This window comes from Gemella sp. 27098_8_149, from assembly GCF_041433745.1.
GTDB lineage: Bacteria > Bacillota > Bacilli > Staphylococcales > Gemellaceae > Gemella.
In genome coordinates, this window is record NZ_JAPWCB010000004.1 from 1 (window position 1) to 57,671 (window position 57,671).

56 protein-coding genes, 1 pseudogene, 1 riboswitch and 1 other annotated feature (1 of these 59 running past the window's edge) are annotated in these 57,671 nt (G+C 31.0%); of the genes and pseudogenes, 39 read left to right on the forward strand and 18 right to left on the reverse strand.

Translation table 11 applies throughout. The features are described 5' to 3' along the window. From O3801_RS02745 to O3801_RS02760, 4 genes are all read left to right on the forward strand, one after another. The coding region (locus O3801_RS02745; RefSeq protein ID WP_371454013.1) for a restriction endonuclease subunit S at positions 1–664 on the forward strand (664 nt) is incomplete at its 5' end. 54 nt (positions 665–718) lie between these two features. Continuing rightward, positions 719–3,748 (forward strand): type I restriction endonuclease subunit R, encoded by a 3,030-nt coding sequence (locus tag O3801_RS02750; RefSeq protein WP_371454014.1) that lies wholly within the window; start codon positions 719–721, stop codon positions 3,746–3,748. A 181-nt stretch (positions 3,749–3,929) separates the two neighbouring features. Continuing rightward, complete coding sequence (locus tag O3801_RS02755; RefSeq protein ID WP_371454015.1) at positions 3,930–4,820, forward strand: restriction endonuclease; 891 nt, start codon at positions 3,930–3,932, stop codon at positions 4,818–4,820. A gap of 188 nt (positions 4,821–5,008) precedes the next feature. Next, positions 5,009–6,349, forward strand: coding sequence for an ISL3 family transposase (locus tag O3801_RS02760; RefSeq protein WP_483299472.1), 1,341 nt, complete (start codon positions 5,009–5,011; stop codon positions 6,347–6,349). A 50-nt stretch (positions 6,350–6,399) separates the two neighbouring features. On the opposite strand, the gene O3801_RS02765 is transcribed toward O3801_RS02760, so the two are convergent. Beyond that, entirely contained in the window at positions 6,400–6,723 is a 324-nt protein-coding gene (locus O3801_RS02765) for a thioredoxin family protein (protein WP_371454017.1), read from the reverse strand. 213 nt (positions 6,724–6,936) lie between these two features. Then, positions 6,937–7,072: riboswitch (Lysine riboswitch) on the forward strand. Between the two features lie 96 nt (positions 7,073–7,168). Between O3801_RS02765 and lysA the strand changes: the two genes are divergently transcribed. The 6 genes from lysA (at position 7,169) to alr (ending at position 13,666) form a co-directional block, all read left to right on the forward strand. Then, entirely contained in the window at positions 7,169–8,461 is a 1,293-nt protein-coding gene (gene lysA / locus O3801_RS02770) for a diaminopimelate decarboxylase (protein ID WP_371454018.1), read from the forward strand. A 63-nt stretch (positions 8,462–8,524) separates the two neighbouring features. Next, positions 8,525–9,415: a 4-hydroxy-tetrahydrodipicolinate synthase gene (gene dapA, locus O3801_RS02775; protein ID WP_371451451.1), complete on the forward strand. Its 891-nt coding sequence runs from the start codon at positions 8,525–8,527 to the stop codon at positions 9,413–9,415. A gap of 2 nt (positions 9,416–9,417) precedes the next feature. Then, entirely contained in the window at positions 9,418–10,161 is a 744-nt protein-coding gene (gene dapB, locus O3801_RS02780; protein WP_294682213.1) for a 4-hydroxy-tetrahydrodipicolinate reductase, read from the forward strand. 468 nt (positions 10,162–10,629) lie between these two features. Continuing rightward, a complete protein-coding gene (dapD, locus tag O3801_RS02785; protein WP_294681521.1) occupies positions 10,630–11,331 on the forward strand; it encodes a 2,3,4,5-tetrahydropyridine-2,6-dicarboxylate N-acetyltransferase in 702 nt (233 codons plus the stop codon). Between the two features lie 17 nt (positions 11,332–11,348). Beyond that, positions 11,349–12,506: a M20 metallopeptidase family protein gene (locus O3801_RS02790; protein WP_294681523.1), complete on the forward strand. Its 1,158-nt coding sequence runs from the start codon at positions 11,349–11,351 to the stop codon at positions 12,504–12,506. 86 nt (positions 12,507–12,592) lie between these two features. Beyond that, complete coding sequence (gene alr, locus O3801_RS02795; protein WP_294681525.1) at positions 12,593–13,666, forward strand: alanine racemase; 1,074 nt, start codon at positions 12,593–12,595, stop codon at positions 13,664–13,666. 208 nt (positions 13,667–13,874) lie between these two features. On the opposite strand, the gene O3801_RS02800 is transcribed toward alr, so the two are convergent. The 4 genes and pseudogenes from O3801_RS02800 to O3801_RS02815 all read right to left on the reverse strand — a co-directional run bounded on the left by O3801_RS02800 (position 13,875) and on the right by O3801_RS02815 (position 15,857). Continuing rightward, positions 13,875–14,375, reverse strand: coding sequence for a universal stress protein (locus tag O3801_RS02800; protein WP_294681527.1), 501 nt, complete (start codon positions 14,373–14,375; stop codon positions 13,875–13,877). A gap of 178 nt (positions 14,376–14,553) precedes the next feature. Beyond that, the gene (locus tag O3801_RS02805) at positions 14,554–14,778 is read right to left on the reverse strand and encodes an immunoglobulin-like domain-containing protein (protein WP_371454065.1); all 225 of its coding nucleotides are present in this window, start codon (positions 14,776–14,778) and stop codon (positions 14,554–14,556) included. A 12-nt stretch (positions 14,779–14,790) separates the two neighbouring features. Beyond that, positions 14,791–15,105, reverse strand: a pseudogene (locus O3801_RS02810) (YuzB family protein); the annotation flags it as partial. 92 nt (positions 15,106–15,197) lie between these two features. Then, entirely contained in the window at positions 15,198–15,857 is a 660-nt protein-coding gene (locus O3801_RS02815; protein ID WP_294681531.1) for a TIGR01906 family membrane protein, read from the reverse strand. 193 nt (positions 15,858–16,050) lie between these two features. Between O3801_RS02815 and treR the strand changes: the two genes are divergently transcribed. From treR to O3801_RS02850, 7 genes are all read left to right on the forward strand, one after another. After that, positions 16,051–16,773, forward strand: coding sequence for a trehalose operon repressor (treR, locus tag O3801_RS02820; RefSeq protein WP_060913493.1), 723 nt, complete (start codon positions 16,051–16,053; stop codon positions 16,771–16,773). Between the two features lie 305 nt (positions 16,774–17,078). Next, a complete protein-coding gene (nrdI, locus tag O3801_RS02825) occupies positions 17,079–17,459 on the forward strand; it encodes a class Ib ribonucleoside-diphosphate reductase assembly flavoprotein NrdI (RefSeq protein WP_294681534.1) in 381 nt (126 codons plus the stop codon). Further along, entirely contained in the window at positions 17,446–19,536 is a 2,091-nt protein-coding gene (nrdE, locus tag O3801_RS02830; RefSeq protein WP_294681536.1) for a class 1b ribonucleoside-diphosphate reductase subunit alpha, read from the forward strand. Before nrdI ends, nrdE begins: the two co-directional genes overlap by 14 nt. Before the next feature lie 24 nt (positions 19,537–19,560). Continuing rightward, positions 19,561–20,529 (forward strand): class 1b ribonucleoside-diphosphate reductase subunit beta, encoded by a 969-nt coding sequence (nrdF, locus tag O3801_RS02835; RefSeq protein ID WP_294681538.1) that lies wholly within the window; start codon positions 19,561–19,563, stop codon positions 20,527–20,529. A 9-nt stretch (positions 20,530–20,538) separates the two neighbouring features. Next, a complete protein-coding gene (locus O3801_RS02840) occupies positions 20,539–21,105 on the forward strand; it encodes a histidine phosphatase family protein (protein ID WP_294681541.1) in 567 nt (188 codons plus the stop codon). Positions 21,106–21,194: 89 nt separating this feature from the next. Then, complete coding sequence (locus tag O3801_RS02845; RefSeq protein WP_294681543.1) at positions 21,195–21,758, forward strand: histidine phosphatase family protein; 564 nt, start codon at positions 21,195–21,197, stop codon at positions 21,756–21,758. 105 nt (positions 21,759–21,863) lie between these two features. Next, positions 21,864–22,092 (forward strand) — a binding site (T-box leader). Between the two features lie 65 nt (positions 22,093–22,157). Continuing rightward, positions 22,158–23,075, forward strand: coding sequence for a homoserine O-succinyltransferase (locus O3801_RS02850; RefSeq protein ID WP_294681544.1), 918 nt, complete (start codon positions 22,158–22,160; stop codon positions 23,073–23,075). 54 nt (positions 23,076–23,129) lie between these two features. Here O3801_RS02850 and O3801_RS02855 read toward each other — a convergent pair whose 3' ends face one another. The 5 genes from O3801_RS02855 to efeO are packed head-to-tail and all read right to left on the reverse strand — an operon-like array spanning position 23,130 to position 27,838. After that, complete coding sequence (locus O3801_RS02855) at positions 23,130–23,324, reverse strand: twin-arginine translocase TatA/TatE family subunit (protein WP_294681546.1); 195 nt, start codon at positions 23,322–23,324, stop codon at positions 23,130–23,132. After that, positions 23,324–24,037: a twin-arginine translocase subunit TatC gene (gene tatC, locus O3801_RS02860; protein ID WP_294681548.1), complete on the reverse strand. Its 714-nt coding sequence runs from the start codon at positions 24,035–24,037 to the stop codon at positions 23,324–23,326. The genes O3801_RS02855 and tatC overlap by 1 nt, the downstream gene beginning before the upstream one ends. Before the next feature lie 10 nt (positions 24,038–24,047). After that, positions 24,048–25,745, reverse strand: coding sequence for an FTR1 family iron permease (locus O3801_RS02865; protein WP_371454019.1), 1,698 nt, complete (start codon positions 25,743–25,745; stop codon positions 24,048–24,050). Beyond that, positions 25,723–26,958: an iron uptake transporter deferrochelatase/peroxidase subunit gene (gene efeB / locus O3801_RS02870; RefSeq protein ID WP_294681551.1), complete on the reverse strand. Its 1,236-nt coding sequence runs from the start codon at positions 26,956–26,958 to the stop codon at positions 25,723–25,725. Before efeB ends, O3801_RS02865 begins: the two co-directional genes overlap by 23 nt. A gap of 1 nt (position 26,959) precedes the next feature. Continuing rightward, a complete protein-coding gene (gene efeO / locus O3801_RS02875) occupies positions 26,960–27,838 on the reverse strand; it encodes an iron uptake system protein EfeO (RefSeq protein ID WP_294681553.1) in 879 nt (292 codons plus the stop codon). Positions 27,839–28,233: 395 nt separating this feature from the next. Between efeO and O3801_RS02880 the strand changes: the two genes are divergently transcribed. From O3801_RS02880 to O3801_RS02905, 6 genes are all read left to right on the forward strand, one after another. Further along, the gene (locus O3801_RS02880; RefSeq protein ID WP_314548173.1) at positions 28,234–28,935 is read left to right on the forward strand and encodes a nicotinamide mononucleotide transporter family protein; all 702 of its coding nucleotides are present in this window, start codon (positions 28,234–28,236) and stop codon (positions 28,933–28,935) included. Between the two features lie 323 nt (positions 28,936–29,258). Further along, complete coding sequence (locus O3801_RS02885) at positions 29,259–30,185, forward strand: helix-turn-helix transcriptional regulator (RefSeq protein WP_371454020.1); 927 nt, start codon at positions 29,259–29,261, stop codon at positions 30,183–30,185. Positions 30,186–30,345: 160 nt separating this feature from the next. Beyond that, positions 30,346–32,085, forward strand: coding sequence for a hypothetical protein (locus O3801_RS02890; protein WP_371454021.1), 1,740 nt, complete (start codon positions 30,346–30,348; stop codon positions 32,083–32,085). Positions 32,086–32,112: 27 nt separating this feature from the next. Then, positions 32,113–32,991: a DNA polymerase III subunit gamma/tau gene (locus O3801_RS02895; protein ID WP_371454022.1), complete on the forward strand. Its 879-nt coding sequence runs from the start codon at positions 32,113–32,115 to the stop codon at positions 32,989–32,991. A gap of 76 nt (positions 32,992–33,067) precedes the next feature. Beyond that, a complete protein-coding gene (locus O3801_RS02900) occupies positions 33,068–33,490 on the forward strand; it encodes a hypothetical protein (protein ID WP_371454023.1) in 423 nt (140 codons plus the stop codon). Positions 33,491–33,577: 87 nt separating this feature from the next. After that, the gene (locus O3801_RS02905) at positions 33,578–34,516 is read left to right on the forward strand and encodes a hypothetical protein (RefSeq protein ID WP_371454024.1); all 939 of its coding nucleotides are present in this window, start codon (positions 33,578–33,580) and stop codon (positions 34,514–34,516) included. A gap of 53 nt (positions 34,517–34,569) precedes the next feature. Here O3801_RS02905 and O3801_RS02910 read toward each other — a convergent pair whose 3' ends face one another. Together O3801_RS02910 and O3801_RS02915 are read right to left on the reverse strand one after the other, a co-directional pair. Further along, on the reverse strand, positions 34,570–35,304 hold the full coding sequence (locus O3801_RS02910; RefSeq protein WP_371454025.1) for an HAD family hydrolase: 735 nt from the start codon (positions 35,302–35,304) through the stop codon (positions 34,570–34,572). A 72-nt stretch (positions 35,305–35,376) separates the two neighbouring features. Next, positions 35,377–37,068, reverse strand: a complete 1,692-nt coding sequence (locus O3801_RS02915) for a M3 family oligoendopeptidase (protein ID WP_371454026.1) — start codon at positions 37,066–37,068, stop codon at positions 35,377–35,379. 256 nt (positions 37,069–37,324) lie between these two features. Between O3801_RS02915 and def the strand changes: the two genes are divergently transcribed. Then, positions 37,325–37,879: a peptide deformylase gene (def, locus tag O3801_RS02920; protein WP_060913508.1), complete on the forward strand. Its 555-nt coding sequence runs from the start codon at positions 37,325–37,327 to the stop codon at positions 37,877–37,879. A 97-nt stretch (positions 37,880–37,976) separates the two neighbouring features. Then, positions 37,977–38,411, forward strand: a complete 435-nt coding sequence (locus O3801_RS02925) for a YehR family lipoprotein (RefSeq protein ID WP_371454027.1) — start codon at positions 37,977–37,979, stop codon at positions 38,409–38,411. A 43-nt stretch (positions 38,412–38,454) separates the two neighbouring features. On the opposite strand, the gene prfB is transcribed toward O3801_RS02925, so the two are convergent. Both prfB and O3801_RS02935 read right to left on the reverse strand, forming a co-directional pair. Beyond that, positions 38,455–39,573: a peptide chain release factor 2 gene (prfB, locus tag O3801_RS02930; RefSeq protein ID WP_371454028.1), complete on the reverse strand. Its 1,119-nt coding sequence runs from the start codon at positions 39,571–39,573 to the stop codon at positions 38,455–38,457. A gap of 158 nt (positions 39,574–39,731) precedes the next feature. Next, complete coding sequence (locus tag O3801_RS02935) at positions 39,732–40,175, reverse strand: DUF1307 domain-containing protein (RefSeq protein WP_371454029.1); 444 nt, start codon at positions 40,173–40,175, stop codon at positions 39,732–39,734. Between the two features lie 281 nt (positions 40,176–40,456). Here O3801_RS02935 and hrcA point away from each other — a divergent pair, with 281 nt between their 5' ends. The 7 genes from hrcA to O3801_RS02970 all read left to right on the forward strand — a co-directional run bounded on the left by hrcA (position 40,457) and on the right by O3801_RS02970 (position 48,532). Next, entirely contained in the window at positions 40,457–41,470 is a 1,014-nt protein-coding gene (hrcA, locus tag O3801_RS02940) for a heat-inducible transcriptional repressor HrcA (RefSeq protein WP_371454030.1), read from the forward strand. Between the two features lie 13 nt (positions 41,471–41,483). Next, positions 41,484–42,056, forward strand: a complete 573-nt coding sequence (gene grpE, locus O3801_RS02945; RefSeq protein WP_003143977.1) for a nucleotide exchange factor GrpE — start codon at positions 41,484–41,486, stop codon at positions 42,054–42,056. Positions 42,057–42,226: 170 nt separating this feature from the next. Beyond that, positions 42,227–44,050, forward strand: coding sequence for a molecular chaperone DnaK (gene dnaK / locus O3801_RS02950; RefSeq protein WP_314090694.1), 1,824 nt, complete (start codon positions 42,227–42,229; stop codon positions 44,048–44,050). Between the two features lie 76 nt (positions 44,051–44,126). After that, complete coding sequence (gene dnaJ / locus O3801_RS02955) at positions 44,127–45,278, forward strand: molecular chaperone DnaJ (RefSeq protein WP_371454031.1); 1,152 nt, start codon at positions 44,127–44,129, stop codon at positions 45,276–45,278. Between the two features lie 276 nt (positions 45,279–45,554). Then, positions 45,555–46,502, forward strand: coding sequence for an HD domain-containing protein (locus tag O3801_RS02960; RefSeq protein WP_314090700.1), 948 nt, complete (start codon positions 45,555–45,557; stop codon positions 46,500–46,502). A 16-nt stretch (positions 46,503–46,518) separates the two neighbouring features. Next, positions 46,519–47,580, forward strand: coding sequence for a hypothetical protein (locus tag O3801_RS02965; RefSeq protein ID WP_371454032.1), 1,062 nt, complete (start codon positions 46,519–46,521; stop codon positions 47,578–47,580). A gap of 91 nt (positions 47,581–47,671) precedes the next feature. Further along, positions 47,672–48,532, forward strand: a complete 861-nt coding sequence (locus O3801_RS02970; protein ID WP_371454033.1) for a S66 family peptidase — start codon at positions 47,672–47,674, stop codon at positions 48,530–48,532. 18 nt (positions 48,533–48,550) lie between these two features. On the opposite strand, the gene O3801_RS02975 is transcribed toward O3801_RS02970, so the two are convergent. Next, the gene (locus tag O3801_RS02975; RefSeq protein ID WP_294681598.1) at positions 48,551–49,414 is read right to left on the reverse strand and encodes an NAD(P)-dependent oxidoreductase; all 864 of its coding nucleotides are present in this window, start codon (positions 49,412–49,414) and stop codon (positions 48,551–48,553) included. Between the two features lie 83 nt (positions 49,415–49,497). Here O3801_RS02975 and O3801_RS02980 point away from each other — a divergent pair, with 83 nt between their 5' ends. The 3 genes from O3801_RS02980 (at position 49,498) to O3801_RS02990 (ending at position 51,312) form a co-directional block, all read left to right on the forward strand. Next, a complete protein-coding gene (locus O3801_RS02980) occupies positions 49,498–49,716 on the forward strand; it encodes a hypothetical protein (protein WP_294681600.1) in 219 nt (72 codons plus the stop codon). A gap of 187 nt (positions 49,717–49,903) precedes the next feature. Next, positions 49,904–50,488: a helix-turn-helix domain-containing protein gene (locus tag O3801_RS02985; RefSeq protein WP_294681281.1), complete on the forward strand. Its 585-nt coding sequence runs from the start codon at positions 49,904–49,906 to the stop codon at positions 50,486–50,488. Next, the gene (locus O3801_RS02990) at positions 50,419–51,312 is read left to right on the forward strand and encodes an IS3 family transposase (RefSeq protein WP_294681282.1); all 894 of its coding nucleotides are present in this window, start codon (positions 50,419–50,421) and stop codon (positions 51,310–51,312) included. The genes O3801_RS02985 and O3801_RS02990 overlap by 70 nt, the downstream gene beginning before the upstream one ends. Before the next feature lie 193 nt (positions 51,313–51,505). On the opposite strand, the gene O3801_RS02995 is transcribed toward O3801_RS02990, so the two are convergent. Then, positions 51,506–52,369, reverse strand: a complete 864-nt coding sequence (locus O3801_RS02995) for an NAD(P)-dependent oxidoreductase (RefSeq protein WP_371454034.1) — start codon at positions 52,367–52,369, stop codon at positions 51,506–51,508. A gap of 161 nt (positions 52,370–52,530) precedes the next feature. Here O3801_RS02995 and O3801_RS03000 point away from each other — a divergent pair, with 161 nt between their 5' ends. The 4 genes from O3801_RS03000 to O3801_RS03015 all read left to right on the forward strand — a co-directional run bounded on the left by O3801_RS03000 (position 52,531) and on the right by O3801_RS03015 (position 55,563). Further along, positions 52,531–53,433 (forward strand): 1,4-dihydroxy-2-naphthoate polyprenyltransferase, encoded by a 903-nt coding sequence (locus tag O3801_RS03000; protein WP_371454035.1) that lies wholly within the window; start codon positions 52,531–52,533, stop codon positions 53,431–53,433. Positions 53,434–53,519: 86 nt separating this feature from the next. Continuing rightward, the gene (locus O3801_RS03005) at positions 53,520–54,026 is read left to right on the forward strand and encodes a YceD family protein (RefSeq protein ID WP_314083662.1); all 507 of its coding nucleotides are present in this window, start codon (positions 53,520–53,522) and stop codon (positions 54,024–54,026) included. Positions 54,027–54,058: 32 nt separating this feature from the next. Continuing rightward, positions 54,059–54,235: a 50S ribosomal protein L32 gene (gene rpmF, locus O3801_RS03010; RefSeq protein ID WP_003147267.1), complete on the forward strand. Its 177-nt coding sequence runs from the start codon at positions 54,059–54,061 to the stop codon at positions 54,233–54,235. A gap of 221 nt (positions 54,236–54,456) precedes the next feature. Continuing rightward, complete coding sequence (locus O3801_RS03015) at positions 54,457–55,563, forward strand: Gfo/Idh/MocA family protein (protein WP_371454036.1); 1,107 nt, start codon at positions 54,457–54,459, stop codon at positions 55,561–55,563. Between the two features lie 65 nt (positions 55,564–55,628). Here the strand turns inward: O3801_RS03015 and asd are convergent, their stop codons facing one another. Further along, complete coding sequence (gene asd / locus O3801_RS03020) at positions 55,629–56,705, reverse strand: aspartate-semialdehyde dehydrogenase (protein ID WP_371454037.1); 1,077 nt, start codon at positions 56,703–56,705, stop codon at positions 55,629–55,631. A gap of 88 nt (positions 56,706–56,793) precedes the next feature. Further along, positions 56,794–57,671 carry the 3' portion of a homoserine kinase gene (gene thrB / locus O3801_RS03025; protein ID WP_371454038.1) on the reverse strand. The gene runs 4 nt beyond the window's last position, so 878 of the gene's 882 nt are visible here — the last part of the coding sequence; its start codon lies off the right edge, out of view — the gene reads right to left on this strand; it ends in the stop codon at positions 56,794–56,796.

Below are 57,671 nucleotides of genomic sequence, written 5' to 3' on the forward strand. Positions count from 1 at the left end.
ATCTAATATTTACTATGATATTTTACAAGAAGCTGCTATTATAGTTGAAGTAAATATAAATGATCAAGTAATAATAAAAATGTTGGGAGAGTTAGGAGATTTTACTAATGGATCTGGTATGCCTAAAACTATTTTTGATGAAAAAGGTGATGTAGGTGCAATTCACTATGGTCATATATATACAAAATATAATTTATTTGTATATACTCCGATAATAAAAGTTAGAAAAGAAAATTCAATAAAGTTAAAAAAAGTGAACTATGGAGATATAGTAATTGCTAAAACTTCAGAGAATATTGATGATATAATGAAATCAGTAGCCTATTTAGGAAAAGAAGAGGTTGTAGTTGGTGGTCATGCTGCAGTATATAGACATAAACAAAATCCAAAATATTTATCGTATGTTTTTAATGGATATAATGATTTATTAAAACAGAAAAACAGATTAGCTAGGGGGGTTAAAGTAATTGAGATATCATCAATTGATATGGAGAAGATTAAAATCCCTATCCCCCCTCTTCACGTTCAACAACATGTTGTATCAATTCTTGATAAGTTTGATACTTTAGTGAATGATATTAAAGAGGGATTACCAAAAGAAATAGAACAACGTCAGAAGCAGTATGAATATTGGAGAGAGTGTTTGTTAAACTTTCCAAGATAACAGGTTATTATGAAAAAATTGATATATAAATAAAAAAGGAAAAGGAGTGAGAGTATGTCAGAAGAAAAATTCAAGTATAAAACTTCGCCAATCGCAGAGATGCAGGGCGGAATAGTTTTAGCGAGGTTTGAAAAGCCTGAACGTAGAGTAGAAGAATATCAAACTGAATCACAACTTGAAGAAAACATGATTAATAATCTAGTTTCACAAGGGTATGAACGTCTTGATGTTAGAAGTATGGATGATTTATATGTGAATCTTCGTGTACAAATTGAAAAACTAAACGATGTTAGGTTTAGTGATAGTGAATGGAAAAGATTTCTACTAGAGTATTTAGATGCGCCTAATGATGGGATAATCGAAAAGACTCGTAAGATTCAAGAAAATCATATCTATGATTTTATATTTGATGACGGTAGATTAAGAAATATTAAAATAATAGATAAGAAAAATATCCATAACAACCATCTACAAGTAGTTAATCAGGTGACTGTCGCTAAAAATAGATATGATGTGAGTATTTTAGTAAATGGTTTACCTCTTGTTCACATTGAATTGAAAAAACGTGGAGTTAATATTCGAGAAGCTTTTAATCAGATTCAAAGATATGAGGACGAAAGTTTTAATCTAGATAATTCGCTTTATAAGTTTGTGCAAATTTTTGTAATCTCAAATGGAACATACACTAGGTACTTTGCTAATACGACTGAACGTGATAAGAGTAATTATGAGTTTACTTGTGAATGGGCAGATGCTAAGAATAGGGTTATCGCAGATTTAGAAGACTTTACAGCGACGTTCTTTGAGAAGAGAACTATTCTTGAGATTTTAACTAAATATTGTATTTTTAATTCAAGAAATGTGTTGTTAATCATGCGTCCTTATCAAATTGCTGCGACTGAAAGACTATTATGGAGAATTAATTCTAGTTTTGAAAATAAAAAAGCCGGAAGTGTAGAAGCTGGTGGATTTATCTGGCATACTACTGGATCTGGTAAGACTTTAACATCATTCAAGTCAGCAAGATTAGCAACTGAGTTAGATTATATTGATAAAGTATTCTTCGTAGTTGATAGAAAAGACTTAGACTATCAAACTATGCGTGAATATCAAAAATTCCAAAAAGATAGTGTAAATGGAAGTAAGGATACTAAAGAATTAAAAATTAGTATTGAAAAACAAGATAATAAAATAGTTGTTACAACAATTCAAAAATTAAATGAATTTGTTAAGAGTAATAAAGGTCATGAAATTTATAATAAGCATTGTGTATTTATTTATGATGAATGTCATAGGTCTCAATTTGGTTTAGCTCAAAAGAACATTCAAAGTTCATTTAATCATTATTACCAATTTGGTTTTACAGGAACTCCGATATTTGTAGAAAATTCATTAGATGGGAAAACAACTTCTGATGTATTTGGTGCACAATTACATAGTTATGTAATCACAGATGCGATTAGAGATGGAAAAGTTCTTAAATTCAAGATTGACTACAACAGTATTAATCCGAAGTTCAAGAGTTCCGAAGAAGAAACAGATGATGAGAAACTAAAATCTCTTGAGAATAAGATGTTCCTACACCCAGAACGTATTACGGAAATTACTAAGTATATTCTTGATAAGTTTGATTCTAAAACTTATCGTAATACGCAATATACGGTGAAAGATAAGCGTATCAATGGATTTAATGCGATGTTTGCGGTGCAAAGTGTAGATGCGGCGAAGATGTATTATGAAGAGTTTAAAAAACAACAGGCAAACTTACCTGAAGATAAAAAATTAAAAGTCGCAACAATATTCAGTTACGCTCCAAATGAAGAAAGAGCTTCAGGGGAGATTGAAGAAGAGAGTATGTCATCATCAGCGATGTCAACGACAGCGAAACAATTCTTAACTAATGTAGTTGATGATTATAATTCATTTTTCCAAACTAACTTCACGATAGATGGTAATGGATTTGAGAATTATTATAAAGATTTATCAAGTAGAGTAAGAAATAAAGAAGTAGATTTACTAATTGTTGTCGGTATGTTCTTAACTGGATTCGATGCTCCAACTATGAATACATTATTCGTTGATAAAAACTTAAGATACCATGGGCTTATTCAAGCATTTTCTAGAACAAACAGGATTCTAAATAAGATGAAAGCCTTCGGTAATATCGTTTGCTTTAGGAACTTAGAAAAAGCCACTAAAGATGCGATTAAATTATTTGGTGATGAAAATAGTATCAATGTAATTATCGAGCGTAGTTATGATGAATACATAAATGGATTCACGGATGAAGATACAGGAGTCGTATTTAAAGGCTATAAGGAACTATGTGAAGAAATCATAGAAAAATTCCCAGATCCAACAGAAATCAAACTAGAAAAAGATAAGAAAGAGTTTGTTAAGGTATTCGGTGAAATCTTGAAGAGAGAAAATATTTTAAGAAACTATGATGAATTCAGTAGTTTTGAGAAGATAATTTCTGAGAGATTGAAACAAGACATGAAGAGTACGTATATTAAGATAAAGGAAGAGTCAATATCGCAAGATCCTACTGGTGGTGGAGACCGAGGAAAAGGTGGAAATGATGAGAAGATTGATCTTTCTGATGTTGAATTCCACATCGATCTTCTAAAAACTGAAGAGGTAAATCTTGATTATATCCTAGCTTTAATTCTTGAAAAAGCTAAAGAGCAAGGTACGAATAATGAAACATTAAAAGAAGAAATAAGAAGATTGATTCGTTCTTCACTTGGAACAAGGGCCAAAGAAGAATTGATTATTGAATTTATCAATCGTACAGACCTAACTAAGTTTGATAAAAATGAAGACATACTAGAAGCCTTCTATGAATATGCTAAGATTGAGAAAGAACAAAAAATAAATGAACTTATTTACGAAGAAAATCTAAAAGAAAAATCTAAGAAATTCATAGAAAAATCAATTAGTAGAGGATATGTTGCCCAGGGTGGGACTGAATTAGATGATGTATTACCACCGGTAGGTCGTCGTGGTGGAGCTAGAGAAGTTAAGAAGCAATCGGTTCTTTCTAAATTGAAAGATATCGTTAAAGTATTTGTGGGGATATAATTAGAGGATAGTTAAATATAGAATTTAATGGCTATTCAAGAAAATAAACCTCCAAAATTCATTTAAATTTTGGAGGTCATTACCTATATAAAAGATGGTTATTTTTTATTGTCTTTTTTTATGTACATGATTTATGCTATAATAAAGTTGATATTAATTGATTTCATATTAGGAGAAGGATATGTTTAAGAAATGTTGCAGTAGTAGAAGAGAAAAAAATTATAAAATACACCACAGTCCTAGACCAATTAAACTTTCAGAAGAAATGGATACTGTAATAAAAGAATTACTTTGGTATACTCCGAATATTGATTCATACCAATCAGATAAAAATGAATTAATTTCTGATAAGATATATGATGAATTTTCATTTACCTATGTTATGAATCAAATGGGAATGAATGAAAGTCGTGATGTGAAGTGGATAGGTTCAAAGGATGTTATAAGTAATGATGAATGGAGATTTTTTGAGGGGAATATTTGTTCTAATTGTCAAAAAATAATAGTTGCGAAATATACTACATTTTCAAAAATAAATGCTTTATTAACTGCCATTAGAAACTGTATAGCACATGGTCATTTTGCCATAGTGGAGGATTATATTATTGGATTTAATAGGAAATTATTAACAAAAGATCCTGAGGGATTAAAGAAATCTGTTATTAAGATTAAACCTAAACCATTACTTGCAGCTTTAGAGAAGTTGACTTCACCAATAGGTAAAGAATTATTACTAGCATATGCTTTTAAAAATGTTGGTTATAAAGTTACGGAACCAAAAAATAGAAGTGCAGACTTTGATTTATGTCTTGAGAAAAAAGGAAAGAAATATGTAGTAGAAATAAAATCATATAAAGGTCAGACATATTTACATCCTGAGCATGTTATGAGATTTCTTAAGAGAGCAGAAGAAAAAGTACCTGACTATGAAAAGATATTACTTATTGATACATCGAGGGTGACCAAGTCAGTAAGGCAATTAGAATCGAAAATTAAAGGTTTTAGAATTGTTGATATAAATGATGTAAAACTATTACTAGGTGAAGAACCTGTAGATATATTAGCAAAATAAATCTATAACTAATAACAAGAGCGATTCAAAAATAATAACTTTGAATCGCTCTTATTTTTTATGGTTGTATACTAAATCCGGGGCATGGAAAAATTCCAGCCCCGGATTTCTATTTTTATATGCAAAAAGACAAATATCCAATATAATTAAAGTGTAGAAAAATAATTAACTAAGAAAGGATATTTGTCATGTCTAATTTTATCACAAATTTACTATTAATAAAAGACCAAAATATAACTATGAAGGATAAACTTGATTTAATCAATATAGATGGTCAAGATACATTCTTATTTCATGGGACTTTATCATATGAACCAAAGTGTTGCACAAACTGCGGTTGTAAAAAAGAAGGAAATAATATAGTTAAAAATGGATTTGGAGATCCGTTAAAAGTAGCTTTATTAAAGATGTCAGAATGCCCTACATACCTTAGATTAAAGAAACAACGTTTCAAATGTAGAGAATGTAATTCTAAGTTTTGTGCTGAAACACCATTTGTAAAAAAACACTGCAGTATATCTAAAAACCTTCTACTTCACATTATGAAGAATCTTTCTAAGACGCTATCATTTAAAGATATAGCTGAATTAAGTAATGTATCAGTATCTACAGTAGTAAGGGTAATGAAATCATGTAGAGAAGCTGTAGAAGTTAAGACTCATTCAAACCTACCAAAGCACCTATGTTTTGACGAGATAAAGTCAACTAAAGATAGTAAAAATGGAATGAGCTTCGTATTCTTAGATGCTAAAACACATGATTTTATAGATATAGTAGATGGACGAACACAACATATATTAAAACAATACTTTATGAGATACCCAAGAAAAGTAAGGAAGAAAGTAAAAACGATCTGTATAGATATTTACCCACCTTATATGAATATGATTAGAGAAATGTTCCCTAATGCTGAGATAATTATAGATAGATTTCATATGGTTCAAAATATTAATAGAGAATTAAACAAAGCTAGAGTAAAACTAATGAATCAATATAAGAATAAAAAAGGCTCTACTTACACTATTTTAAAGAATTTCTGGAAAGTAATATTGGAAGATAGAGATAAAGTAAATTCAATAAAAACATTCTATTCTAGAAGCTTTAAACGCTATGTAACTAGAAAGGAAGTATTAGATTATATATTAGCTATAGATGCTGAATTTACAGCTAGTTATGAAAGAGTTCATGAGATAAGAGAAGCTATTAAGACTAAAGATTCTGTAGAATTAGAGAAGTATATAGATATGGATACTAGAGGATTATCTAAAGGTGTAACTAAAGCTATAAATACTATGAAAAAGCATAAAGAATATATGCTTAACGCTATTAAATATAAGTATTCTAATGGTCCATTAGAAGGATTTAATAATAAGATAAAATTACTAAAGAGAGTATCTTATGGATATTCTAGCTTTAGTAATTTCAGATTACGCATTTTAATTATGTCTAGATTATTTGTTTCTGAATATAAAAATAATGTTAAACTTAGTGAAAGTAAGAAAAAATCTAAGCAGCAAAATGCTGCCTAGATCTTATTTCCTATTTTTCTCCATGCCCCGAATTTGACAAAGAGCCTTTTTTATTTAATTTGTTCACTTACAGCACTTACTTTTTCTAGAATTTCATCTAGACTGAAGTAGCCGCTTTTTTGAATAGATAGTCTTCCTTCGATATATACTTCTACAGTTGGTGCTGAAAGAATACCACGCTGTGCAGCAATTTCCATATTTTCTTCTAATGAAATGTAGTATGCTGCGATATCTTTGTGATCTTCTTGCCACGTAGTAATTCTGTTTTTTATTGAATGACATGGCATACATGTTGTTGATCCGTATTGAATAATCGCTATATCATTATCACTGATAATTTTATTTAAGTCGTCATTTTTTGTGAAATTAATCATATTTTATAATCCTTTATTTTTTTATATAAGAAGAAGTATAGTATGCTGTCTTCTTTTAATATGTGTATATTATAGTTGTTTTAAAAGTTAATTACAACTATTATTAATTGTGTATATACATGGTTCAAAAATAGAATATTATAAAAATTTTCTGAAAACTGTTGACAATAATTTTAAAACATGATATTATTTATACAACGTAAATAGATAAGTATTATAAAAAGAGGCCGCGATGACTAATTTAAAAGGTAGCATCGCCGAAGTGATTAAATTCACTGGGGTTATGTCGAATAGGCATAACACTGTCATTAGAAAATGCCCATTTTCTTCATGGTGAGCTTTTTATAATAAGGGCAAGAGGAATAGGATAGAATTATAAGCTAGACTACAAGAACCTTTTGTTCTTGTAGTCTATTTTTTATAACATTTTATGAAGGAGAAGATAATGAGATTATTTGATGGTATGACAGTAGAAAATGGTGAACTGAATATTTCAGGAGTTGGAGTAAGTGAGTTAAAAGCTCAATATGGTACACCACTTTATGTTTATGACGAAAATATGTTAGTGAACCAATGTAGAACTTTTATTAATAATTTCAAAAGTTCAAGATTTAAAACAGAAGTTCTTTACGCATCGAAAGCTTTTAGTTGTTTAGAAGTATTAAGAATTGCGGGTAGAGAGGGCTTAGGTGTTGATGTGGTTTCACTTGGTGAGATTCATACAGCATACAAAGCTGGTTATGATATGAAACGAGCTTATTTCCATGGAAATAATAAAACTCGTGAAGAATTACAATATGCTCTAGAAGTTGGAGTAGGAACTATCGTTGTAGATAACGACTATGAATATGAAATGATTAATGAAATCGTAAGAGAGAGTGGAAATACTATAGATGTACTTCTAAGAATAAATACTGGTATCGACGCTCATACTCATGAATACATCAAAACAGCAAAAGATGATTCAAAATTTGGTTACTCAGTATACGATGAAACAATATATGATTTAATCGCAGATATTAATAATCAAAGCAATCTTAACTTCGTAGGATTCCACTCACACATCGGATCACAAATTTTTGAAAAAACTTCATTTTTCGAAGCTGTAAAAGTAGTAATGGAATTTACGAAAAAAGTTCAAGAAAGATTAGGTTTAACTATAAGTGTTCTTAACCTAGGTGGAGGTTTTGGAGTTTATTACACTGAAGAGGATAGACCTTTTGAACTTGTTGAATTTTTAAGAGAGTATATCGAAGTAGTTGAACGTGAAAGTGATAATTTCGGATTAGACTTAACTAAGGTAGTTATTGAACCTGGTAGAAGTTTAACGTGTAACGCTGGTAGCACATTATACAGTGTTGGTGGAGTTAAGAAGACTTTTGCAGGTCGTGAATATGTGTTTGTTGATGGAGGTATGGCAGATAATCCTCGTTATGCATTATATAAAGCAAAATATGAGGCTATGTTAGCTAACAAGATGAGCGAAGAAGCAGATACAACTTATACAGTTGCAGGTAAATGCTGTGAGTCTGGAGATATGTTAGTAATGGATGCGAATTTACCTAAAGCTGAGCAAGGTGACTTACTATTAGTATCATCGACTGGAGCATATAACTATAGTATGAGTAGCAACTACAATAGATTACCGAAATTACCGGTAGTATTTGTAAAAGATGGAAGTAGTCGCCTAGTAGTAAAAGGTGAAACTTTAGAAGATTTAATTAGACAAGATTTTTAATACATAAAAATATAAAACAATATTAAAAAAATATAAAAAGATAGATACAAGGAGAAAAATATTATGACAATTTATACAGGAAGCGGAGTAGCAATAGTAACACCATTTTTCGAGGATGGAAGTGTAGATTATGAAACATTTGGAGAGTTAATCGAATTCCAAATTAGTGAAGGAACAGATGCAATTATCGTAGCGGGAACTACTGGTGAGAGTTCAACTATGCCTGACGATGAACAAGTAGCGGTAATTAAATTTGCGATTGATAGAGTAGCAGGACGTGTACCAGTTATCGCAGGTAGTGGGGTTAACGATACAGCTCACTCAATTAGATTAAGCCAAGAGATTGAAAAATTAGGACCGGATGCATTATTAGTAGTAACTCCTTACTACATCAAAACTAGCCAACAAGGTTTAATCGAGCACTTCGAAGCTATCGCTAATAGTGTTGATTTACCAATCGTACTTTATAATGTACCAGGAAGAACTGGGCAAGTTATGGCGCCTGAGACTATTTTACACTTATCTCAACACAAAAACATCGTGGCATATAAAGATGCTGTAGGTGATATCGCTCATACTTTAGCAGTTAGAAACTTAGTAGGTGATAACATCGATATTTACTCAGGAAATGATGATATTAACGTACCGATTATTTTAGCGGGTGGTAAAGGGACAATCTCTGTTCTAGCTAACGTTTATCCAAAAGCAACTCACTTAATGTGTAAATATGCTTTAGAAAGACAAGTAGATAAAGCTTTCGGACTTCAACTTAAATATTTAGACTTCATCCACATGTTATTCGCTGAGCCAAATCCAATGCCAGTTAAAAAATGTGTAGAATTAATTGGAAAATCAGCTTGTCACTACCGTCTACCTATGACACACGTTGCTCCAACATTAGCAACAAGATTAGAGCAAGAGATCGCAAGACTTAATTCATTACAAGGAGAGTAAAAATGAGAGTTTTATTAAGTGGTTATAATGGAACTATGGGACAAGTTCTAAAAAACTATATTCAAGACAGTACTGATTTAGAAATTGTTGCAGGTGTAGGCCGTGAATTACTAGAAGAGAAATTTCCTACTTATACTTCATATGAAGGCTTAGAAAAAATTGCTGATGTGATTATTGATTTTTCGCATCACGCAGGTACAGAAGAACTAGTAGAGTATGCAAAACGTACTGGAACAAAAGTTGTAATTGCTACGACTGGTCACACTCAAGAAGAATTAGAATTAATCGATGAACTAGCTACACAAGTAGGGGTAGTTTATGCAGGGAATTATAGTTTAGGAGTAAATGTTTTAGTAGAATTAGTAAAAAAAGCTAGTGAATTGTTACTAGGATATGATATCGAAGTTATTGAAAAACACCACAATAAAAAAGTTGATGCGCCTAGTGGAACTGCAAAAATGTTAGTAGATGCGGTCAAAGATGTAGAAGAGTACACTAGAGTTTATGGTCGTCATGGAGATATGAAACGTCAAGAAAAAGAGATTGGAATTCATGCGGTTCGTGGTGGAACTATAGTAGGTGAACATGAAGTGATTTTTGCTGGAGAAGATGAAGTAATTGAGATTAAACATACAGCTCTAAGTAAAAAAATGTTTGCAAAAGGATCTGTTACAGCTGCACAATGGCTAAACACTGTAGAAGAACCTAGATTATATTCTATGAAAGATGTACTAGGTATAAAATAATAAAGTCAGGAGGGATTCAAGAGACTCTGTATAGGAGTTTAATTGAATCATCGCCACTCAGTTTATAAAAATATCAATATACACGGGGCTGCGCCAAAAGTAGTAGATTTTAAAAATAGTTTACATGAAAATTCATAGCCTCAGCAGTAGACACAATCCAATCAGTTTCGTCTTATGACTCACTTCTTGGTGTGTCCTTGCATACGTTATACGTAAGAATTTTAACGTGTCTTTGGCACTAAAAATTCTAACGTACAACGCAAGTGGTTTATTGATATCTAAAATCGCTTTATAAAAGCTTTTTAGATATCTAATAAACTGTGCGGGGGGTGACTCTACAAAACCGATTTCTACGAAATCGCGATTTTTGAGTCACTCCCTAAAAAAATACTATAATAAAGTTAGATTGACATATGTAAAAATTAGATATAAAATAGAAAAAAATTGTATAGATTATAGGAGAAAGAAATGAAATCAACAGAAGAAATTATTAAATTTATAGCAACATCAAAAAAGAAAACACCGGTAAAAGTTTACGTTAATTTTAACGCTGATGTAGAATTTACAGAAACTTTAGAAGTTTATGGTGAAGGAAATTCAAGAGTAATTTTTGCAGATTTCGCTGATTGGGTGGAATTTTACGAAGCTAACAAAGCTGTGGTAGTAAATCACCGTGTAGAAAATGATCGCCGTAATAGTGGTGTACCGATGATTGATTTAACTCAGTTTAATGCTCGTATTGAACCAGGATGTTCTATCCGTGAACACGTTAGTATTGGGGATAATGCGGTTATCATGATGGGTGCTGTTATTAATATCGGAGCTAAAATTGGTAAAAACACTATGATCGATATGAATGCTATTTTAGGTGGACGTGCAGAAGTTGGGGAAAACTCTCACGTTGGTGCTGGATCTGTCTTATCAGGTGTTATTGAACCAGCCAATGCTACACCAGTACGAGTAGGTAACAATGTTCTTATCGGTGCTAATGCTGTAGTATTAGAAGGTGTTCAAATTGGAGACAATGCCGTTGTTGCAGCAGGAAGTGTAGTAACAAAAGACGTAGCTAGTGGGGATGTAGTAGCGGGTGTTCCTGCACGAGTAATCAAAACACGTAGTGAAGTTGCAGAAGAAAAAGTGGATATTATCGCAGAATTAAGAAACTTATAATAAAGTAGGAAAAGAAGATGAAAGTAATTACTGAAGAGAATTTAACATCATGGCGTAGGCATCTGCACCAAAATCCAGAGTTATCTTTGGAAGAGTATAAAACAAAAGAATTTATCGCTAGTGTTTTAAAAGAATACGGTATAGAGTATCAAGAGGCACTTGAGACAGGACTAGTAGTGATTTTTAAAGCTAGTGTTGAAACTAAAGATACGATTTTATTTAGAGCGGACATTGATGCACTTCCTATTTCAGAGGAAAATGATGTTGATTTTAAATCAAATAATGATGGTGTAATGCACGCTTGTGGTCATGATGGACATACTACTATGCTTTTAGGTAGTGTTATAGAAGCTGCTGATTATTATAAAAATAACGATACAAAGGTAAATAGTATTTTTGTATTTCAACCTGCTGAAGAAACTTTTGGTGGTGGAAATTTATTAATCAATGATTTTGACTTCTCACCGTATAATATTTTAGCAAGTTATGCATTACATATGAATCCAGATTATCCAGAAGGACATATAGTTTCTAAACCGAAAGAAATTATGGCTAGTGCTAATGAATATAGAATTTATATCAAAGGACGTGCAGCTCACGTAGGTTTAAAAAATACTGGAATTGATGCCCTTAATGTAGCTACAATGTTTTTCCAAGAGATGTTAAAACTTAATGCGTTACACACTAAAGCACGTAACACTAACATTATTCATATTGGTAAAATGTACGGTGGAGATGCGATGAATGTCGTTGCTGAGAATGCATATATGGAGGGAACGATTAGAACATATAGTATGGAAGATTTAGCGGCGATTAAAGCTGCGATCGAAAATACGCGTGTAGGACTTGAGCATCTTACTGGTGCAAGTATTCGTGTTGATTTTGCTGAAGGATATCCGGCGGTAATTAATGATGAGGCTCCTTATCAAGTAATTAGAGAAGTTATTGAAAAAGAAAATATCGACTATATTGAGTTAGAGGAAGCTTATCTATATGGGGAAGATTTCTCATTCTTCAGTAGACTTTCTCCTATAAACTATAGTTTTTTAGGTTTAAGAAACGAAGAGAAAAGCTATGTTTCAGGACTTCATACACCAACTTTCAACTTTGATGAAAAAATATTAAAAGTGGGGGTTCAATATTACCTTGGTATATTGAAATATTATAACGAGTAATTTTTTGATTTTTTAGTGAGATAAACGGGAGTGATTTAAAAATCGCGATTTTTGAGTCACTCCCGTTTAATTAAGAAAGGATCTTTATGGCAACAATTGAGTTAAATTATAATAATATACGACAAAACGCTATTAATTTAAAAGAACAGGCACAGGATATAATAGCTGTAGTTAAAAATAATGCGTATAATTTAGATTTAAGAGAATGTGTAAAATTATACTCAGAAGTAGGAATTAATTATTTCGCTACGACAAAAGAAGAAGAATGCAAGGTAATAAGGGAAACACTTGGTGAGGATGCTAATATCTTTCTTTTAAATCCAACTTATGACTTTGATTTAGCTAGAGAGTACAATATTGAGATAAATATAGCGAGTCTTGAATATTTAAAAGAAAATCTTGAAAGACTTAAAGATTTAACATTGCAGTTGGAATTTGCTGGTAGTATGAGACGCGCTGGAGCAAGAAATCTGGAAGAAGTGTTAGAGATTATAAATTTCTGTAAAAAAAATAGTTTGAAATTAAAAGGATTTTGGTCTCATTTTTCGTTTGCGGATGAATTTGATGGCTACTATGAAAAAGAAAAAGAGTTAGTTTTAAATGTTCTTGATGAAGCGCAGAAAGTTCATGAGTTTGAAGTAGTCCATCTGCAAAATAGTGCCTCATTTTTACGTGATGGTTCATTTGAAAAAACAACTCACCAGAGATTAGGGATAATTCTTTATGGAGCTATGCCATATAATGTTAAGGAAAACCCAGTAGCACTTAGGGATTTAGTTATTAAAAATCCGATTACTGTTTATGGTGAGATAATTAATATACTAACATTAAATAAAGGTGAATGCATAGGATATTCTAATTCGTATATAGCTGATAGTGATAAGAAAGTAGGGGTCGTTAATATTGGTTATGGCGACGGAATATTAAGAGACAGGTTAAAAGGAAAAACTTGTATAATTAATAATAAAGAAAGAAATATTTACTCAACGATGATGAGTCACTTAGTTGTTGAAATAGGTGATGAAGAACGCATTGGAGATAGAGTTTATATTTATGATGATAAACAACAGCTTCATGATTATACTAAGTATTTCGGACCGAACTCTGTTCAACTTGCTGCATTAAATTATAATAGTTTGAAAGTGAAGAAGATATATTAAAAATAATGAGAGTGATTCGAAAAAATCGATTTTTTAGAAATAGTGATTTTTGAGTCACTCTCTTTTTTTATTTGTGAATTTTATAAAGAAATAAAAGAAAGAAATGACTCATGAAATGCATGTGTCATTTCTTTTAAAAAAGGAAAAATTTTAAATGAATTTAAATTAACAAATATTAATCTAAATATATTAGAGATACTTATTTATCTTATTTTTCTTGTTCTTCTTGGAATTTTTTAGCAATTTTTGCTTCAAAATCTTGAGGGATAGAACTTTGTTTAATTACGATTACGTCAGATTTAGCATATCTAACGATACCTTCAGAAACTGATCCCATAAGCATACGTTTGAATCCAGTTAATCCTGAAGAACCACAAACTACAAGGTCGATACCTTTTTCATCAACGATGTCTTCACTAAGAACAATTTTTGGAATACCTTGTTCAACAATACCGAATACTTTTGTTAAGCCAGCTTCTTTAGCAGATTCAGCATAACTATCAACTAATTCTTTAGTACGTTTGTAGAATGAGTTGAAAATATATGGATCTGATAAACCAGAAGTTGCGATTGTCGCATCAATTACAGACGCGATATATAACTCTGCATCCTCATTTCTTAATGCTATAGCTACAGCATTTGTAAATGCCCACTCAGCTTGTTTAGAACCGTCCACTGCGACTAAAATTTTAGAATATTTGTTTTCCATGATCAGAACCTCCGACTTCTATTTCTTTACTTATATTATATCACATTTACAAAAAAAGTAAACGCTATTTTCATAAAAACAGTATTAATTTTTAAAAATAAAGCTAAGAAAACCTATAGGACTATACAACTTTGCATTTTCCTATAGGTTTAATCTTTTTAAAATTTATGAATATTGATTATACGTTTTCATCAACTACAGTGATAAGTCGTTTTCTTTTGTGCTCTTTATCATCTATTGTTACTTTATATACTAATTCGTAAGTTCCTGGTTTAGTATTATCTACTTCACCTTCGATAATAAGATCATCAAGATAAGATTTTCCGGCTTTACGAGCAATGATTCCTTCTTTTCCTAAATCAACCTCTTCGCCTACTTTAACAGTGACATTTTCAGGAATAATAAAGTAAAAAGTACGCTCAAGACGACGTTCAAGACGTTTTCTGTATTTTTCTTCATCTTCTGCACTCATACGATCTCTAAGTTTTTCATCAACTAAAGGCATTAGTTCAACTTCAGTATCAGCAATACAGATTCTACTATTTACAAGTGTGAATGTTTGTGTTCTTCCCGGTCCACAATAAGATTGACATCCTATGATGAATTCAGCATTAGGTGCTTTCTTTTTCAATTTTGGGATTAAAGTTTTAAGATTAACACCAAGACAATCATCGCATAATCTAAATGTTACTTTATCTTCAGTAACAACATTTTTATCATTTTGAGCCATAATTTATCCTTTCGTATTTTATTTATTTTAAACTAAGACTTATTATATCACATATTTCTTATAAATAACATTTTAAATATTGTATGAAGAAATTAAAAATTTCTAAATCTTTTTTTTAATATGTTGTTTAAAACAAGAAGTGCTACAAAAAGCAATAATATGTGCAGAATAATCGTTGTAATAAGACTGATGAAAAATTCTTCAGGAACCATTTTTATTAGATTGGATTCATCAGGACTTAATAACCATAGATCATTAGAGAATAATAACTGATGGAATTTTATCCAGAATGAATTAAAATTGTATGAAATTATACCAGCTAAAACTATTATTAATATTATGAATGCTAATAATGTTTTATTGAATGTTCTAGTAATGTAGAACATTGTCTTGTGTTTAGATAACATTATAATTAGAATTGTAGTAATTATAAATACTGCTATGAGGAATATCATTGTATAAAAACTTACATTATAAAGTGTTCTAACATCTTTCATGTGTAGAATATCTTTTTCTGTAAACCATGATGTATTCAGCTCAGCTTTACTATTTAGATAATCTAAAAGATTTGATGTATTGTTTATTAAATCATCACTAGATGTATTGATATTAGGTGCTAAATTTCCTTTTGAAAAAAAATTTTTATAAAAGTCTAGGTTAAAACAATTGTAAAATATTATACCTAGTATCGCACTAATAAATAGTGAAAAATTTTGAATAACAATGAGTATTTGTCGTGTATATTTGTTCATATTAATACCTCCAATTAGTATTATAACATATGATTATCAAGGAATATAAGTGGTTTTACTCGAATTCGGTTTACATATTTACAGAAATTAACAAAAAAATCGTTTTTATAAAAGTTTTTGAGTAAAAAATATTTAATATTTAGGTGAATTATGTTAAAATATACGTATATAATTATTTATATTGGGGGAAATCATGAATAAGTTTTTTAAGATCTATTTAGAGTTAAGAGAAAAAATAGAAAATAGGCAATATAGGTCTAATTCACTTTTGCCGAGTGAAAATGAACTCGCAAGAGAATATGATGTTTCTAGGGAAACTATAAGAAAAGCTTTGTTATTATTATTAGAAAATGGTTATATCCATAAAATTCAAGGCAAAGGATCTATTGTTCTTGATGTTCATAGATATAGACTACCAGTAACAGGGCTTTTAAGTTTTAAAGAACGTCGACAATTTCAAGACGTTGAAGCAACTACTAAGGTAATAGTAAATGAAGAAGTTGAGGCTCCAGATTTTCTAGTACGCCTTGGTCTTGTGAAACGTGGAGAAAAATTAATTTACTTAGTTCGCCAAAGAATTGTTGATGGCGAAGCAGTAATATTAGATAAAGATTATATTAGAAAGAGTGCAATTGGAGAATTACCTACAGACCGTGTAGAAGAATCATTATATGAATATTTAGAAAATGACTTAGGTATAAAAATTTCATATGGAAATAAAGATTTTAAAATCGAACCGGTTAGTGAAGAAGATTCTACATATATTGATTTAAATGGTCATAAACATATCGCAGTGTTACGAAGTGATGTATATACGGAAGGAACTGATTTTCTTCATTATACAGAAAGTCGTCATAGAGTCGATAAATTCCATTTCTCAGAATTTGCTAGAAGAAAATCTAATAGAATTAATTAAATTATTAATAGAAGAGAACTTTGAACAATATTATTTGTTCTGAGTTCTTTTTTGCAAAATTTCAAGTGAAAAATTCTTAAGTAATTTTTTTTACTATAATATTTTTCACTATAATTTTGTCTAAAAGTTAATAAATGAACTAATGAAATATTAAATAAGTATAGAAATTTTGAAAAATATTTTCATGGATTTTCAAAGCAAAATTAATCGTTGAAAAAATGAAAAATAGAGTGTATAATAAATATATGTTTGAAATTTCCAGGAAATAATCCTCGGAAATGTTTTTGTGGGAGTGTGAGGAAATAATGAAGATTATTGTTTATTCATTGACTGGAAATTGTAAAAGATTTGTAGACATGTGTGAGATTCCCAAAGAAGATGTAATTTATTTACAGGATATTGATTTTGATGTGGATTTCGATTATATCCTTATAACACCAACATTTGGCTTTGGAGAAGTACCGGTTGCGGTTGCTAGTTTTTTAGAAGAGAACCATAATCATTTAAAAGGTGTTGTTGGTAGTGGAAATAAAAATTGGGGTGAACGATTTGCCAATGCTGCTGAAATTATTAGCAGTGAATATAACATTCCGTTACTAATGAAAATTGAATTACATGGTAATAAAAAAGATATAAGTGAATTTAAAAAAATATATTTGGAGAGTGTAAAGAATGGAGAAATTTAACCATATTGAACTAAATAATGAAGTAACAAAAAGAGGCGATAATGGATTTTTCAAATTAGAAAAAGACGTGGAAGCTATTGAAGAATTTCTTCGTGAAGTAGACTTTCGTACAAAGAAATTCAGTTCAGAGATTAAAAGACTTAGATATTTAGTAGAAGAGAATTTCTACTATAATATCTTTGATAAATATATTGAAGATGAAATTTTAGAATGTTTAGAATTAGCTGCGAACTTCAAGTTTGAATTTAAGAGTTATATGGCAGCAAGTAAGTTCTATAAGGACTATGCATTAAAAACAAATGATAAAAAACAATATTTAGAAAACTTTAACCAACACGTATTTATAGTAGCTATGTACTTAGCTGATGGTGATGTAGCTTTAGCGAAAGAGCTTATGATTTCAATGCTTGAACAGAGATTACAACCAGCAACACCAACATTCCTAAACTCAGGAAGAAGTCGTCGTGGTGAGTTAGTATCATGTTTCTTATTAGAAGTAGGTGATTCACTTAACTCTATTAACTACATCGATTCAACTGCTAAACAACTTTCAAAAATTGGTGGGGGAGTTGCGATTAACTTATCGAAACTACGTGCACGTGGTGAAAGTATTAAAGGTATTAAAGGGGTAGCTAAAGGTGTTATTCCTGTAGCTAAATCCTTAGAACAAGGTTTTGCATATGCAGATCAACTTGGACAACGTCCAGGAGCAGGTGCTGTGTACTTAAATATCTTCCACTATGATGTATTAGAATTCTTAGATACTAAGAAAGTTAATGCCGATGAAGAATTACGTCTTCCAACGATTTCTACAGGTATTATCGTACCATCATTATTCTTTGATTTAGCTCGTGAGAATAAAGATTTCTATATGTTTGGGCCTCATTCAATTTATGAAGAATATGGTTTAGTGTTAGATGATATTGATATTGCTAAATACTATGATAAATTTGTAGCGAATGAAAATATTATGAAGCGTAAATTTGATGCTCGTGATATGCTTAACTTAATAGCACAAACTCAATTACAATCAGGATACCCATACTTAATGTTCAAAGATAATGCTAATAAAAATCACGCACTTCGTGAAATTGGACAAGTTAAGATGAGTAACTTATGTACTGAGATTTTCCAATTACAAGAAACTTCAGTAATTAAAGATTACGGTGAAGGAGATATCATTAAACGTGATATTTCTTGTAACTTAGCGTCATTAAATATCGTTAATGTAATGGAAAGCAAAAAAATTAAAGAATCTATTTACTCAGGTATGGATGCATTAACATTTGTAAGTAATTCTACTAAAATCAAAAATGCGCCAGGTGTAGTAAAAGCTAATGATGAATTCCACTCTGTTGGATTAGGAGCTATGAACCTTAATGGATATTTAGCGAAAAACCTGATAGCTTACGAGAGTGAAGAAGCAAAAGATTTTGCTAATGTCTTCTTCATGATGATGAATTACTATACATTAGAACGTTCAATGCAAATTGCTAAAAAACGCAATGAAACATTTAAAGACTTTGAAAAATCAGATTACTATAATGGAAGTTACTTTACAAAATATATTGAAAATGACTACTTACCTGTAACCGACAAAGTGAAAGCACTATTTGAAGGGATTTATATTCCAACAAAAGAAGACTGGAGAAGTCTAAAAAATAGAGTAAAAGAAAATGGTTTATATCATGCATATAGAATGGCTATTGCACCAACTCAAAGTATCTCATATGTTCAAAACTCAACATCAAGTGTATTACCAATTGTTGATAAAATTGAACGTAGAAGTTATGGTAATGCTGAAACATTCTACCCTATGCCATACTTAAGTCCAAAGACTCAGTGGTTCTATAAATCTGCATTTACTATGGACCAAATGAAACTTATTGACTTAATGTCAGTTATTCAAGAACACGTAGACCAAGGTATTTCTGTGATTTTATTCGTAAATTCTGATATTACAACAAGAGAACTTGCAAGATATTATATTTACGCACATCACAAAGGATTGAAATCACTATATTACACAAGAAACAAACTACTTTCAGTAGAAGAATGTACTTCTTGTTCTATATAGAAAAGAGAGGAAAAATTACTAATTATGAAAGCAGTAAACTGGAATAAACAAGATGACTTAACTTTCATGTATTGGCGTCAAAATATTGCACAATTTTGGGTTGATACTGAGTTTAAAGTGTCAAAAGATATTAAAAGTTGGAATGAAGATTTAAACGATAAAGAACGTGAAGCTTATAAAAAAGTATTAGCTGGTTTAACTGGTCTTGATACTCAACAAGGTGATAAAGGTATGCCACTTGTATCTTTACATACTGAAGATATGAGAAAACAAGCTGTTTATAGCTTTATGGGAATGATGGAGCAAATTCATGCGAAAAGTTATTCTACGATCTTTACATCATTAATTCCTTCACAAGAAACAGACTACTTACTAGATGAGTGGGTTCCAAGCAATCCAGAACTTCAATTTAAAGCGAAATTAATCGAAGACTATTATATGAGATTATTTAAGCCAGAAGTGCCAACATATGACTTATACATGGCTCGTGTAGCGTCTGTATTCTTAGAAAGTTATATTTTCTACAGTGGATTCTTCTATCCATTATATTTAGCTGGACAAGGTAAAGTAACTACTTCTGGAGAAATTATTCGTAAAATCTTATTAGATGAAACTATCCACGGAAGCTTTACAGGATTCGATGCTCAAGAAATCTTTAGAACTCTTACTCAAGAAGAGCAAGAACGTGCTGAAAAAGAAATGTATAAACTACTATTAGATTTATATGAAAATGAGTTGAAATATACTAAAGATATATATGATGAAATTGGTTTATATGAAGAAGTAAAAGATTATGTTGAATATAATGCTAACCGTGCATTAGCTAACCTAGGATATCCTGGATACTTCGAAGATAAAGAAATCAATCCAATTATTGAAAATGCGATGAATACAAATACTAAGAACCATGACTTCTTTAGTGTTAAAGGTGATGGATATGTAGTTAGTATGAATGTTGAATCAATCGAAGATGAGGATTTCATTTTTGAATAGGTAAATGATATGAAAATTTTATTAGTTAGACATGGTGAAACAAACTATAATAAAAACAGATTAATCCAAGGCCATAGCGACATTGAATTAAATGAGACTGGTAGAAATCAAGCGACTTCTGCAGGAGAAAAGCTAACGAATCACAATATTGATTATGCTTTTAGTAGTCCTTTGAAAAGAGCAGTAGAAACAGCAAGACTTATGCTTGATAACTCTAATAATAGTCAAAATATTTCTAAAGTGATAACTACCGATGAGCGTTTAATCGAAAAATTCTTTGGAGATTTTGAAGGAAGTACATTTGAGGAGTATTTTACTGCGCTTGAAAATAATCAAGGTTTAGAGTCAGTTGAAAAAGATGAAGATGTTTATGAGAGAGCTAGTTCATTTTTTACTGAAAAATACTTAGATCATAAAGATGATACAATTTTAGTAGTTTGTCATGGCGCATTAATTCGTGTATTTTTAAGAACATTAGGATTATATCCTGAGTCTAATATACTAATTAATAATACTGCATTAAATGTGGTACATTATGATGGACATGAGTTCGTATTAGAGAAATTTAATATTTAAAATTATTAAGGGAACGGCTAAGAAATCATAGTTTTATAGAAATTGATTTAATTGGTCGCTCCCTAATTTTTTAATAAGGAGATGAGATTATGCGTATTATTTTAGCAAGACATGGAGAAACAGATTATAATAAAAATAAATTAGTTCAAGGTCATACAGATATTCCTTTGAATGAGGAAGGAATTCGTCAAGGGATTGCTGCAGGGAAAAAAATAGAAGGATATACTATTGATATTGCGTATAGTAGTACTTTAGGAAGAGCGTTTGATACTGCTAGATATATGTTAGACAATTCAAATAGTGAAGATAATAAAAAATTAGCTGTAATTAAAGATAAAAGATTAATTGAGAAGTCATACGGCGAGTATGAAGGAGTCTCTTTTGCCGAGTATGGAGCTGGTCTTAAGGCTGGAGAAACAAGAGGAATGGAACTAGATTCTGATGCTGCTGATAGAGTAGAAGCATTCTTTAAAGAAAAGCATGCAGAACACCCAGATAAAACGATATTAGCAGTATGTCATGGTGGTTTAATTCGTTCTTTCTTAACTCAAAAAGGTATTAAAGAAGTTGGACGTGGAGTTATAGTGAATACTTCAGTTAGCGTCCTTGAATACGATGGTAATAAATTTGAACTTGTAGAGTTTAATAAATAAGTTTAGTTTTTTTTCTCAAAAATAATATCCAAGAGATTTATATTTTTGAGACGCTTTCTATTGACAAATAGTGTTAAATTCTTTATACTATTAAGTAAATTAATATGTAAAACATTGAAGAGATAAGTAGATTATAATTGATTCAAAACAGAGAGCTTTCGGTCGGTGTAAGAAAGTAAGATGAGATGTAATTGAAAATGGTCTCGGAGTAATAATTATCTAATAGGTAATTACGTTAGTGCGCGATATAGCACAGCGGTATGAACACGTACCGATTAAGGTGGATATTTATATCCATAAACATGGGTGGTAACACGATAAACTCGTCCCTATTGCATTAATTTGTAATAGTGGCGAGTTTTTTTATTTAAGATAAAGAATAGTTAAGGAGATAATACAATGCCAATATGTATTCAAAATGAATTACCGGTAAAGAATAAATTATTAGAAGAAGGAGTAGTCGTAATAGAAGAGAATAGAGCTAAAAATCAAGATATACGACCATTGAAAATTCTAATTTTGAATCTGATGCCTAAAAAAGAAGAAACTGAGCGTCAATTACTAAGACTTTTAGGTAACTCTCCGCTTCAAATTACAGTAGAATTTCTTCATACGACAAGTCATATCGCAAAAAACACAGCACAGTCTTACTTAGAGAAATTCTATAAAACATTTGATGAAGTGAAAGATAAATATTATGACGGACTTATTATTACAGGAGCACCTGTTGAACAATTAGAATTTGAAGATGTAAATTACTGGGGAGAACTGAATAGCATTTTTGAATGGAGTAAGACTCATGTCTTTTCAACATTAAATATTTGTTGGGCAGCTCAAGCTAGTTTATACTATCACTTTGGTGTTAAAAAAGAACAAGTAGATGATAAGATATTTGGAGTTTTTGAACATGATGTTCTTATAGAAAATCATACATTAACACGAGGATTTACAGATACTTTCTTAGCCCCTCATTCTAGACACACTAAAATTGAAGAAGAGAAACTACCTACTATTTCTGAACTTGATGTATTAGCGAGATCAGAAGAGGTTGGGACATTAATCGCTGCGACTAAAGATCTTAGAAAGGTTTTTGTAACAGGGCATATAGAATATGATGCAGATACACTTCATAATGAATATGTACGTGATAAGAATAGTAATCTTCCAATCGAAGTTCCTGTGAATTATTACCCAGGAAATGATGATACGAAGGCACCTAAAAATAGATGGCGTGGAGTGGCTTACTTATTCTACCACAACTGGTTAAACCAAGTTTATCAACAAACACCATATGATTTAACAGATTTAGGAAAATAATATAAAAGAAATAGACTTTACAGATATGCTTAAAACATATTGTAAAGTCTTTTTCTAGTTATCTTTTTTTTCGTCTTTTTTATCTGAGTTTTCCTCTTCTGTCAGTCCCGAAATTGATTTTTTAAATGATGTGAACATTTTTCCAATTGATTCTCCAAGTTCAGGTAGACGTTTAGGACCAAAGATTATTAGAGCAGCTATAATAAGTACTATAACTCCAGGAGCTCCTATATCACGTAAAAATCCCATTACTTTTCACCTCTTTTGTTGTATATATACTTGCTAATAATAATGCTAATTTCATAAATTAAAATTAATGGTATTGACATAACGATATCACTTATAAAGTCAGCAGGTGTAATAACTACTGCTATTACAATTAGTATAAAATATGCATATCTTCTATTTCTAGTTAAGAAGGTAGGTGTTAATATACCTAATGATGTTAGGAATGCGACAATAACAGGAAACTCAAAAAGTATCGCTATCGGTATTGTCGTATTAATGACGAATGATAGATAGTTTTGAGCTGTTAATTGAGTATTGAATAAATCATCTCCTATAGAAAGAAGCACATTTAAGATAGCAGGAGTTACTAGAAAGAACCCGAAAGCTAATCCTACTGAAAAACAAATGAATACCGCCGGTATATAAGCTAGTAATGCACGAGCTTCTCTTTCTTCTAATGCAGGTTTTATAAATGCCCAGATTTGATAACAAATAAATGGTATCGAGAATGTGAAGGCACAAAGTCCTGCAAGAGTTAGATATATCCATAGTATATCATTAGGTCCAAGAACAATCAATTTATTATTAAAATTACTAGTTAAAAATTTATAAATATCCGCTGACCATAATAAACTAACTATGAAAGAGACAATAAAAAACACAAGGCTTAGTATTAGTCTCTTTCTAAGTTCGGTTAGATGATCCACGGTAGAAACTTTATCTCCATATTTCATCGCGAGTTACCTATTTATTTTTAGATTTTTCATAGAATATGCTAATGGCTACAACAATAATATAAATAAGTTGAGCTATTACTACTTCAAAACTAGGATAAATTCCTAAAATTTCAATAGTAGGTAGATAATCTATAATGTGATTTGATAGGATATCAGTTATTTGTAAAGCATGTATACTTACTCCAAGCATTTTGAATCCTAGAATGTATATTAACCAAGATAACACTAGGAATACTTTGCTGATAGATAATTTTCCAGAAGCTTTAACCATGATTATACCGATAATTATTAAAGCGACAATAGCTAGTGCTATCCCGATTAGTAGGTTAGCAGTAGTGATTAATGGCATAATACCAGCATAGAATAAAATAGTTTCTGCCCCTTCACGGAAAACAGCTAGGAAGCTAAGTGTAAACATAGAAATAAAGCTTCCAGTAGAAAGTACTAGATTTAACTTTGTATCCATATATTTCTTCCATGCTTTTACAGAACTTTTACTATGTAGCCAGATTCCTATACCTATCATCATGATTACTGCGAATATACCAACAACACCTTCGATGATTTCACGGTTAGTACCAGATGATAGAGCAGGGAATGAGTATTTTAAAATAACGGCTGCTAGTATACTAGTAAGGATACCTACTAAGGCACCTGCATAAATCCAAATTAAGCCTTTTTTCTGTTTAGCAGCTTTTAATGCGCTTGCTAAAGATAAGACAATTATTAATGCTTCAACACCTTCACGAAGTAAAATTAGCATAGAATCTATAGCAGTATAGTTAGATTTTGTATCAATTTTTGAAAGTTTTGAGATTAGGTTTTTAAGCTGATCTTGATACTTTTGTTCGCTACCTTTAACCATAATAATAGGAGTTTCGCTCTCTACTTTTGTATATAGTGAAGCGTTTCGTGTACGAACTTCTCCTTCAATAACAGGCCATACTTCAATGAATTTCTTCATTTTCTGTGAACCTTGGGCTTTGTTACCTTCTTTAAAGGCTATAAGACTATCTTCAAGAAGTTTTATTCCTTGGTCAAGTGTTTTAACTTCTGAATTTTGTTCTAGTTTTTTACCGGCTAGGAAATCATCTAGATAGTTTTTTAAATCTGTTAAATATAATTTTGTAGTTTGATAATCGTAGGGTTCAACTTCCATAGAACTACGTAGAAATGACATTGTTGTTTCTACTTTTCCATAGTAAGCAGGTTCAAGTGTTCTTACGATACCTTCATTACGAACCCAAGCAGCATTGTATTTAACATATTCTGCTTTCATAGTTTCAACATCTTTAGTGTCGATTGCCTTTTCTAATTTATCGAAAGCGGGGTAAAGTTTTGTTTTAAAAGCTTTTTTCTCGGCTTCAACGTCTAAAGGATTTTGTTCATTTTCAAAAGCAAGTAGAGCAGTTGATAATTCTCTAAGTTGCTCTTCATTAATATCATTTGATTTTAATGTTTGTTTAACTTTTCTTCCAGCTTCAGAATCTGAATTTTTTGTTGCTTCAAATTCTGTTTTAAATTCTTCAATTAATTTTTTAGCTTTGTCTTGTTCATTATTATTTATTGCAGTATTAGTATCGGTAATTTTTATAAAAAGATTACTGTACGATTCTTTCGCTACGATATTTTTTAGAAATGGTGAACTAAAACTGAAAAGTACTATAAAAGCTAAAATAATTTTAGTCAAATAGTTTTTGGCCAATATATTCACCCTCCTTAATTCCTCCAAAACATGCGAATAAACCACTTCCGATGTGAGTTATATATTCATTCATCTTATCTTCGTTTCCTAAACTATTTTGAATAGTAATAAATTGTTTTGGGTCTTTTTGGAAAGAGATAAATAGTAGACCAGAATCGAATTGTCCTGTAGTTTCATTAATACCGTCTGAATAAGAATAAGAACGTCTTAATAATTCTACGCCAGGTTTATGTGCTAAGTGGACGTGTGAAGTTACAGGAATTAAAGGTTTCCCATCTGGACCTTTTTTATTAAGATCAATTGGTGCGAATTCATCAGTTTCTCCGAAAGGAGCACCACTATCTTTATATCTTCCAAAAGTATTTTCCTGTTCATTTAGACTTGTTCTATCCCATGTCTCAAGGTGCATTTGGATACGTCTAACGGCCATGTAGCTACCATCTTTCATCCAGTTGTCCTTATCGCACCATACAATCTTATCAAATTGGTCTTCTTTAGTTGCATTAGCAGTACCGTCTTTAAATCCGAAAAGGTTACGCGGTGTTTCAAGACGATTACCAATAGCAGCAAAACCAGATTGACTCCACTTCATAGTTACAGTAGAGCGAGCCTTTCTAACCAGGTTACGTACTGCATGGAAGGCTACCTGTTCATCATCTGCACATGCTTGAATACAAATGTCCCCACCTGTATATTTTTCTTTTAGTTGTTCTCTTGCGAAAGGAGGTAAGTCTTTAAATTCTTCAAGACTTTTATTCTCTAAGTTCATTTTCTTTAAGAAACTTGGACTAACTCCAAATGTCAGAGTTAAACGATAGGGGTTTAACCCTACCGTTTCTCCAGTATCTTTTGGTGGTAAATAATGGTTTTTAAGGGCGGGTTCAACTAGTTCACCGTTCATTAATTTTTCACTATATTTAGTCCATTGCTTAAACATGTCGATTACATCATCACGCTTAGTTGAGTGTAAATCTAGTACGACAAAATAAACACATTTTTGCATAAGAGTAGTAATTCCAGCTTGGTGTTTGCCATAGAATGTAATTTTTTCTTCTCCATCAGCTATAGCTCGGTTATTCTCAGCTTTGTTTGCGAAAAATCCACCAAGAGCAGAAGCTCCAACAACTGCTCCGGCTCCAGTCATTCCTGCTTTTTTCAGGAAATCACGTCTTGTTATTTTTTTGTCAATCCATTTTTTACCAGATTCTTCCATATTACTTAGCCTCTTCGTCTAAAATTACACCCATTTGAGAAAGTGGTTCTCCTAATTTTGTTACTGCTTCAGAAAGTTCTTTAGTATTTTCTTTAGTTAAGTCAGTGTATAGTTTGTAGTGTTTTTCATCAGTTTTATATTTGTCTAATAAGCTGTTTATTGTAGCGAATTTTTCAGTTAAATCCTTAGCTAATTTACTATCTTTTTTCTCGATTAAAGGTTTGAAAATCTTAAAGATTTCTTCAGCACCTTCGATGTTAGCTTTAAAGTCGTATAGGTCAGTGTGAGAGTAAATTTCTTCTTCTCCTGTGATTTTTTGTGTTGCAACTTCGTTAAGTAAGTCAACAGCTCCAGTTACCATTAAATCAGGAGTAACTTCAACAGTAGCGACTTTAGCTTTTAATTCTTTAATGTCTTTTACTAGTTGGTCTGCGTATTCTTCAGTACCTTTAGTAGTATTTTGTTCCCACATAATTTTTTCGATTCGGTGGAATCCACGCCATCCTTCTTCTGTTTTGTTTTCTTCTAGGTAGTCAGCAAGACGGAAGTCGATATTCACATCTAGTTCACCAAAACTTTCTGCGATTGGCTCTGAACGCTCATAAGCCATACGAATTACAGGATATTGTTTTTTAGCTTCTTCAAGATTTCCAGCTTTAATAGTTTCAGCGAATTTTTCAGTATCTTTAAGTAGAGTATCTACTTGGTTTTCTACGAATTTTTTATAAAGCTCAGTAGCTTGTTTAAGTTGTTCTTTTGTACCTTTAGATGTATCAACTTGAGCAGTTTTGTTTTCTTCTTTTTTATCAGTTTTAGCAGCACATCCGCTAATAACGATAGTACCAGCCATAAGGGCCATAAATAATTTATTTTTCTTCATTAATAAATATACTCACTTTCATGTTTTATCTACTATAAATTATAATCATTATCAGTTAGAAAGTAAAGTGATAAGAAACAAATTGATATAAAAAGAAAAGTTTTACATGGTGAATAAAATAGTTATAAGGAAACTAAATAATACAATTTCTTTTTTTATGCATCAGATAAAAGTTTAAGATAAAGGATAATGGTGTATTTAATTTTTAAAAATATATTTATATTATATAATAATAAAGCGAAAATACGGAAATTTATTGATTGAAAGTGAAAAATGTTTGATGTATAATGAAGGTAGATTTTTAGTAAGCGATATAAAAAAGCTACTAAGAACCTAAAAAATTAAGATTGCATTAATTTAATGCGATACTTTTAAAAAAAGGAATAAAAGGCTTTATGAAACAAAAATTAAAAATATTCGCAACATCAAAATGGTTTGATTTACTAGGGGTTGTTTTAGTAATTGGTATTGCTATCGCATCAGGTTACTTAGCGACGAGATTAGATAAATTCGTTGATTGGGGGCCATGGACTGCACTTGTGCCATTTGGACTTATTTCTGTAATTAACGTTGGTATCTCAATGTTATCTACAAGATTTACAGGAAAATTAAGTAAACTTGGTAACTACTTAGGTATTATTAATGCTGTATTATCGGGAGTTATTGATTATATCTTAGGTAACAAAGCGGCGATTATCACATATCCTGTAACATTTTTAATCTATTTGGGTGCGATCTATGTATGGAATAAATCTACAGATAAGCCAAATACAATGTCAAAAGCAAAATTATATACAGTTTTAACAGCAATTGCGATTCTTTCATTTGTATTCTCATATGCAACAAACTACATTGGATATCATGGTAAGATGAGTACTCTTGCATATATAACTACAATTGCATTTGCATTCTCATTAATGGGTAATGGATTAAATACATTTAAGCTAACGACACAATGGCCATTCTGGTTACTATATAATATTGTTCAACTTACAAAAGCAGTAGTTCAAGGAAACTTCGCTAATGTTGGTAAATATATTTTCTATATCATTAATAGTGTTGGAGCACTATTTGTTTGGAAAGATTCTGAAGAATAAAATAAACTACAATTATATATTTAAAGCTGTTGACAACTGTACAAAGATGCAGGAGTCAACAGTTTTTTTATTTGATAATAACATTTAGAATTAGATTATTAGTGGTAATTTGAAATGAAAAGACTGAAATTGTATTTAGAATAAAAAAAAAAAATCATTTTTTAAAACAATGGACAAAATATGTCTAATTGTCAATGTAAAATATGTTTATAAAACAGTTATTATTATTAAACAATCATAAGAAAATAGATTGAAAGTGAATATTTAATAATGTATAATGAAAAATAAGACTTTAAGCGGTTGATGAGGAAGAGGCGAATAATTTGAGTGATTCAAGAGATAAGAAGTTTCGTGGATTAGAAATATACGATAGACTTAGACGAGGCGAAAGGCTGGTAAAAGAAGACTTAGCTAATGAATATGGAGTTTCTCTGAAAACTATTCAAAGAGATATTGATGAATTGCGTGATTATCTTTTTGAGAAGAAAGAAGAGATTGGAGAATTTGAAATAATAGTAAAGAACAAAGAGTATATTTATACAGCTGTTAGCGAAAGTGATAATACTCTTACTCAACAGGATATCTTGGCGTTAAGTAAGATTTTATTAGAAAGTAGAGCATTTAATAAAAAAGAGATGTCTTTATTACTAAAGAAATTACAGAATCAATTAAGTCGTGAAAGTAAGATACATGTAAGAGAGTTGATTAATAATGAAGATTATTATTACACTGAACTTCAACATGGAAAAGATTTACTAGAGGTATTGTGGAGTCTGTCGAATGTAATTAGAGAAACAAGAGTTATAACCTTTGATTATACTAGAATGGATAAGAAACAAACTAAAAAAGAAGTACGCCCTATTTCTATTATGTTCTCAGAATTTTATTTTTATTTAATAGCTTATGGAATAACTAGTGAAGAAGATGTACCACTAGTCTTTCGAATAGATAGAATGAGTAATATTAAATATAAAGATGAAACTTTCTATATTCCATATAGAGATAGATTTGAGGACGGAGAATTTCGTAAGAGAATCCAGTTCATGTACGGAGGAAAACTAAAGAAATTTACTTTTGAGTTTAGCGGTCCATCGCTTGAAGCAATGTTAGACAGATTACCAACAGCAAAGGTCATAAAATCAGAAGATAAAGTTCATACGATTGTGGCAGAAAGCTATGGTGATGGAATAAAGATGTGGCTAAATAGCCAAGGAGACAATGTAAAAATAATAGAAGAGAGGGAGGTATAGGGATGAATAAACTAGTTAGAATTTTAATGAGTAAATCAGTAAAAAGGGTAATGAATCCAAATGATAAAAATGGAATTGTTTTTAGTGGAAAGGTACTGAAAATGATTAAAAAATATTTTTAAAATATTATTCGATATAGTATTTATTGAGGTGAATATATATGGCAAAAGAACTACTTTTTAATGATATTGAATTACAAGAAGTGTTAAGAAATGAAAAAATACATTCAGAATTTAATAAAGAAGAGTTATTATCTTCTTTAAAAAAAGAAATTAAAACAAATTTAATAACTCAATTTGGTCTTAGTTGGTATTTTGATGCTTTTGAACGAGGTGGTGGAGTTGATACACTACATAATGCTGAGGTATTTGATAAAGAAAGGGATTTGAGAAAAAATAATTCTAATTATGAATCTCCAGTTTCAACTAAGTTACAAAATATTATGAAAAATAGAGAAAAGTACGATGGAAAAAAATACCATAAAGGTAATACTAGTTATGATGAAAAAAGAAACGATTTTAAAAACAGCCAAAAAAAAGGTGAATTAATCGATGGATATAGTGGAGAAAAACTGATAGGGAAGTTTGATGTGGAACACATTAATTCTAGTTACAATATGCATTACTCATCTAGAGAAGTTTTGGCTGCAGGAGGTAAGCATAAAACTCAAGAAGAGATTACAAAAAAAATTATTGATAGAGCGAATTCGGATGACAATTTGATTGCTACAGATTATAGGATAAATAGAGCAAAAAAAGAAAAATCAGCAAGTGAATATGTAAAATGGGCAGATGATAAAATAAAAAAATTAGAAGATAAAAAGAAAAAAGCGATTGAACGAGGAGAAAGTAAAGAAAAGATAAATAAAATTGATGAGGAAATTGAAAAGAAAAAATTACATAATAAAGAAATTATGTTAAAAGCAGAAAAAGATAACAAAAAAAAATTAAATAGAAGTGCAGCGCTAGAATATTATAAGAGTAAAGAATTTAAGAAGGAATTATTAAAAAATAGTTCCAAACAAGCAAAAACTCAAGCAATAAAGCAGGCAACAGGAATATTAATATATGAAGTTTCAGATGTGTTTATACTATCATTGGGAGAAGTTATAAAATCATGGAAATCTTATAACTCTTTAAATGCTTGTATAAATGATCTGAAATATAAGGTTATAGAAAGAATAAATAATATTAAAAGTCGGCTAAGTGAAATAATAAAACAAGTAGGAGAAAATTTTATTTCGGGTGGAGTTTCAGGATTTATATCTGCAATTCTAAATACACTTATTAATATGATAACCACTACTACTAAAAAGTTTGCAAAATTATTGAATGACATATTACATGGATTAGTAAGAGCAACAAAAATTTTGATGACAACAAGTATACCTAAAGAAGAGAGATATAAACAAGCATTAAAAATATTTACAACGATAGTGGGGACTTCAATAGGGGTTGTTGTATCAGAAGTTATAATGAAACAATTCTTGAGTATACTTCCAGAGAGTATTAAAGAATCAGTAAAATCAGTTATAGAAATTTTTATTGTAGGTAGTATATCGATTGTTATGTTATATACGGCGTTAAATATTGGTGTAATATTCAAAAAAATTGTTCAATCAATAAAAACAACAATTGTGTACGCAATGGTGTCGATAGAGACGTTAGAAAAAAATTACAATGAAGCAATAGAAAAGATAGAAGAAGTATATACAAAGTGGTTGCATCAAATTAAAGATAATTATAAAAAAGAAAATGAATTACAAATGTTACTTATAGATATGTCTTTAACAGCAAATGAGACATTGAATATTAGTGTAGAGTATGCAAGGAAAAATAATTTAAAAGAAAATCAGATATTAAAAAATTTAGAAGAGATTAACATTTATTTTGAAAAATAATATTAAAATTAAAAGGAGTATAATACAATGTTAGGATTTGGAGATAAAAAAAAGGCAAAAATAAAATTTGAAGAAGAAGTAAAAAGTTATGATGAGACTGTCATGAATTTAAATAAAAAAATAGATTGGTTACATTATGAAAAAGAAAGAACTTATTATGTATTAAAAAATGTGGAAACATATCTTAATATGTTAAAAAATACACCAGAAAAAATGATACTAGAATTTAATTCAGCAAAATTAGAAATTAGTACTTTTGAAAAAGAAATAGATGTAATTAAAAAAGAATTAGAAAAAATAGAATTTAGTGCAGTTACTTCTGGAGCAAAAACTGCAGCAGCAGGGGTTGCTGCTGGAACAACAGTAGTAGGTTTTGCTCCTAGTGCGGCTATGGCAGTTGCAACTACATTTGGAACTGCCTCGACAGGAGCAGCTATTTCAAGTTTGTCAGGAGCAGCAGCTACTAATGCAGCACTTGCTTGGTTAGGTGGGGGTGCATTGGTTGCCGGCGGCGGTGGGACTGCAGCTGGAACAGCGCTTTTAGCACTTGCAGGACCTATAGGATGGGCTATAGGAGGAACAGGACTAATTTTTAGCGGTTTATCAATAAATGGAAAGAATAAACAAGCTGTAGAAAAATATAATGAAGAAGTGACAAATATAAGAAAAGAAATAGTAAAATTGAAATTAATATCAGCTGAAATAGATAGAGTAGGTAGTGGATTACAAACAGATAGAGATATTTTAAAGTCAAAATTATCTTTAGCTCAAGATACATATCCAAAAAATTATGATGAGATGAATAATGATCAGAGATTATATTTAGGGGCAATAGTTAACCAATTAAGGGTAACATCTAAGAAGATAAATGAAAAAATAGAAGTAGAGAATATTGTAAAAGATTAATCTATATTTAAAAAAATTTTTCCCACATTCTGTCCAACCTCTTTAATATACTAAGTATATTAAGGAGGTTTTTTATATGGATACAATTAATTTTACTACTTTAACTAATGTAGAAAGGATACTTTTAACAGCTGATTTTGACTATTATCTAAAAAAGAATAATTCTAATATTCCTAAAATAAAAAATGAGATAAATAAACTACTAAAAGGAAAGGAATTATCAGTTTTAGATCGTATAAATTATAGAATTTCATTTAGTTATGATTGTGACATATATTTTAGGGAAGAGTACTTAAAAATTTTCTCTATAAAAAGGTTTTATAAGTTTTTTGGTTATAAGATATACTACAAAAATATTGTAGGATTAGATTATAATCATAATAAAAAAGAATGTACTATTAAATATTTTAATAAAGGAAGAGTATATGAATTAAAATTTTCTGCATATATAGAGCAATATAAGCTATTATCAAACTTATATAAAAATATTGTATGTTAATTTACTTCTAGCAAAATATGATTTTCTATGAGATAATAATTTTATAAACCACAGAATTGGGGTATTTTATATTAGAGGAGAATATATATGAAAAAAAGTATTGCTATATTTTCTAGTGTTATTGTTGCACTCATTATTTGTGCTACAGCTTATTATTTTATGTTTGGTAGTGGAAAAGATAAGAAGGTAAAAGAAGAATATCAAAAATATGTTGATATGATTAATATCAGTCATGATTTTGAAACTGGAGCAAAAGGCTTAGAGACTCTAACTACTGATGTTGCACAGAAGGTTATTCCTACTATCAAAACTGATATTAAGGTTGCGAAAGAGGTAAGGAATACATCTATTAGTTTAAATGATAAAAAAATTGATGAAGCAAAGGGTAGTTTAGACCGTGCTAAAAAGCTTGATACTAATTCAAATTTTTCAGCTGCTATAAATTGGTTAAATTCTGATATTGAAAACTATAAGAGAGCAGAAGAAGAGATAAAAAATATTAAATTAGATGTGAACTTTAACAAGGATCTTTCTCAAATATTAGAAAAATATAAGTTCAATAATAATAGTCTAAAACAATTATTAAGTGATGTAGGGAATAAACTTTATGATAAAGCTCAAGAAGCGGCACAAAAGGCTAAGGAACTTGCAGAAAAAGCAAGAGAGTTTGAGCGTAAGAAAAAAAGATCTGATGTCGAATTAGGTGGTCCAAATCCTGCGTTATTAAATGATAGTAATTCATTGCCTGCAGATGCTCAAGGAATAGGTGGAGCAACAAGTGAAGAAGGAGCGAGAAAAATGAGCTCTGACCTTGTTAACAGATATAAAGGGTATCTTCTAAAAAAATATAATGGAGAAAAAATTGAATGGTCTGTAAATGGCAAGAGCTTCAAACTTATTAAGGAAGATGGAAGTAAGATAACTTTTACTACTCAACCTCAGCTTTATAAAAAAGTAGGAAATAGATTGGTTTCTGGAGTTAATCTTAATAGTGAAGAAGGTTCTGAATTCCTATACAATACATAGAATTAATAAAAAACTCAAGGTACGACATAATGTCAATTACCTTGAGTTTTTTATTATATTTCTACAATATCTATATTAGCTTTAGTTTTATATATAACGTCTTTACGTTCAATAAGAATTGTAGCTTTTTCAGATAGTTCTTTATTTTCTTTGATTTTACTTAGTAATTCACGACTCGGATTCATGGCTACCGGATTTCCAACACGTCTTAACATGTTGTAATCACCATTGGTATCTCCATATGCGTAAGATTGATCAAGATCTATGTTATATTCTTCAACTAATCTATCGATAGTTTTGTTTTTACTATCTGCATCCCACATTGGAACTACTTCACCTGTGAATTTTTCATCTTCTATTATATATTTACTACCTATAGCTAAAAATGCATGATGCTTTTTACCCATCGCTTCTACAAGGTAGTCAGGACTTCCCGAAATGAAGATAATTAAGTGTCCATTTTTCTTATGTTTTTCTATAATATCTCGTGTGAATTTATAGACACGATCAGCTTTAAGTTTCATTACTTGTTCAGTCGCGAAGTCGATATATTTTTTATGAAGACCTGTAATTGCTTGTACATATGCTTCAGACACACCGAAAAGGTAGTTATCATAGTCTTCAAATCTCTTATCCCAGTTAATGTAACTATCTTTTACACCATTTAACCAATATTTTTCGTCTACAACTTCGTATTTTATTAATTTTTTAAAATGTTCTGTCATTAGAGAATCTCTATAAAGAGTTCCGTCAATATCAAAAAATGCTGCTATCTTTTTTTCTTTCATATTTTATCCTCCTAATATTAAAAAATTTACTTCTATAAAGTTAAAGACGAGATTTACTCGCCTTTAACTTTACTAGAATTTTGTTGCATCGACAGAGTCAATGTATTTTCTAAGTTCTGGAACAATATTAGAAATAGTTCCATCTTCGAATGGATTTTCTAAGTTAGCTTCTTTAACTAACTCTAAGAATGGTTTAGTTCCACCAAGCTTACATAGGTGAAGGTATTCTTTCCATGCATTTTCTCTATTTTCGTTAGCTTTTTTCCAGAATTGGAAGGCGCAAACTTGAGCAAGAGTGTAGTCGATGTAGTAGAATGGAGCACCGAATAAGTGACCTTGTCTATAGAAGAATAAACCTTCATCAAGTTCTGGAATATCTTCATAGTAACGAGATGGTAAGTATTTTCTTTCTATTTCTAACCATTTCATACGACGTTCTTTTGGAGTTAGTTCAGGATTTTCGTATACTTCGTGTTGGAATTCATCAACTGTAACACCATATGGTAAGAATTTGATTGATGTTGCCATGTGGTAGTATTTGAATTTCTCTGTTTCATCTTTGAAGAATAGGTTCATCCAAGGCCAAGTTAAGAATTCCATACTCATTGAGTGGATTTCACAAGCTTCGTATGTTGGCCATACATAATCTGGCATATGATGTCTACTTTGGAAAACTTGGAAAGCATGACCAGCTTCATGTGTCAATACTGTAACGTCATGAGGTGTTTGGTTAAAGTTAGCGAAGATAAACGGTGCTTTGTAATTTGGAATAAAGGTACAGTAACCACCACCAGCTTTTCCTGGTTTTGTGTCTAAGTCTAATAAGTTATTTTCAGTCATAAATGTGAAGAATTCATCAGTTTCAGGTGATAATTCTTTATACATTGTTTTTGCATAATCAACAAGTGTTGGGCGATCTCCTTTTGGAGTAGGGTTACCTGATTTGAATGTTACACCTTCATCGTGGAATGAAAGTTTTTCAAGGCCTAGGCGGTTAGCTTGAGCTTTTTTAAGTTCTTCAACAACAGGCACGATTTCCTCAAAAATTTGTTTTCTGTAGTTTGCTACGTCTTTTGCATTGTAGTCTGTTCTACGTAAGCGTAGGTAAGCAACTTCTACGAAGTTTTCGAAACCAAGTTTTTTTGCGATACGAGTACGAACTTTAATCATACGGTCATAGATGCTATCGTATTGTTCTAAGTTTTCTTTAAAGAATCTAGCAACAGCTTGGTTTGCTAATAGACGAGTTTCACGATTAGCGTCTTGTGTATACTTAGCCATCCCACTTAAGTTGTGTTCTCCACCATCGAATGGAATTTTAGCACTTGAAGTTAGTTTTGTATATTCTGAAGAAAGTTTGTTCTCTTCTTTTAAATCTTCAATAATTTCATCGCTAAATACTTTTAGAGAAGTTTCGATTAGATTGAAATAATGTTCCCCAATTTCTTTTTTTAGTTCTTCTTTGAATTTTGAATTGAACATAGCTTCATCGAATTTGCTGTATAGAGAGTCTAACTCAGGGCCAAACTCATCCCAAAATTCTTGTTCAGCTTCATAGAATTTATCAGTTGTGTCAATTGTTACACGAATCTCTGATAATTGTGCCATTGTACTTACGTTATCACGAAGTTCATTATATTCCTTGAAAATTTCTAGTGTCTCTTTAGCGCTATTTGCAGAGTTTAGTCTTTCCACTAATGCTGCTAATTGTTCTTTTAATTGATCTGTATTTGGTCTTGTATATTGGTAATTTTCAAAAGTCATAATACACCCTCCTAAAAATTTATTTATAAATTATCAATAATACTATGATAACATGAAATAAATAAAAATACAAAAATAACTTTCAGAAAATTCAAAAATAAAGATAGAAAATTAACGGAATATTTTATGTAAAACAAAACTCTTAAAAAAATGTCATGTAGGAAACTTTGACCTTTGACATTCTATGATATTTATGAAATAATTATGTATGTACGAAGATACCGTAATAAATAATTAGAAATAAAGGAGAAAAGATTTGATTACTACTAAAGATATAATTATTGATCCACATGCAACGCTTAGAGCACGTGCTGAAGAAGTAAAAAGTCCTATCTCAGACGAAGATAAAGCTATTTTACGTGGATTATTAGAGTATGTTATTGCTTCACAAGATGATGAAAAAGCAGAAAAATTAGGACTAAAACCTGGAATAGGGTTAGCTGCACCGCAAATCAACGTTTCAAAAAGAATGATAGCTGTACACATTCCAGATGAGGAATTCCCAGAAGATACTGTTTCTTATGCACTATACAATCCAAAAATCATCTCAAATTCAGCTGCAAAATGTTACTTAGCTGGTGGAGAAGGGTGTTTATCTGTAGATAAAGATATTAAAGGATATGTTCCTCGTTATTCAAAAATTAAAGTAGTTGGTTATAATGAAAATGATGAGAAAGTTACTTTAACTTTAACAGACTTACCAGCAATTTGTTTCCAACACGAAATAGATCATTTAAATGGAGTTATGTTCTACGATCATATTAATAAAGAAAATCCATTTGATGTTCCAGCAGAATACGAAAAACTATAATAACAAAGAGCGATACAAATTTGTATCGTTTTTTTGTTTTTATTGGTTTTAAACTGTGGTATAATATTGTTATCTAAAGGATAGGAGAGTTTATAAAATGAAAAAGATATTACAAATTATATCAGTTTTTTTATTAGTATTTTTAGTAGGATGTTCTGAAAAAGAAGGTAGTAAGGTCTATGTTAAGAAACAACCTGGTGTACAAATGGAAATTACACTTTATTATAAAGGTGATGTTGTAACAAGACAAACAGCAAAAAATATTATTACTTATTCTGAATTAGGACTAACTAAAGAAACCTTTAAAAAACAAGCGGAGAAACTAGGAGAAAAGTTCAAAGGTATAAAAGGTTTAGAAGACAAGGTTGATTATCAAGATAATTTTGCTATAGAAACTGTAACGGTTGATTATTCTATCGCAAATGTCCATGAATTATCAGGATTACCAGGTGTAGGCTTAGGAAATGAAAAAGTAAGTCTGAAGAAAACAGAAGAAAAACTTATAGAAGAAAGATTTGATGAGAAAAAATAAAAAATAATAGACCTATCGAGTATTTGCTCGAAAGGTCTATTTTCTATAATATCTCTTTTTCTTTCATATTGTAATGTAGATAAGCATCGATAAAATCAATAATTTCACCATCCATTACTTTATCTACTGTAGATACTTCATAGTTTGTTCTATGATCTTTTACCATTGTGTATGGAGTAAATACATAAGAACGAATTTGTGATCCCCAGCCGATATCCTTTTGTTCACCACGAATCGCTGCTAATTCTTTTTCTTTTTCTTCTAGTTCAAGTTGATGCAGCTTAGATTTTAAGTTTTTCATCGCGGCATCTTTATTTTGTATTTGACTACGTTCAGATTGTGATTGAACGACAATACCAGTAGGAAGGTGAGTGATACGAACTGCTGAATCTGTAGTATTAATATGTTGACCACCCGCACCTTGAGCTCGATAAGTATCAATTTTTAAGTCTTCATTATTAATTTCGATATTAATTTCATCATCATTAAATTCTGGAATAACATCTATAGAAGCAAATGATGTATGTCTTTTTCCCGATGGGTCAAAAGGAGAGATACGAACAACTCGGTGAACACCTTTTTCTCCTTTCAATAATCCATATGCAAAGTCACCTTCAATTTTTATAGTTGCTGATTTAACACCAGTGATATCACCAGACTGATAGTTTAAGTAGCTGTATTTTAATCCTTGTTTTGTAAAAAATCGCTCATACATACGTAACATTAATTCTGACCAGTCGGTTGCATCAGTTCCTCCAGCTCCGGCATGTATTTCTAAAATAGCGCTGTTGTTATCATATTCTTCTGAGAATAATAATCTAAAGCTAAAATCTTCAACGCTTGATTTAAGATTGACTACTGTTTTTAGTAAATCTTGATAAATTTCTTCGTCATCTTCATCTTTTAAAAAGTCAACCATTTCTTCAGAGTGCTCTAAATAGTCTATCATTTCACTAAATTCATCAAGTTCTTTTTTTATACTTTTTGATTCCGTAACTAGTAGACTAGCTGCTTCGCTATCATTCCAAAAATCAGCTTCTAGCATCATATTTTCAATTTCAGCAACTCGTTCAGTTTTATCTTCTATTTTTAATGAAGTTTTAAATTCCGTTATTCTTTTGTTAATTTCTTCGAGTTCTTTTCTAAGTTCAATAAGTTCCAAAATTTTTACCTCTATTAACTTCTTTCGTTTACTTATTATACAAGAATTTTACTGAAGATACAAGGAAGGTAGGAGAAATCACGCTATATTTTACAAGAAAAAAGTGTTCATCAGCTAGAACTTTAAATCTAGCTGATGAACACTTTATTTATAAGATATTATTTTTTCTCTATAGCACCATTTTTCTTAAGGTTTTCTTCTATGTAGCTTAATTTTCTTTCTTCATCTAAAGAAGATGTTTTGAAATGCAAGCGATCTTTATCTTTTTCGAAGTTTATTTTAGTAAAATCTAAATCCCAAGTTATAACTACTTTTCCATCTTTCTTTTCAATAGTGTAAGAAAGTCCATCGATATCTTTATTCTCTTGGTCGATAGATGTCTTTATACTATTGTAGGCTGCTTCTTCATCAGTTCCTAGGTCAGTGATATTAGAAATAGTTTTTAATCTATTAACAACCTCTCCTTTATAAGTTAATGTTGTTTCATTTTCTTGATTATTTCCATATTTTGTAGTAAATACTTTTGTTTTTTCACTACTGCATGCTGTTAGTATAAGTAGGGAAGATAAAACTATAGTGCAAAGTCTAAATATTTTCTTCATTATAAAAAACTCCTTTTCTATTGATTAACATTTATTATATCATAAGTGATGAAAATTTTTGAAGGGTTTTATTATTATTTATTTGTTTCAATATATACTTTTTAAGACTCATTTAAACTTGGTATTGTAAGGTTTTTCTTACATCGAAAACAGAAAGGTCAAAAAAAGTCAAAAATAATTTAAAAAAGCTATTGACTTATTTTGACCTTAATGATATTATTATATATGTGATTAGCAGTCGGATACTTAGAGTGCTAAAACACAAAATTGGAGAATAGGTGATGACGATGTTAATAGATAGACAAGTACTCATTCTTCAATCTATAGTCGAAAATTTTATTACGACTAATCAACCTGTAGGTTCTAAGCAAATTGCTCAAAATATTGATTTCAGTTCGGCAACGATAAGAAATGATATGAGTAAATTAGAAAAAGAAGGGTTGATTAAAAAGACTCATATTTCATCAGGTAGAGTACCTTCGGAAAAAGGTTATCGCTATTATGTAGATTTCATAAAAAAAGATTATGAATTATCAAATAGTGAGAATGAAAAACTAAAACAACTCTCTGGTGGTGATATAGTATCGGAAAATAACTATCTAGAAAAGAATGCAATAGTCCTATCAGACTTAACGGATTGTACGGCGGTCATATTAGCCCCGACAAAAACGGATAGGCGCATTAATAAGATAGAGGTTATTCTTCTAAGTAGTCGTAGTATTCTCGTTATTTTAGTAACAAACATAGGAGAAGTATTCCAACAAAACTATAAACTTGATGCGGATTTCACTGCAGAGGATATAGGAGAGATTAATAAACTTCTTCAAAGTTACTTCTATGATGTGGATATGGCAACAGCTCACGTAATGATTCACGGTGAGTTAGAAAAATATCTAAAGAATAAAGTTAACAACTATGATATGATAGTGGTAGCTTTAAATAGATTGTTGCAGAATAAAATTAAAAAGACTGTAGCATTAGGGGGTAAGTACAATTTACTTAAACAACCCGATATTGACAATGTAGAAAAATTAAAAGAAGTAGTATCGCTCTTAGAAGATGATAAGATAGTCGAGCTTCTAGATAATAATGAAGTAACAGACAAACCATCTATTAAAATAGGAACTGAGCTTAAGCTTGGGAATATAGATGACCTTTCATTAGTGTCTAGTAGTTATAACACATCTAAAGGTCAAGGTGTAATAGCCGTATTTGGACCAAAGAGAATGGACTATTCAAAAATCATGACACTTATAGCTTGTGTTCGTGATAATTTAAATAATAATTTAAAATAATTAGGAGGTAGAGATGGCTACTGAAGAACAAAAAGAAACTCTACAAGAAGAAGTAACGACAGAAGAAACTGTTGAAACTGAAGAAACGACAGATTTAAAAGAAGAAGTAGTTGAAAAAACTGCAGAAGAGTTATTACAAGAGCAAATTGAAAAACTGCAAGAAGAAGTAAAAGCGTCAGAAGACAAATACTTACGACTTTACGCAGAGTTTGAAAACTTTAAACGACGTAAAAATCAAGAAATTGACACTATAAATGCTTATAAGAGTCAAAAAGTTATTACAGAAATCTTACCAAGTTTAGATAACTTAGAACGTGCTTTACAAGTTGAGTCAACTAATGAAGAAGTGCAAACAGTTCTAAAAGGTGTACAAATGGTATACGAAGGATTACAAGCAGCGCTTAAATCAGAAGGTGTTGAACTAGTAGAAACTGAAAATGCACAGTTCGATCCAAACTTCCACCACGCAGTAATGCAAGGGGAAGAAAGTGATAAAGAAAGCGGAGTAATCTTAGATACATTCCAAAAAGGTTACAAACTAAAAGATAGAGTAATCAGACCAGCAATGGTGAAAGTAAACTCATAGTAGCTATACCTAAAACGAAAAGTTTGGTATTTAGCTACTGCGAAGAATATTTTCAGTGTAAAACTGAAAAGTATTTAAAAAAGTAATATAAGACTTTGTTAGAGTGAAATAATCATTTTAACAAATAAATTTGAAAATATAGTTATTATAAATTTAAGGAGGACAAGAATATGTCAAAAATTATAGGTATCGACTTAGGAACAACTAACTCATGTGTATCAGTATTAGAAGGTGGGGAAGCTAAAGTAATCCCTAATCCAGAAGGTAACAGAACTACACCTTCTGTAGTAGCATTCAAAGGTGATGAAATTCAAGTAGGGGAAGTAGCAAAACGTCAAGCAATCACTAACCCTAATACAGTAATTTCTATCAAACGTCACATGGGTACAGATTACAAAGAAGACGTAAATGGTAAAAAATACTCACCACAAGAAATTTCAGCAATGATTTTACAAAACTTAAAAGCAACTGCTGAAGCTTACTTAGGTGAAAAAGTAACTAAAGCTGTTATTACAGTACCAGCTTACTTCAATGACGCTCAACGTCAAGCAACTAAAGATGCTGGTAAAATCGCTGGATTAGAAGTAGAACGTATTATCAACGAACCTACTGCAGCAGCATTAGCATACGGATTAGAAAAAACAGATGTAGATCAAAAAGTATTAGTATTTGACCTAGGTGGTGGTACTTTTGACGTATCTATCTTAGAATTAGGAGATGGAGTATTCGAAGTATTAGCTACATCAGGAGATAACTTATTAGGTGGGGATGACTTCGACCAAGCTATTATCGACTACCTTGTAGAAGAATTCAAAAAAGAACAAGCTATCGACTTATCTCAAGATAAAATGGCAATGCAACGTCTTAAAGATGCAGCAGAAAAAGCTAAAAAAGACTTATCTGGTGTAACTTCAACTCAAATTTCATTACCATTCATCTCAGCTGGAGCTAACGGACCAGTTCACTTAGAAAACACATTAACTCGTGCTAAATTTGATGAACTTACTCACAGCTTAGTAGAAAGAACATTAATCCCAACTCGTCAAGCTCTTAAAGATGCTGGATTAAACCCAAGTGAAATCGATCAAGTAATCTTAGTTGGTGGATCTACACGTATCCCAGCCGTACAAGAAGCTGTTAAAAAAGAAATGGGTAAAGAGCCTCATAAAGGAGTAAACCCTGATGAAGTAGTAGCTATGGGTGCTGCTATCCAAGGTGGAGTAATTACAGGTGACGTTAAAGACGTTGTATTACTAGACGTAACTCCATTATCATTAGGTATTGAAACAATGGGATCAGTTATGACAGTATTAATTCCAAGAAATACTACAATCCCAACTTCTAAATCACAAGTATTCTCTACAGCTGCAGATAACCAACCAGCAGTAGATATCCACGTATTACAAGGTGAACGCCCAATGGCATCTGATAACAAAACTCTTGGAAGATTCCAACTTTCAGATATACCACCAGCACCACGTGGAGTACCTCAAATCGAAGTTACATTCGATATCGACAAAAACGGTATTGTAAATGTTACTGCTAAAGATCTTGGAACTCAAAAACAACAAAAAATCACTATTGAATCAAGTAGTTCATTGACTGATGCTGATATTGATAGAATGGTTAAAGAAGCAGAAGCTAACGCAGATGCAGATGCTAAACGTAAAGAAGAAGCTGATGTACGTAACGAAGCTGACCAACTTTCATTCCAAGCAGATAAAGCATTAGAAGAAGCTAAAGATAAAGTAGACCAAAGCTTATTAGATAATATTAAAGCTAAAAACGATACATTAAAAGAAGCTATTAAAAACAATAATTTAGAAGAAATTAAATCTGCTAAAGATGAATTAAACAAAGCTGTTCAAGAAATGACTATGAAACTTTACGAACAAGCTAATGCTGCGGCAGGAGCTCAAGGTGCGGACGCAGGAGCAACTTCATCAAACAACGATGATGATACAATCGATGCAGACTTCACTGAGAAAAAATAATTAAATAAAAAGTCCAAGGGCTGGTAGCGTTATGCGCTAGCCCTTTGTTAAATAATTAATTATAGGAGAGATTAAGATGGCTAAAAGAGATTATTATGAGGTGCTTGGCGTAAGTAAAAGCGCAAGTGCAGCTGAAATTAAAAAAGCATATCGTAAATTATCAAAACAATATCACCCAGATATCAACAAAGAGCCAGGTGCAGAAGATAAATTCAAAGAGATTTCTGAAGCATATGAAGTACTGAGTGACGATACTAAAAAAGCTCAATATGATCAATTTGGTCACGCAGCGTTTGAAGGTGGAGCAGGTCAAGGTGGATTTGGCGGCTTCGGCGGAGGCTTCTCTGGATTCTCAGGTGGTTTTGATGACCTTGGGGATATTTTCTCAAGTTTCTTCGGAGGTGGGGGAGCGCGTCGTAATCCGAACGCACCTCGTCAAGGAGAAGACTTATTACACCGTATTCGCATAAGTTTTGAGGATGCTGTATTCGGTACGAAAAAAACTATCAAACTTCGTAAGGATGTAGAATGTGATCACTGTCACGGAAGTGGTGCAAAAGATTCTTCATCTGTAAATACTTGTCACAGATGTAACGGTAGTGGACAAGAAGCCGTAATTCAAGATACTCCATTCGGACGCATGCAAAGTCAACGTACATGTTCAGAATGTCAAGGACGCGGTAAAATTATTAAAGATAAATGTGCTCACTGTTTTGGTAAAGGATATAATAACCGTGAAGTAGAGTACGAGGTTGAGATTCCAGAAGGAATTAGCTCAGGACAACGCGTTCGTCTTCGTGGTAAAGGTGGTGCAGGAGAAAATGGTGGTCCAGCAGGTGACTTATTCATAGAGGTAATCGTTGCTGAAGATTCATATTTCCACAGAGAAGGTGATGATATCTATACAGAATTGAAACTTTCTCCAGCACAGGCTGCCCTTGGTACAAAACTTGATGTTCGTACTTTAACAGGTGAGATTGAATTGAACGTCCCAGCAGGAACACAGCACGGACGTAAATTCCGTTTAGCAGGTAAAGGGGTTAAGAGTGTAATGGGGCATGGTCAAGGAGATCACTTTATCGTGGTATCTATTGAAATTCCTAAAAACTTATCGACAAAAGAGCGAGAGTTATATCTGGAACTTGCAAAATTAAATAATGAGAAAGTTGAAGAAGATGAAAGCTTTTTAGACAAAGTTAGTAGAAAAGCAAAAGATCTTTTTGACTAATAAAGATAAAGAAGACATAAATTATAAAAAAGTGTATATAAAAATTCATAGATACAGTGGTTTATTAATATAAAATCTTGTTTTATAAAAGTATCATAGATGTCTAATAAATTTTTTTGGAGTGACTCTAAAAAAATCGATTTCTTAGAAATTACGATTTTTGAGTCACTCTTTTTTGTTTTGTTAAGTAATCTACCATATTTATTTGAATTTTTTTGTAATACAAAGTAAAATATAAGATGGATATAAAATATACTAGAAAGAAGGAGTGAGGAAATGTTCATAAACGAATTTAAAGCTGATCAAGAAATTAGTATGTTTTTATTATTGGATAATGTTATTCGTGGAGTAGCGTCAAGTGGGAAGCCATATTTAACACTTTATCTAAAAGATAAAACAGGTAGTATTGATGGTAAGATTTGGGAAGTTAAAGATGAAGATAGTGAAAATTTAAAAACTGGTAAGATGATCCACGTAGAAGGGACTTTACTAGATTATCGAGGTAAGCTTCAGTTAAAAATAAAAAATTATAGAATGGCAACTGATAGTGATAATATAGATATTCAAGATTATATTCAAACAGCACCGGTTCCAAAAGAGGTAATGATAAATGAATTAAATTACTTCTTAAAAGAAATTGGGAATGATAATTTAAGAACGGTGACTATTGAACTATTAAATAAATATAAAAGTCAATTTATTAGTTATCCTGCAGCTAAATCAATGCACCATGATTTTTATTCAGGTTTGATTTATCATACGACAACGATGTTAAAAATTGCGAAAGCTTTAGTAGCTATTTATCCATCACTAAATAAAGATTTATTATACAGTGGAATTATTTTACACGATTTAGGAAAAACTGTCGAGTTAAGCGGACCTGTAGGAACATCTTATACATTAGAGGGAGAACTTCTGGGGCATATTGTTATTATGAGTGATGAAGTAGCTCGAATGGCTGACAAATTAGGAATTGAAGCTGAAGAGATTACTCTGTTAAGACATATGATTCTAGCTCACCATGGTAAATATGAATTTGGTTCTCCGAAATTACCAATGATAAAAGAAGCGGAGATTATTAATTTTATAGATAACATTGATGCTAGAATGATGATGTTTGAGAAAAACTTAGCGAATGTAGAACCAGGAACATTTAGTGATAAATTATTCGGTCTAGAAGGAAGACACTTCTATGTTCCAACGTTCGATAGAGAAAACAATTAAGGAAAAGAGAAAATATATGAATAAAGGAATAAAGTATATATTAGGTTTTGCAGCGATATTTGTTGCAGCAGTAATATGTGTATTTGGAATTATTAAATACGAAGAAATGCATGAAAATTCTACTTCTAATAATAGTGAAAATTTAGGAAGTGCTGATGGTAAAAAATTAGATAAGGAAACAACGATAATTATTGAGAAGATATCTTCTTTAAATGATATTGATGCACTTAATTCAGAGTTGCACCTATCACAATCAGTTGTTGATATACTTAAAAAGTATGCACCATCTGTTTATTATACGGTTGATAATAGTGAAGGTTATGATAAAATTTATTTCCGTTTAGGTGGATATTTAGCAGATCGCAAGGTCAATGGAATTAATGAAATTATTGGTTCTTATAAAATAGATGATGGAAAATTAACATCAACAGGTGATGATTTAGGTAAAGTAGGTTCTAAAATCAATGATGGGGATTTAACATGGAAACAACTTAACTTAAATAATAAAGTTCACGATAAAGATGCTGCAAAAGCTGTAGCCGATAAATTCTTCGCTGTTGGTCTTGGAGGAGGAGTAGATAGTATGTTAGGTATTTTTGCATATTCTTCTGATTTTAGTAAACATATCACTGACGCTCAGTTAGGACTTACAGTTGTTCCAATGTCATTAGCTGAAATCACTGATATGTATAATGCAGCAACTCCAGATACATATAGTGCAGATCAAGTTTATAAAAAAGTGCCAACACTAAAACAAGCTAAGTACAGAGAAATAGATGATAGTTACAAAGGAAATGAATCTAAGTATAATAAGTCTATAGGTAACGCAGAAGTTCTTTACTTCAAGAAAGATAAGATGTATCTTGCTGCATTTGGAGGAATTGGTGGAGCTAGTGGAATTGCTCTAACAACTCCAGATAAATGGATTGAAGAAGGAGATAGAATAATAATCCCATTAATAAATAATTTTGAAGGTGGGAAAATTAAAGGGAAAATGGTTCTTCGATTAAATAATAAAGTATATGAAGGTGGACAAAGCCGTTCTAAATACTACATCGAAAGTCGAACAAATAATTAATATTAAAAAAATAAATGGAAAGATGGGATTTATTCCTGTCTTTTCATATATATATTAAAATAATCTTTATAATGAGGAAAATTAGTAAGGTATGATATTAAATAGAAATGACAAGATAGCGTTAGTAGTATGTTCAAATGGAAAAAATATTGAAGATAAAGACAGATTAGAAAAATTAGAAAGTATTTTAGTAGAGATGGGTTTAGTACCTATCTTTACCAAATATATATACAAAGATAAGTTTGGACGCGGAGCAAAAGCACAAGTTCGAGCTGAGGAGTTAATGTCCTTTTATAAAAATAAAGAAATAAAAGCAATTTTTGATATTTCTGGTGGGGATATTGCAAATGAAGTATTAGATTATTTAGATTATGATGTAATAAAAAGAAATTATAAACCCTTCTTTGGTTATAGTGATTTAACGACAATTTTAAATGCTTTGGGAAGCCAAACAAATGAAGTGAATTACTTGTATCAAATACTAAACATTATTGAGAGTACAGTAATCAGAGATAGCTTTAAAAATACTTTTATGAAAAATGAACAGACTCTATTAGAGGTAAAATGGAAATTTCTACAAGGTAGCAGTATAGAAGGTGAAATAATCGGAGGGAATATTAGATGTTTCTTGAAATTGGCTGGAATAAAGTATTTTCCAGAAGCGGAAAATAAAGTGTTGTTTATAGAAGGATTAGGAACTTCTATTGAGGGATTGGTTACACATCTTGCACAGTTAAAGCAGATTGGAGTTTTTGATAAAATTTCAGGGTTATTAATAGGAACTTTTACAAAAATTGAAAAAGAAATCTCTGAAGAGGAACTATTTAAACTTGTCCAAGACTATATACCGTCTTCTTTACCAGTAGCTAAAACACAAGAAATCGGGCACGCAAAAAACTCTAAAGCACTAAAAATTGGAGAGAAAATACATATTAAAAATGAGTTGATCTAGGAGATCAACTCATTTTTTTTATAGTTTATACCATTTAGAAATTGCTTGAGTACCATTTGTGTTACGGACTTCTTCTTCTAATTCATTGTATATTTTATATGTAGTTTCAAGGCCAGGAAGTTTAATGTTCATTTTTTCACATTCTTCTAAAGCTAGTTTCATATCTTTAATGAAGTGATGAACAAAAGATCCGGGTTTGAAATCATTATTTAGAATTCGAGGTCCATATGAAGTCATTGAGAAGCTTCCACCAGATCCTGTTGATACTGTTTTAAAGAATGACTCTAAGTCTAAACCAACTTCTTTAGCAAATTTAAAGCTTTCAGCGACTGAAACCATAGTTGTAGCAATTGCAATTTGATTAGCAAGTTTTGTGTATTGTCCTTTTCCAGCTTCACCAAAATAAGTAATGCTTGTCCCTAGTTTTTCAACTAGTGGAAGAACAACTTCTTCAAATACTTTCTTATCTCCACCAGCCATGATTGATAAAGTAGCGTTTTTAGCTCCAATGTCTCCACCTGTAACAGGAAGATCAAGTGCATATGCACCAACTTTTAAAAATTCATTACTAATTTTTTTAGCCAGAGTAGGAGAAGATGTAGTCATATCTACAAATACTTGCCCCTTTTTAGCAGTTGTAATAAGTCCATTTTCTCCTAAGTATACATCTTCGACATCTTTAGGATAACCAACTATGGTAAATATTACATCAGCAAACAGCGGTGCTTCTTTTGCTTCTTTAAGTAGTGTAGCCCCGCGGCTTACTAGATTATCTGTTTTACTTTTTGTTCTGTTGAAAACAAAAAGCTCATGTCCGGCATCAATTAAATGTCCAGCCATACTGTTCCCCATTACTCCAGTTCCAATCCATGCAATTTTCATATTTAATTCCTCCTATATAAAATTACTTTATTCTTTAATTATATCATAGAATTTTAAAATATCATTTTATATGCCCTTAGAAGTTGATTTTAAGTGATTTTATATTTTGGTATGATTCGGAAATATGTCAACTTTTAAGTTTACGTAAAACTATATTTATTTTATTAAAATTAATCAAAAGAAGAGATTTAATTACATATCTTGCGCAGTTAAAGCAGATTGGAGTTTTTGATAAAATTTCAGGATTATTAATAGGAACTTTTACAAAAATTGAAAAAAATTTCTGTAGAGGAACTATTTAAACTTGTTCAAGAGTATATTCCATCTTTTTTAGTAGTAGCTAAAAAACACATAAAGTCGGACACACGAGAAACTCTAAAGCACTAAAAATTGGGGAGAAAATAGATATTAAAAATGGGAGTGACTCAAAAATCGTGATTTTGATATGTACCCCTTTTACTGGACAATCCAGTGAAAGGGGTATTTATTATGCGTTATAGTTTTGAATTTAAAGTAAAATGTGTTGAGATGTATGAAAGAGAGGAATATCCAGATACACCTAATGGAATAACCACTAGAAAATTTAGAGATACTATTAGGAAATGGAAAAGAATGGTCGATTCTTTAGGTGTAGGCGCCTTACGACCTAAATCAAAAAATAAGAAGTGGAATCCAGAAGAAAAACTAGTATTAGTTTCCAAAATTTTAGCTGGTTATTCATATAATTCTGTTGCACTAGACAATGGAATTAACTATAGGACACTGTATAAATGGGTTCAAAAATATAAGGAAAAAGGTTATAATGGACTTGTAGATGAAAAGAAAGAAAGACCAAGAAAGGTACCTATCATGAAAGAAAACAGTAGTCCTAAACCATTAAAAGAGTCAGAAAGAGAAGAATTAATTAGATTACGTGAAGAAAACAAATTTATAAAAACGGAAATCGAAAATATTAAAGCGGAAACAGAAATAATAAAAAAATTAATAGCCTTGAGGCGAGAAAAATGGGCTGCGCAACTCAAGGCGAAAAAGCAGCGATCATCAAAGAACTTAGAGAAAAAGGATATGAATTAAAATATCTTTTACAAGCAATAGGAATGGCTAGATCAACATATTATTATTTAGTAAATAAGGAAGAAGTAGATGTTGTGGCTATTCGTAATGAACCAGTGTTAAAAGAAATTAAAATTATTTTCAACGAAAATAAAGGACTATATGGTGTCCGTAGAGTTCACAATGAACTAATTAATAGAGGTTTTAAAGTAAATCATAAACGAGTACAAAGTCTTATGCATAAAGAAGGATTGAAAGGGAAAACTCCTAAAGAAAGATACCATTCATATAAGGGAACAGTAGGAAAGGTCGCTAATAATATAATAAATCAAGATTTTAGTACAACTGCCCCTTTACAGAAATGGACTACAGATGTATCACAATTCAATTTTTCATGGGGAAAGTGCTATTTTTCAGCGATTCTAGATATGCATACAAATGAGATAATATCATATGATTTATCTTTACATCCAAATTTAGATCAGATAAAAAGGATGTTAGAAAAAGCATTTAATAAATTTCCAAAAACAGAAGGATTAATTATGCATTCGGATCAAGGGTGGCAGTATCAACATTCATACTATAGAAGTGAGTTAAAAAAACATGGAATCATTCAATCGATGTCTAGAAAGGGAAATTGTTATGATAATAGTATCATAGAATCACTTTTTGGAAGAATGAAGACGGAGATATATTATGGTTATGAAAAGGTTTATATGTCATTTGAAGAGTTTAGTAAAGCTGTATCTGAATATATAGATTATTATAACAACAAGAGAATTCAATCAAAAACAAAATGGATGCCTCCTGTACAATACAGGATAACATCCACATGTTTAAACTAAATATATATGTGTCCAGAATTTTGGGTACACATCATTTCGGAGAAATCGATTTTGTCGAGTCACCCCCGCACAGTTTATTAGATATCTAAAAAGCTTTTATAAAGCGAATTTAGATATCAATAAACCACTGGGTCTATGAGTTATTGTATACACTTTGTTAAAATTTAGGCTTTTTGGGTTAGCCTCATTATTTTTATAGATTATACCATTTAGAAATTGCTTGAGTACCATTTGTGTTACGGACTTCTTCTTCTAATTCGTTATAAATTTTATATGCTGTTTCAAGTCCAGGCAGATTGATGTTCATTTTTTCACATTCTTCTAAAGCTAGTTTCATATCTTTAATAAAGTGATGAGTAAAGAATCCAGGTTTGAAGTCTCCATTTAGAATACGTGGTCCGTATGAAGTCATTGAGAAGCTTCCTCCAGATCCTGTTGATACTGTTTTGAAGAACGAGTCTAAGTCTAGACCAACTTCCTTAGCGAATTTAAAGCTTTCAGCTACAGAGATCATAGTTGTAGCGATTGCGATCTGATTAGCAAGTTTTGTATATTGCCCTTTACCAGCTTCACCAAAATAGGTGATATTTTTACCTAGTTTTTCAACTAATGGAAGAACAACTTCTTCGAATACTTTCTTATCTCCACCAGCCATGATTGATAGAGTAGCATTTCTTGCACCAACATCTCCACCTGTAACAGGAAGATCAAGTGCATATGCACCAACTTTTAGAAATTCATTACTAATTTTTTCAGCTAGAGTAGGAGAAGAAGTCGTCATATCTACAAATACTTGTCCTTTTTTAGCTGTTGTGATAAGTCCATTTTCACCTAAATAAACTTCCTCAACATCTTTAGGATAACCTACTATTGTAAATACAACATCAGCAAATTTAGGGGCGTCTTTTACTTCGTTAAGAAGTGTTGCTCCATGTTTTACTAAGTTGTCAGTTTTACTCTTTGTTCTGTTATACACGAAAAGTTCATGACCGGCATCCATAAGATGGCCAGCCATGCTTTCTCCCATAACTCCAGTTCCAATCCATGCAATTTTCATAGGGAATGCCTCCAATAAATAGTTTTATATTCTTTAATTATATCATAAACCAATGAAAACGTTATGATAAATGATTGTAGATAGAAGGAAAGGTATTTAATATCATAGCACTTAAAAATATGGTATAATATTCAAGGTAAGAAGATAACTAGGAGGATATTGTGAATAAAAGTAAATTAAAAGAATTTTTTATGTGTACAAGACCACATAGTTATCCAGCATCAATAGCACCGGTTTTATTCGGCGCTACTTATGCTTTAGGATATGAGATTAAGTTTTCAATTTTAAAATTTATATTGTTTTTACTGGCTTGTTTGTTGATTCAAGCGGCAACCAACTTGTTTAATGAATACTATGATTATAAGCATGGATTGGACAAGGTTGATTCCGAAGGTATTTCTGGTTCGATAGTCAAGGGGAATCTGAGCCCTAGAGAAGTTATGGTAGGAGCCTTGGTATTATATGCATTAGCTTTTGTACTGGGATTAATTTTAACTCTCATGACTAGTTTTTATGTATTATTAGTAGGGTTAGTATGTATGCTTGCTGGCTATTTTTATACAGGTGGAAAATATCCTATAGCTTATTCTCCTTTTGGAGAGGTTGTTTCTGGATTCTTTATGGGAACGATAATAATTGCTTTATCATTTTATTTCCAAACTGGATATGTAAATGCTGATATTATTGTCGTTTCACTGCCGTTATTTATCATGATTGGAGCTATTTTATTAGCGAATAATATCCGTGATTTAGACAATGATAAAGAATCAGGAAGAAGAACTTATGCGATTCTAGTTGGAAGAAATAATGCGATTAAAACAATGGCAGCTAGCTTTTTCGTAGTATATTTATTAAATGTATTATTTATATTTACTAAATATGCTTCGTGGTGGAATCTACTGGTATTTGTTACTATTCCTTTAGCGATAAAAATAGTTAAGGGTTTTAGTGCGAATAATCATAAAAAAACAATGGCACCGTATATGGTACTGACAGCTAAGTTAACGATTTTTGTAGGATTCATAATGTCGTTAGCGAATATACTGAAATATTTAATCAATTAAAAAATAACAAAAAGAGTCAACTTTTTTTGTTGACATCTTAATGTAAAAGATATATAATAAATAATGTGTTTATGAGGTGATATTTAATGAAATGGTTAAGATCTTCGTTATTCAAAAATAATAGTGATACTTTTGTTTTTGAAGAAAATATAAATGTTAAAGTAGCACACTATGATAGCTCTCTAAAAGATATTAGAGACGTTGTTGTTAGTGGGAAATTAACTCGAGGTGGACAAGATAAAATCTATGCCGATCTATTAATTAAAGGTAACTTCGAAATGATTTCAGGAAAAACACTAAAAGAAGTTGTTGTTCCATTTGAAATCGAAGAAAGAGAAGAATACGTTGATAAGTCTGTATTTGCAGGCGAAGAGGTATTCGACGTTAATTTAATGGATATGTATATTGATTTAACACCTTTAGTAAATGAGCTTATAATTTTAAATATTCCAATTACTACTTCTGATGAAGAAGAGTTAGAAATGGTTTCTGGTAACGACTGGGAAGTAGTTTCTGAAGAGTCTTTAACTGATGTTAAAGAAAAGAAAGAATCACCATTTGCGGCTCTTAATGGATTATTTAAAGAACAATAAGAATTATTTAAAATAATTGGAGGAAATTAACTATGGCAGTTCCTTTTAGAAGAACATCAAAAACAGCTAAAAGAAAAAGAAGAACTCACAAAAAACTATCTGCACCATCAATTACTATCGATGCAACAACTGGTAACTACGTAATGGGTCACCGTGTTGATAGAAAAACTGGTATGTACAAAGGTAGACAAGTTCTAGACGTTAAATAATTTAAATATTACCAAACCCTAAGGAGGTGTCCTTAGGGTTTTTTATGTTTAAAATTAAGGTAGAAAATGAATATATGAGATTTGCATCTGAAGATTTAAATTTATATTAAAAATGAACAGGAAATAAATCTTTAAATTTGTATTAGTAAGTTGTATAATAAATATAAGGATATAAAATATTATTTCTTAATTGTTTAGGAATATGAAAAGAGGGTTTTAATATGAAAAATTATGGAATTGTCGGAACAGGTTATTTTGGTGCAGACTTAGCGCGTTCATTAGGGAAAATAAAAGATGCGAAGGTAACTGCAGTTTTTGATCCAGAAAATGGAGAGAAGGTTGCTAAGGAACTAGAAGCAGAGAATTGTTCAACTTTAGAACAATTGGTAACAAGAGAAGATGTAGATTGTGTTATCGTCGCAACACCGAGTAATTTACATCGTGAGTCAGTATTATTAGCTGCTAAGAATGGTAAACATGTATTCTGTGAAAAACCAATTGCTTTATCTTATGAAGATTGTAAGGTTATGGTTGAAACTTGTCGAGAAAATAATGTGATTTTTATGGCAGGTCATATTATGAACTTTTTTAATGGAGTACGTCACGCAAAAGAATTGATTAAGCAAGGGAAAATAGGAGATGTAATATTTTGTCATGCAGCAAGAACAGGATGGGAAGAAAAACAAGAAACTGTTTCTTGGAAAAAAAATCGATCACAGTCTGGAGGACACTTATACCATCACATTCATGAACTTGATTGTATTCAATTTATTATGGATGGTCTACCCGAGCAAGCAACTATGATAGGTGGAAATGTATGTCATGTTGGCGAAAATTTTGGTGATGAAGATGATTTCTTAATAGTTAATCTGGAATTTTCTAATAAACGATACGCAGTACTTGAATATGGAAATGCTTTTAGATGGGGTGAACACTATGTCCTTATAGAAGGTACTAAAGGGGCTATAAAATTAGATTTATATAATACTAGAGGTACTTTAAGAGTAGTAGGAGAAGGAGAGAGTTATTTCTTAATCCATGAATCAAAAGAAGAAGATGATGACAGAATGGCTATTTATACAGGTAGAGGAATGGACGGAGCAATAGCTTATGGAAATCCTAATGTACGTTGCCCTCTTTGGTTACAAAGCTGTATAGATAAAGAAATGTTGTATTTGCATAATATTTTGAATGGAGAAAAAGTATCAAAAGAATATGAAAAACTATTAAATGGTGTCGCAGCTCTAGAGTCAATTGCGACTGCTGATGCATGCACATTGTCTTTAAAAGAAAATAGAAAAGTAAAATTGAGAGAAATAGTAAAATAGAAACTAAGAGATTAATAATAACAAATACTCCAAGAGAAGTTCTCCTGGAGTATTATTTTATAATATTAATCTAAGTATCCTAATTTTTTGATTAGTTCAGCAGTTAGTACAGCTCCACCAGCTGCTCCACGTAATGTGTTGTGAGAAAGTCCTACGAATTTGTAGGCGAATAGGTTATCTTCACGTAAGCGACCTACAGTAATTTGCATACCTTTTTCGTTGTCACGATCTAGAACCGGTTGTGGACGATCGTTTTCTTCATAGTATTTAATGAATGGTGTTGGAGCTAATGGTAAGTCGTATTTAGCAATTTCAGGAACATGGTTTTTAATTTTTTCAACTAAAGTCTCTAGTCCTGGGTCATTTTCTAAATTAAATGATACACAAGCAAGGTGCCCGTCAAGAACTGGAACACGAATACATTGAGCTGATAGTTTCATAGAGTTATCTGGAACGATTTTTCCATCAACTACTTTACCGAAGATTTTAAGTGGTTCTTTTTCACTTTTCTCTTCTTCTCCTCCGATGTACGGAATGATGTTTTCGATCATTTCAGGCCATTCGTTGAAAGTTTTACCGCTTCCTGAGATAGCTTGATAAGTACAAATCGAAGCCTCTTTAACACCGTATTCTTTAATTGCTTCAAAGATAGGTACATAACTTTGAATTGAACAGTTAGGTTTTGTAACGATGAATCCTTTTTTAGTTCCAAGACGTTCTCTTTGCGCAGGAAGAACATCAAGGTGAGCTGAGTTAATCTCTGGAATAATCATCGGTACATCATCTTTATTTCTGTTTGCAGAGTTGTTAGAAACAACAACTACTTCGCGTTTAGCATAATCTTCTTCAAGTTTGATTAAAGATTCTTTATCAAGGTTAATTGCACAGAATACCATGTCAATTTCTTCAGAAACTTCATCAATTTTGTATAAATCTTCAATAACTAATTCTTTAGTGTATTCAGGTACAGCGTGGTCTAATTTCCAACGGCTTTCCATAAGTTCTCCATATTTTTTACCAGCAGAACGAGGTGATGCTGCTAATTTAACCACGTCAAAGTATGGGTGATTTTCTAATAATACTAATAGGCGTTGACCTACCATTCCTGTTGCCCCTAATACGGCTACTCTTGATTTTTGCATAATAAATTTCTCCTTTATTTATATAAAATTACTTCAAAAAGAACTTCCTCTCTGCAATAAAAGAAGAAGTTCAAAAATTTTTAGCATATTAATTTAGAACTACTGTTCCTTCTTTATCAACTTTTAGTAAAATTGCTTGCCAGTTATATTTTAATTTAGCAAGTTCAGTTTTAATTTTTTCTATATTGTTAGTATCGCTAACTATATTCATAAGTGTAGAACCACTTCCAGAAATGAAAAATGCTGAACTATCAATTTTCTCACAAATTTCTCTAACTTGGTGATATTCATGTATTATTTCTTTTCTATAAGGTTCATGGATTTTATCTCCCATAACCTTTTTAAGAAGTTCTAAGTCATAAGTTTCAAATGCTTTAATAACAGATCCAATACGTGACATTGAATAAATCGCATCTTGTAGTTTGATTTCTTTTGGCATTACTTTTCTAGCTTCTTCAGTAGAAGTTTCGAAGTTTGGTATTAGTGCCAAGAAGTTAAATCTTTCATCGACCTCGTATCTTACAGTTACCGCTTCTTTACTATCAGTAGTACAAGATGAACTTAAACTTCCGAAAATAGCTGGTGAAACATTATCAGGATGTCCTTCGATTTCGTTAGCTATTGTAAAGATTTCTTGTTTATCAATAGGTGTATCTGTTAATAAGTATGCACCATAAATTCCAGCAACTACACACGTAGAGCTACTACCTAAACCACGACTAATAGGTACATCATTATCGATTGATATTCTAACACCTGAGATTTCTTTGTTTAATTTTTTAAGTGTAGTTAGTAATGTTTGATAAACTAGATTGTTTTCATTTGAAAAACGTTCTTCAAATCCTACGAATTCTAGACCGCTGTCTAATTTTTCGAATTTAAATGTAGTGTAAAGTGTTAAAGCAACACCAAGGCTATCAAATCCACATCCAACATTAGCTGAGGTAGCGGGAACACGAACACTTA

What these genes read in the sequence shown, in the direction of transcription:
- O3801_RS02750 (WP_371454014.1), top strand. Translation starts at nt 719, where the DNA reads ATGTCAGAAGAAAAATTCAAGTATAAAACTTCGCCAATCGCAGAGATG.
- O3801_RS02755 (WP_371454015.1), top strand. Translation starts at nt 3,930, where the DNA reads ATGTTTAAGAAATGTTGCAGTAGTAGAAGAGAAAAAAATTATAAAATA.
- O3801_RS02760 (WP_483299472.1), top strand. Translation starts at nt 5,009, where the DNA reads ATGTCTAATTTTATCACAAATTTACTATTAATAAAAGACCAAAATATA.
- O3801_RS02765 (WP_371454017.1), bottom strand. Translation starts at nt 6,723, where the DNA reads ATGATTAATTTCACAAAAAATGACGACTTAAATAAAATTATCAGTGAT.
- lysA (WP_371454018.1), top strand. Translation starts at nt 7,169, where the DNA reads ATGAGATTATTTGATGGTATGACAGTAGAAAATGGTGAACTGAATATT.
- dapA (WP_371451451.1), top strand. Translation starts at nt 8,525, where the DNA reads ATGACAATTTATACAGGAAGCGGAGTAGCAATAGTAACACCATTTTTC.
- dapB (WP_294682213.1), top strand. Translation starts at nt 9,418, where the DNA reads ATGAGAGTTTTATTAAGTGGTTATAATGGAACTATGGGACAAGTTCTA.
- dapD (WP_294681521.1), top strand. Translation starts at nt 10,630, where the DNA reads ATGAAATCAACAGAAGAAATTATTAAATTTATAGCAACATCAAAAAAG.
- O3801_RS02790 (WP_294681523.1), top strand. Translation starts at nt 11,349, where the DNA reads ATGAAAGTAATTACTGAAGAGAATTTAACATCATGGCGTAGGCATCTG.
- alr (WP_294681525.1), top strand. Translation starts at nt 12,593, where the DNA reads ATGGCAACAATTGAGTTAAATTATAATAATATACGACAAAACGCTATT.
- O3801_RS02800 (WP_294681527.1), bottom strand. Translation starts at nt 14,375, where the DNA reads ATGGAAAACAAATATTCTAAAATTTTAGTCGCAGTGGACGGTTCTAAA.
- O3801_RS02815 (WP_294681531.1), bottom strand. Translation starts at nt 15,857, where the DNA reads ATGAACAAATATACACGACAAATACTCATTGTTATTCAAAATTTTTCA.
- treR (WP_060913493.1), top strand. Translation starts at nt 16,051, where the DNA reads ATGAATAAGTTTTTTAAGATCTATTTAGAGTTAAGAGAAAAAATAGAA.
- nrdI (WP_294681534.1), top strand. Translation starts at nt 17,079, where the DNA reads ATGAAGATTATTGTTTATTCATTGACTGGAAATTGTAAAAGATTTGTA.
- nrdE (WP_294681536.1), top strand. Translation starts at nt 17,446, where the DNA reads ATGGAGAAATTTAACCATATTGAACTAAATAATGAAGTAACAAAAAGA.
- nrdF (WP_294681538.1), top strand. Translation starts at nt 19,561, where the DNA reads ATGAAAGCAGTAAACTGGAATAAACAAGATGACTTAACTTTCATGTAT.
- O3801_RS02840 (WP_294681541.1), top strand. Translation starts at nt 20,539, where the DNA reads ATGAAAATTTTATTAGTTAGACATGGTGAAACAAACTATAATAAAAAC.
- O3801_RS02845 (WP_294681543.1), top strand. Translation starts at nt 21,195, where the DNA reads ATGCGTATTATTTTAGCAAGACATGGAGAAACAGATTATAATAAAAAT.
- O3801_RS02850 (WP_294681544.1), top strand. Translation starts at nt 22,158, where the DNA reads ATGCCAATATGTATTCAAAATGAATTACCGGTAAAGAATAAATTATTA.
- O3801_RS02855 (WP_294681546.1), bottom strand. Translation starts at nt 23,324, where the DNA reads ATGGGATTTTTACGTGATATAGGAGCTCCTGGAGTTATAGTACTTATT.
- tatC (WP_294681548.1), bottom strand. Translation starts at nt 24,037, where the DNA reads ATGAAATATGGAGATAAAGTTTCTACCGTGGATCATCTAACCGAACTT.
- efeB (WP_294681551.1), bottom strand. Translation starts at nt 26,958, where the DNA reads ATGGAAGAATCTGGTAAAAAATGGATTGACAAAAAAATAACAAGACGT.
- efeO (WP_294681553.1), bottom strand. Translation starts at nt 27,838, where the DNA reads ATGAAGAAAAATAAATTATTTATGGCCCTTATGGCTGGTACTATCGTT.
- O3801_RS02880 (WP_314548173.1), top strand. Translation starts at nt 28,234, where the DNA reads ATGAAACAAAAATTAAAAATATTCGCAACATCAAAATGGTTTGATTTA.
- O3801_RS02890 (WP_371454021.1), top strand. Translation starts at nt 30,346, where the DNA reads ATGGCAAAAGAACTACTTTTTAATGATATTGAATTACAAGAAGTGTTA.
- O3801_RS02895 (WP_371454022.1), top strand. Translation starts at nt 32,113, where the DNA reads ATGTTAGGATTTGGAGATAAAAAAAAGGCAAAAATAAAATTTGAAGAA.
- O3801_RS02900 (WP_371454023.1), top strand. Translation starts at nt 33,068, where the DNA reads ATGGATACAATTAATTTTACTACTTTAACTAATGTAGAAAGGATACTT.
- O3801_RS02905 (WP_371454024.1), top strand. Translation starts at nt 33,578, where the DNA reads ATGAAAAAAAGTATTGCTATATTTTCTAGTGTTATTGTTGCACTCATT.
- O3801_RS02910 (WP_371454025.1), bottom strand. Translation starts at nt 35,304, where the DNA reads ATGAAAGAAAAAAAGATAGCAGCATTTTTTGATATTGACGGAACTCTT.
- O3801_RS02915 (WP_371454026.1), bottom strand. Translation starts at nt 37,068, where the DNA reads ATGACTTTTGAAAATTACCAATATACAAGACCAAATACAGATCAATTA.
- O3801_RS02925 (WP_371454027.1), top strand. Translation starts at nt 37,977, where the DNA reads ATGAAAAAGATATTACAAATTATATCAGTTTTTTTATTAGTATTTTTA.
- O3801_RS02935 (WP_371454029.1), bottom strand. Translation starts at nt 40,175, where the DNA reads ATGAAGAAAATATTTAGACTTTGCACTATAGTTTTATCTTCCCTACTT.
- hrcA (WP_371454030.1), top strand. Translation starts at nt 40,457, where the DNA reads ATGACGATGTTAATAGATAGACAAGTACTCATTCTTCAATCTATAGTC.
- grpE (WP_003143977.1), top strand. Translation starts at nt 41,484, where the DNA reads ATGGCTACTGAAGAACAAAAAGAAACTCTACAAGAAGAAGTAACGACA.
- dnaK (WP_314090694.1), top strand. Translation starts at nt 42,227, where the DNA reads ATGTCAAAAATTATAGGTATCGACTTAGGAACAACTAACTCATGTGTA.
- dnaJ (WP_371454031.1), top strand. Translation starts at nt 44,127, where the DNA reads ATGGCTAAAAGAGATTATTATGAGGTGCTTGGCGTAAGTAAAAGCGCA.
- O3801_RS02960 (WP_314090700.1), top strand. Translation starts at nt 45,555, where the DNA reads ATGTTCATAAACGAATTTAAAGCTGATCAAGAAATTAGTATGTTTTTA.
- O3801_RS02965 (WP_371454032.1), top strand. Translation starts at nt 46,519, where the DNA reads ATGAATAAAGGAATAAAGTATATATTAGGTTTTGCAGCGATATTTGTT.
- O3801_RS02970 (WP_371454033.1), top strand. Translation starts at nt 47,672, where the DNA reads ATGATATTAAATAGAAATGACAAGATAGCGTTAGTAGTATGTTCAAAT.
- O3801_RS02975 (WP_294681598.1), bottom strand. Translation starts at nt 49,414, where the DNA reads ATGAAAATTGCATGGATTGGAACTGGAGTAATGGGGAACAGTATGGCT.
- O3801_RS02985 (WP_294681281.1), top strand. Translation starts at nt 49,904, where the DNA reads ATGCGTTATAGTTTTGAATTTAAAGTAAAATGTGTTGAGATGTATGAA.
- O3801_RS02990 (WP_294681282.1), top strand. Translation starts at nt 50,419, where the DNA reads ATGGGCTGCGCAACTCAAGGCGAAAAAGCAGCGATCATCAAAGAACTT.
- O3801_RS02995 (WP_371454034.1), bottom strand. Translation starts at nt 52,369, where the DNA reads ATGAAAATTGCATGGATTGGAACTGGAGTTATGGGAGAAAGCATGGCT.
- O3801_RS03005 (WP_314083662.1), top strand. Translation starts at nt 53,520, where the DNA reads ATGAAATGGTTAAGATCTTCGTTATTCAAAAATAATAGTGATACTTTT.
- rpmF (WP_003147267.1), top strand. Translation starts at nt 54,059, where the DNA reads ATGGCAGTTCCTTTTAGAAGAACATCAAAAACAGCTAAAAGAAAAAGA.
- O3801_RS03015 (WP_371454036.1), top strand. Translation starts at nt 54,457, where the DNA reads ATGAAAAATTATGGAATTGTCGGAACAGGTTATTTTGGTGCAGACTTA.
- asd (WP_371454037.1), bottom strand. Translation starts at nt 56,705, where the DNA reads ATGCAAAAATCAAGAGTAGCCGTATTAGGGGCAACAGGAATGGTAGGT.